Raw genomic sequence first — 40,787 nt, 5'->3', positions numbered from 1 at the left:
GATTCAGAGGGATGTCAAGACCTGGTAAGGTTCTTCGCGTTGCTTCGAATTAAACCACATACTCCACTGCTTGTGCGGGTCCCCGTCAATTCCTTTGAGTTTCACTCTTGCGAGCGTACTCCCCAGGCGGAGTGCTTACTGTGTTTACTTCGGCACCAAGGGTATCGAAACCCCTAACACCTAGCACTCATCGTTTACGGCGTGGACTACCAGGGTATCTAATCCTGTTTGCTCCCCACGCTTTCGCGCCTCAGCGTCAGTTACAGTCCAGAAAGCCGCCTTCGCCACTGGTGTTCCTCCACATCTCTACGCATTTCACCGCTACACGTGGAATTCCGCTTTCCTCTCCTGCACTCCAGTCTTCCAGTTTCCAGTGCGAACCGGGGTTGAGCCCCGGGCTTAAACACCAGACTTAAAAAACCGCCTGCGCGCGCTTTACGCCCAATAATTCCGGACAACGCTTGCCCCCTACGTATTACCGCGGCTGCTGGCACGTAGTTAGCCGGGGCTTTCTTCTCAGGTACCGTCACCCTCGGAGCAGTTACTCTCCAAGGCGTTCTTCCCTGGCAACAGAGCTTTACGATCCGAAAACCTTCATCACTCACGCGGCGTTGCTCCGTCAGACTTGCGTCCATTGCGGAAGATTCCCTACTGCTGCCTCCCGTAGGAGTCTGGGCCGTGTCTCAGTCCCAGTGTGGCCGATCACCCTCTCAGGTCGGCTACGCATCGTCGCCTTGGTGAGCCGTTACCCCACCAACTAGCTAATGCGCCGCAGGCCCATCTGTAAGCCACAGCTTGCGCCGTGTTTCATGATTCCTCCATGCGGAGAAACCAGCTATCCGGTCTTAGCTACCGTTTCCGGTAGTTATCCCGGTCTTACAGGCAGGTTGCCTACGTGTTACTCACCCGTCCGCCGCTAACCCCGAAGGGTCCGCTCGACTTGCATGTATTAGGCACGCCGCCAGCGTTCGTCCTGAGCCAGGATCAAACTCTCCAATAAAGGTAAAACTTTATCGAACAGAGCTGATTAAGCTCAATCTTTAATGCTGACGAGAATTTTCATTCTCTTAATTGCACTCACTCGTTGTTCAGTTTTCAAAGAGCAATCATATCGGCAAAGTCCGATTTAGAACTTTATCCTTCATTGTCATCCGTTTCAGCGGCGACTTTTATAATATAACACATTCGCCTAGTTCATTGCAAGTACTTTTTTTAAAAATCAATTTCATTTGAAGAATAAAAAAGGCCTCGCTTTGAAGCAGCGAAGACCAATTTATCATATCTTCATTCCCAAGTCAAGCTTATTAGGAATGTTATTTTTGAATAACGTCCTGAATGTATAAGTTCCGTTCTTGCGTCAAATTGACGATTTTCCCGTTAACGTTGACCCAAGGCCTTGTCGGATGACTGCGCTCCGAGAAAACGATCTCTCCCACCCGGTTGTCGCTAAGCTTGACCAAGGTTCCGTTATGGAAGGACGTCACCTTATGAATAAACGTCTGGACCAGGTTCGGCTCCATCTTGCCGAAGGCTTCGTTCTGCAGCTGCTCGAGCACAAGGTAGGGCGACGTCCCTTTCTTGTGATAGCGGTCGGTGGTCATGGCATGGAACATGTCGGTGATGGCCACGATTTTGGAGTACGGATGGATCTTATCCCCCTTCACGCCAAGCGGATATCCGCTCCCATCTTCTCTTTCATGGTGCTGAAGGGAGCAAAGCTTAACTCCTTCGTTGATGGCAGGGACATTCTTAAGCAGATTATAGCCTATAATCGTGTGCTTCTTGATCTCCTCGAGCTCTTCCCCGCTCAGACGGTTAGGCTTGAACAAAATGTTAGGGTCGACCTTCGCATTGCCGATATCATGCAGCAAGCCGCCAAGCGCAACCGGCAGCAAATCTTTGGCCGGCATCCCGCTCCATTTGGCAAGAATATAAGAGGTTAAGCTGACCATGATGCTGTTATGATAAATATAGTCCCGCAATTGAAAGCTTCGGGGGCTGAAGGTCAGAATATTATAATGTTCGATATGTTGAATCAAGCCTTCCAGTGTCGTCCTGATCTCCAGGATCGGGGGGTTCTGGCCGCCCGCATTGGCGATATTGAATACTTGCCTCAGAAGCTTAAGCATCTTCTCGTAGTGCTTATAAAAGGGGAGAACGCTGCCGCTTGCTTCTTCGGCGGACATTTCTTCTTGAGGCGTATCCGCCTCGCCGTTCTTGGATTCGATCTGAACGGAAGGGATTAAAAAAGCCTTCAAAATTTCCAGATCCCGCTCGACAATAAACCTGCCTTTATTGAACAATATATTGTTGTATTTCGTAATGACATTTTCTGCGATTTTGTCACCGGTTTTTAGCTGGGAAACGGGAACGGTTGCCATGGAATTCCCTCACCTTACCTCGCGTTAGCTTATAAAATCATCGATATGTATTAAAAATAAACGGACTTTAGTCCCATTATAAACGAAAAAGAATGGGGATGTAAGCCCCCATTCTCAATCCGTTGTAATATATGGCTGTCTATTCTTCACCCGGACCTTCGGAAGCTTCCGGGGCCTCGCCTGCGGCAAGCTCCCCTTCCTCGCCGCCTTCGGCCGGCTCGTCGCTCTTATCCACACGCGCTACGGTCGATACCTCGTCCTCGTCGCGAATATGGATCAAGCGTACGCCCTGCGTGTTGCGGCCCATCATGGAAATGCCGGACATGCTCGTACGGATGACCGTCCCCAGCGCGGTAATAATCATTAGGTCCTCGTCTTCCCTTACGACCTTCAGCCCGACGACCGGACCGTTCTTGGACGTCACATTGAGCGTTTTGATGCCCTTGCCGCCGCGGGACTGCAGACGGTAATCCTCTACCGGCGTCCGCTTGCCGTAGCCTTTGGAGGTCACGATCAGCACGCTGTTGTTTTCTTGGACGACGTCCATATCAATGACCGCATCGTCCTCATCCAGATGAATTCCTTTTACCCCTGTTGCGGAGCGGCCCATAGCGCGAACATCCTGCTCCGGGAAATGGATGGACATCCCGAGCTTCGTTCCCATGATAATCGACTGGTTGCCGTCGGTTAGACGCACGCCGATCAGGTCGTCATCCTCACGCAGGTTCACGGCGATCAGGCCGCCTTTGCGGATATTGCCGTAATCGTCGAGCGGCGTCTTTTTGACAAGACCGTTCTTGGTGGCAAAGAATAAAAACTTATCGGAATCGAACGACTCCACCGGGATAACGGCATTGACCGTCTCTCCCTGTTCAATCTGAATGAGATTGATGATCGGAGTCCCCCGCGCCGTCCGGCTAAGATCCGGAATTTCGTAGGCTTTTAAGCGGTACACTTTGCCTTTATTCGTAAAGAACATAAGGAAGTGATGCGTATTCGTCACGAACAAATGTTCCACGAAGTCATTGTCCTTCGTATCCATGCCGATAACGCCCTTGCCTCCCCGCTTCTGGCTGCGGTAGGTGGAGACGGGCAGACGCTTGATATAGCCGGTATGGGAGATCGTGATCACGACGTCGTCCTGAGGAATGAGATCCTCGTCCTCAATGCTTTCTTCCCCGATCGTTATCTCGGAACGGCGTTCGTCGCCGAATTTTTCTTTGATTTCGCGAAGCTCTTCGCTGATAATATTCAGCACAAGATGCTCGTTTGCCAGGATTTCTTTGTACTCCGCAATTTTCTTCAGAAGCTCGGCATATTCCTCTTCGATCTTGTCGCGTTCCAAACCGGTCAAGCGCTGCAAACGCATATCCAGAATGGCTTGAGCTTGATCGTAGCTCAAAGTGAAACGGTTAATCAAGCCGTCCCGGGCTTCTTCCGTTGTCCGCGATGCGCGAATGAGGGCGATGACTTCGTCCAAGTGATCCAGGGCGATCCGCAAGCCCTCGAGGATATGCGCCCGCGCCTCCGCTTTCTTCAGCTCGAATTCCGTACGGCGGCGAATGACCTCTTTTTGATGCTCAAGATAGTGGAACAGCATGTCCCTTAAGCCAAGCACCTTCGGCTCGCCTTTGACCAGCGCCAGCATGATGATACCGAAATTGGATTGCATCGCGGTATGCTTATACAAATTGTTCAGAACGACGTTCGGATTCACGTCGCGGCGCAGTTCAATGACGATTCGCATACCGTTGCGGTCGGATTCGTCCCGCAAATCGGTGATGCCGTCGATTTTCTTCTCGCGAACGAGCTCAGCAATCTTCTCGATGAGACGGGCTTTGTTCACCTGGTATGGCAGCTCGTCGACAATGATACGAGCTTTGCCGTTATGATCCTCAATCGATGCTTTAGCCCGCATCGTCACGGAGCCGCGGCCCGTAGAATAAGCCTGTTTAATCCCTTCCCGGCCCAGAATATATCCGCCCGTCGGGAAGTCGGGGCCCTTGATCGATTTCATCAGCTCAAGGGAGGTGACTTCGGGATTGTCGATCATCTGTTGGATGCCGTCAATGACCTCGGACAAGTTGTGCGGAGGAATATTGGTCGCCATACCCACGGCAATCCCCGACGAGCCGTTGACAAGCAGGTTGGGAAAACGGGCCGGCAATACGGCGGGTTCGTTTTCTTCACCGTCATAGTTCGGAATAAAATCGACCGTTTCCTTATTCAGATCACGGAGAAGCTCCATGGCGATTTTGGACAGGCGGGACTCCGTGTAACGCATAGCCGCAGCCATATCGCCGTCGATGGATCCGAAGTTCCCGTGACCGTCCACCAGCATATATCTCAAAGAGAAATCCTGCGCCATCCGGACCATGGTCTCATACACGGCGGAATCGCCGTGCGGATGGTACTTACCGATGACCTCGCCGACGATCCTGGCCGACTTCTTATGCGGCTTGTCCGGGGCCATGCCGAGCTCCGACATCGCGAACAAGATACGGCGGTGAACCGGCTTGAGGCCGTCTCTCACGTCCGGCAGCGCACGGCTGACAATGATACTCATGGCATAATCCATAAAGGACGTACGCATCTCATGGCCGATATCGATTTCTTTAATCTGTGAACGGGACTCTTCCGACATGTTGTACCTCCTCCAGGCTTTTGCTAGGGCAAAAGCCACTTCGTAAGCATTACCTTAAGTTTTGCCTGCGGCAAAACTACTTCGTAAGCATTACCTTAAGTTTTGCGGTAGCAAAACTACTTCGTAAGCGTAAACCTAGCTTTGCTTAGGCAAAAGCCACTTTGTAAGCATTACCTTAAGTTTTGCGGTAGCAAAACTACTTCGTGCTCTGAGACTGGTGCAGCTTTCGTATGATTAAATTATTCAATGAGTTCGCTTGTACAAAAGGACTTCCGGCGTTGATCCGCGGAATTTGCATCGGATCGGTGCTGCGGCTCGTCAAGCCGCTGACCGTGGTGAAGGCATAGCGGATCCCCGCCTGCTGGAGAAGAGACGCCGAATGCTGGTCATAGATCCCGAAGGGATAAGCGAATGCGTCTTCGGGACCCGGATACAGTTCCGCGAGCTTAGCACGGCACATCTTCGTATCCTCGACAATGCGGCGCTCAAATTCCGCTTCCGTCTCCATTCGGCCGCCGATCTTCTGAGGCGTGGTGAACAGGGCTCCGCCATCGGGGCCCACATCGTGCAAGTTGTCCGTATGACACTGCACATCGATGCCCTTCGTTTCACCGGTCATTTGACGAATTTCTTCCCGCGATAAGGACGGAATCCGGCTCGCGAGCGGATTCGCCAAATCCTTCGTGATCACGAAATTCGTCGCCGGAATGTTCAACTCCTTCAGAACAGGGTAAGCATTCGTATAAAAACTGCGGTAACCGTCGTCGAAGGTGACCAGAACGGCGTTCGGAGGAACCGGACCTCCGGCCATATAAGCACGGAACTGCTGCAGCGATATAAAATGATAGCCGCGCTGCAGCAGATCGGTCAGCTGGTCCCGGAACCGGGCCGTCGTAATGGTTACATCCCCTTGAATCTGATCGTCAATATGGTGGTAAGCGATGACCGCTACACGATCGCTGTACCATATCTTGTTGTTCTGAGAAGCCAGGCCCGGAACCAGCAGCAACGCAGCAGCTATCGCCGAGAGCAGGAGCAGCCCATATTTCACAATCGGTCGCATGCGATTTAGAAATCCAAGTTCTTCACGAACTTGGCATGCTGCTGAATGAAATCACGGCGCGGCTCGACGTTGTCGCCCATCAGAGTATCGAACAGAACGTCCGCCTCGATCGCTTCCTGAATGCTGACCTGCAGCAGCGTGCGGCTCTCCGGATCCATCGTCGTTTCCCACAATTGACCCGGGTTCATCTCGCCGAGACCTTTATAGCGCTGTACGTTGACTTTCGCGCCTTCGCCGAATTCCGCCATAATGGCGTCCCGCTGTTTATCGTTATAGGCATAACGTGCCGTCTTGTTTCTTTCCAGCTTATAAAGCGGCGGCTGAGCGATATAAATATAGCCGGCTTCGATAATTTTTCTCATGTAGCGGTAGAAGAACGTGAGCAGCAGCGTACGAATGTGCGCGCCGTCGACGTCCGCATCGGTCATAATAATGACCTTGTGATAACGGGCCTTCGTAATGTCGAAATCGTCTCCGATCCCCGTTCCGAGCGCCGTAATAATCGCACGGATCTCCGCATTGGACAAAATCTTGTCCAGACGCGCCTTCTCGACGTTCAGAATCTTACCGCGAAGCGGCAAAATCGCTTGGAAGTGGCGGTCGCGCCCCTGCTTGGCGGAGCCGCCGGCGGAGTCACCTTCGACGATGTACACTTCGCTGATGGAAGCGTCCTTCGACGAGCAGTCGGCTAGCTTGCCCGGCAGGGAGCTCACCTCGAGCGCGCTCTTCCGCCGGGTCAGCTCGCGGGCTTTACGGGCCGCTTCGCGCGCCCGCTGGGCTTGGACGCCCTTCTCCACGATCCGCTTCGCGATGGCCGGATTCTCATCGAGGAATTCCTGAAATTTCTCCGCAAACAGGGATTCGACGATCCCCCGAACCTCGCTGTTGCCCAGCTTGGTCTTCGTCTGCCCCTCGAACTGCGGCTCCGGTATTTTCACGGAAATGATGGCCGTAAGGCCTTCGCGCACATCGTCGCCGGACAAATTGGAATCGTTGTCCTTGATCGCATTGTTCTTGCGCGCGTAATCGTTCAGAATCCGCGTCAACGCGCTTTTGAATCCGGATTCGTGCGTTCCGCCCTCATGCGTGTTGATGTTGTTCGCGAACGAATAAATATTTTCGGTATAGCTGTCGTTGTACTGAAGGGCTACCTCGACAGTGATATTGTCCTTCTCGCCCTCCACATAGATCGGCGGTTGGTGCACCGCTTCGCGGTTGCGGTTCAAATGCTCCACGAAGGAGATGATGCCGCCCTCATACATGAAGGAATTCGAGACGTCGGTCCGTTCGTCGGTGAGCGTAATTTCAATGCCTTTATTCAAGAAAGCGAGCTCGCGGATCCGGCCTTGCAGCGTGTCGTATTCGTATTCCGTCGTCTCGCTGAAGATTTCCTCATCCGGCCAAAAGTTAACGGTCGTACCGGTATCTTCGGTCTCGCCGATAATTTTCACATCGTATTGGGGAACCCCTTTACTGTATTCCTGCTGATGGATCTGGCCGTCCCGTTTGACCGTGACGATCAGCTTCTTGGACAGCGCGTTAACGACGGATACGCCGACGCCATGCAGACCGCCGGACACCTTGTAGCCCTCGCCGCCGAACTTACCGCCCGCATGAAGTACGGTCAATACGACTTCGAGCGTAGGCCGCTTCAGCTTCGCGTTCTCCCCGACCGGAATCCCTCGGCCGTTATCGATGACGGTGATGCTGTTGTCCTTATGAACAATGACGTCGATCTTCGTGCAATATCCGGCCAAGGCCTCGTCAATACTATTATCTACGACTTCCCAGACCAAGTGATGGAGCCCTCTGGCGCTGGTCGATCCGATATACATCCCCGGACGTTTCCGAACGGCTTCAAGACCTTCCAGCACCTGTATTTGACTTTCGTCATAGGTTGTATTTGGATTTACAGACATGCAGACACCCACTTTTCCGAGATAGAAAGATTCTGTCAATCGCCATGCCGCGCGGCATCGCCGTTAATTCGTTAATAATTGGTGCGCCCGTTTCTTCAAGGTCATGGAAGAAATTGGAGAATAATACACTTTGGACTGCGTGACCACAAGAGACTTGCTCTCTTCGTCTCCGATGATCTCGAGCTTCTTGTCCTTCGTGGCGAAATTTATAAATTGCTTCGAAATTTTCGAAGATTTTTCAATGGATAAGTCAAAGATGGCGACAAGTTCCGATGCGCGAATAATCTTCTCCCCGCCCAAATGGATGAACATCCTCCGGCCAACTCCTTATTCAGCAAGATGATCTATATCAAGCTTCCGTCCTGAACATGGATGACAGAAGCGCTTTCCAATTTGGACAAATCAATACTTTCGATTCCGGTCGTCGTGATAAAGGTTTGAACCTTGCTCTGGAACGTTTCGATCAGCTGGGTCTGGCGGTAGCGGTCCAGCTCCGACAGCACGTCGTCCAGCAGCAGCAGAGGATATTCGCCGACTTCCTCATGGATGAGCTCGATCTCGGCTAGCTTAAGGGACAGCGCCGTGGTGCGCTGCTGGCCCTGCGACCCGTAGGTTTGCACTTCCTTGCCGTTAATATAAAACCGCAGATCGTCCCGGTGAGGGCCTACCATCGTTACACCGCGGCGCAATTCCTGATCCTTCGCCTGTGATAACTTTATCATAAAATGGTCAAATAAAACAGCTTCATCTTCCTCCAGCGCCGCCTGCAGCGAACTGTCGTACTCAATCCGCAGCTGTTCCTGACCGTTGGTGATACCCGCATGAATCTTCTCCGCCCAATTTTGCAGCTTCTTTATAAAGCTTTGACGTTTTTTCACAATTTTAGTACCAAATTGAACCAACTGCTCATTCCATACCTCGAGCAGCGTCGGAGCGCCGCGTGAAACGAACAGCTGCTTCAGATAATTATTGCGCTGCATCAATATTTTGTTGTATTGCGACAAATCGTACAGATAGGCGGGATGCACCTGGCCGATCTCCATGTCGAGGAACCTCCGGCGCACGCCGGGCGAGCCCTTAACGATCTCGAGGTCCTCCGGAGCGAACATCACGACATTGAGGGATCCGATGAAATTGCTCAGCTTCCGCTGCTCGAGCCCGTTCACCTTGGCTTTCTTCCCCTGTGAGGCGATCGAGAGGTCAAGGGTGACGCTCCCGTAGCGCTTCTCTACCTCCGCATGGAGCGACGTGGCCGGTGAGTTCCAGCGGATCAGCTCTTTATCCTGGTGGGTCCGATGAGACTTGGTCAGGGCCAGCACATAAATCGATTCGAGCAGATTCGTCTTTCCCTGGGCATTGGGACCTACGATGATATTGACCATCTGATCGGTCGCGAAGTCCATCCGGCCGTAGTTCCGGTAATCTTGTAACGCCAATTTCTTCAGCAGCAAACCATTTCCTCCTCAGGGCGGGTGCCCGGGGCAAGAGCTTAGCCCTGCACCACTTGAAACTCTCCGCAGCCCTCCACCTTCACCCGGTCCTGGGCGACCAGCTTGCGCCCGCGGCGGTTCTCCGGCTCTCCATTGACGAAGACGGCGGTTTCCTGAAGAAAAAATTTGGCATGGCCGCCCGTAGCGATGCAGTCCGCCAGCTTCAGAAATTGGCCGAGCGTAATATATTCCGTGTGTATGGCGATCGTTTTCATGCGTGAACGCTCCTTTAGCCTGTCGTACGATACGGTAAAATCAGCTGCAGCAAATTCGCGCCCTCTTCGGGACGAATGATGATCGGCTGCATGGCGCCGGTGAATCCGATCTGAATTTGTTCGCTGTCCATCACCTTCAGCGCATCGAGCATATATTTGGAGTTGAATGAAATGCGCAGCAGCTCCCCGGTCAAGCTGAATGTATCCAGCTCCTCCGTTACTTTCCCGAGCTCGGACGAGCTCGAAGAAATTTCAAGCGTCGAATCCTCCCTCATCACCAGCTTGACGATGTTCGTCTTCTCTTCGCGGGACAGCAAGTACGCGCGGTCGATCGCTTCCGTCAGCTTCTGGGTATCGACGACCAGCTCGGTCTGATAAGCCTGGGGGATCAGCTTGGACGTATCCGGATAGGTTCCATCCAGGATGCGCGTATAGAACAAGATGTTGCTCATCTTGAAGAGCACCTGGTTCTCCGCAAAGACAATTTCGATCAGCGCATTCTGATCCGGCAGAATTTTGGACAATTCATTCAAAGTTTTGCCTGAAATGGAAATGTTATTAAGCGTAAAGTCCGGATCCGTATCCACATTTGTTTCCCGGGTAGCCAGACGGTGACGGTCACAGGCCGTGAACTTCAGCTTCCCCCCTGCAATCGTCCAGAGAATGCCGGTCAGAATCGGGGTCGCTTCATTCGTCGAGACGGCCAACGAAGTCTGCTTGATCATGGTTTTCAGCAGGTCGCTCGGTATTTGAACGCTCTTGTTCTCCTCAATGCCCGGCATAATCGGATATTCTTCGGGATCCAGGCCGACGAGCTGAATTTCCGAGGAACCGGAGCGGATGGTCGTTTGAAAATGGTCCTTGACCTCAATCTCCACATGCTGCGCCGGCAGCTTCCGGATGATCTCCACAAAAAATTTGGAAGGCAGCACGACACTTCCGGATTGTTTCAAATCAATGACCTGGATTTCGTTCTTCTCCATCGGAATGAAGCTTTGGATCGAAATATCCGTATCGCTGGCCGTCAGTGTCATTCCGGTAGAATCCACATCGATCTTGATGCCGGTCAGAATCGGTATGGTCGTTTTGCTGGAAATGGCCTTAGACACATGCTGAATGGATTCATTCAAATATTCTTTAAGAACGGTTAATTTCAAAATGATTCACTCCTACAGTTCTATTATGGGATAAGTTCGGCATATTCTTGTATTAGTTGTTGAAAAGTGTGCAATGCACCGCTCCTTGCCGGAAGATATCCGGATGTGGACACCTACTCTATTTTACATGTTTTTTATTAGTAATAGTAGTAGGGCCTCTGGATATGTGGATATGTGAGTGCATACCGCAAAAATAAAGCCTATCCACATGTGTATACATTGTGCATAGGCTTGGACTTATTCAGTTGGGGATCGCAGGATAGAAACGGGCCACCATCTACATCGTGGCGTTTTTTACTTTTTCGGTAAGATTCTGAATGATTTTATATAATTCCTGATCCACCTTAAGCGCATCGGTAATTTTCTCGTGGGCATGGATGACGGTGGTATGGTCGCGGCCGCCGAACGCTTCGCCGATCTTCGGCAGCGAGAAATCGGTCATTTCCCTGGCGAGATACATCGCGATTTGTCTGGGGAAGGCTACCGACTTGGTCCGCTTGCGCGCTTTGAAATCCTCCAGCTTCATCCCGTAGAACTCCCCGACCTTCTGCTGGATGTCTTGAATCGTAATGACCTTCGGCCGGCTGCTCGGAATAATATCCTTGAGCGCTTCCGCGGCGAGATGCGACGTAATGTCTTCGTTAATCAGACTGGAATACGCTACGACACGGATCAAAGCGCCTTCCAGCTCGCGGATGTTGGAATCGATCTGGTTCGCTATGTAGACGATCGCCTCGTTAGGGATGTCCAGGTTCTCCGCCTTCGCCTTCTTGCGGAGAATCGCAATCCGCGTCTCCAGGTCCGGCGGCTGAATATCGGTGATCAGTCCCCACTCGAAGCGGGATCTCAGCCGTTCCTCCAGCGTCGGAATTTCCTTCGGCGGACGGTCACTGGAGATGATGATCTGCTTGCGTTCCTCGTGGAGCGCATTGAACGTATGGAAAAATTCCTCCTGCGTTCCTTCCTTGCCGGCCAGAAACTGGATATCGTCGATCAGCAGCACGTCGATCGTCCGGTATTTGTTGCGGAAATCTTCGCCGCGGTTATCGCGGACCGCATTGATGAACTCATTGGTAAATTTTTCGGAAGAAATATAAAGCACCCGCGCACGCGGATTATGATCCAGGACATAATGCCCGATGGCATGCATCAGATGCGTTTTGCCGAGCCCCACGCCCCCGTACAGAAAGAGCGGATTGTAGGCTTTGGCCGGCGCTTCGGCGACGGCCAGCGATGCGGCGTGCGCAAACCGGTTGCCGGAGCCGATGACAAACGTATCGAATGTATATTTCGGGTTCATCATATGATTGAACGTTTCCTCGGGAGCGGCCGGAGGCTGATCTTTCACGGGCTTGGCGGCAGGGGAGGCGGGAGTTATGAAAGCTTCGGGTTCGTCTTCGATGATGAATTTGAGTTCGACTTGCTTTCCGCTGAAGTCCTGAATGGCTTCTTTTATATGCTTCGTGTACCGGTCCTCCAGCCATTCCCGCGCAAATTTATTGGGAGTGCAGATGACCACCTTGGAGTCACTGAAAGCCACCGCTCTTGTGGATGCAAGCCACGTCTCGTAGCTTGGTTTGCTCACCCTTTTTTGCAATATTGAAAGTACCTGGTGCCACTGCTCATGAGGATGGCTTTCCACAATGTATTCACTCCTTCAAATAAATAACCGGTATGGCTGAACCCGCGCTGGTGTAGAATATTAAGGAATCTTGTCGGATCTATCCACATTATGCAGAACGAGTCTGAAAAATTTATGCAGAGGGCCGGAACTTTGTTCACAAAGATATCCACAGCCTGTTGATAATTTTGTTGAAAAATAAGAGTATCCACAACCGAAAACATATTCATGATATCAAAATCCACCCTAGTTCGCAACGGAATGTTTAGGCTTATCCACATTTCCTATAGGTTGTGTACAGAACTTATCAACAACACAAGATATTGTTAATAAACTGTGTTTAATTCGACAAATTACGTGCGAAACCTATTTTTATTTATACACAGGCCGTCGGGAGGTAAAACTTGCTGCGGGTTGTGCATAACTTTTCTTGGGCGGGACGTTGACATTTGCGGTGTGAAGTGTTTTAATGTTAAAAGGTATTTTTGGGACCGCAGGGTTCGCTAGGAGGTGCACGCATGAGACCAACATACAAGCCGAATGTTCGTAAACATAAGAAGGTTCACGGGTTCCGTAAAAGAATGGCTACCAAGAATGGTCGTAAGGTACTCGCTGCTCGTCGTCTTAAAGGCAGAAAAGTATTGAGCGCATAATGGCAAAGACCACCGCAGAGTGGTCTTTTTTGTTTTTTGAGGGAAAAGAGGCTGCGGGTGAACGCCCCGGACCGTTTAAAACCGGAGCAAATCGTTAAGGATAGGGATGGCTAAGGCGGTTACGGTCAGGGTCCGGTTGCCCGCTTTTTATAAAATTCAGGAAGTATGCGTTTGAACCGGAGCTTCGGCGCAGCCGTGCAACCTGGAATGGAGCGAATTGCGACTTTGGATAAGAAGAATCGTTTGACCAAGAGGGAATATTTCGATAAGGTGTACCGTCACGGCAAATCGGCTGCGAATCATCAATTCGTTCTATATTATATGGTGAAGCGGCAGCAAGAGGAGTTCCGGCTCGGCGTATCCGTCAGCAAGAAGCTCGGCAATGCGGTGGTCCGCAACCGGATCCGCCGGATGCTGAAGGAAATCGTCCGGCTGAATGCGGCCCGGATTCCCGGCGGGTACGACCTGATCTTGCTTGCCCGGAAGCCGGCGGCGGAGATGGATTATCACGAATTGGAGAAGAGCGTGCTGCACGTTCTGAAGCGCGCATCGCTGCTGCTTCGCCCCGAACGAACGAATAGGGCGGATTAGTTTCTTTGTGTCCGGAAATATGGTATAGTGTATTATTGGAAAAGAATGAATCTGGGAGGATATGATTTTGACTCGTCGACTTGCGAAATACATGCCGTTCTTATTGATACTATTGCTGCTGGCGGGATGCAGCACCAGTGCTCGCACATCACCTATCGACCCAACGACTAGCACATGGGACAAGTATTTCGTAGGTCCTTTGGCGAATACCCTGGATTGGTTCGCCCAATTGCTCGGAGGAAGCTATGGCTTATCCATTCTTGTCGTGACCGTGATAATCCGGCTCATCATTTTACCGCTTACGTTGAAACAATACCGCAGCTCCAAGCGGATGCAGGAATTGCAACCTGAACTGAAGAAGCTGAAGGAAAAATATAAGGACGACGCGAAGAAGCAGCAGGAAGAGACAATGAAGCTGTTTCAGAAGGAAGGCGTCAATCCGCTGGCCGGCTGCTTGCCTTTAGTCGTACAAATGCCGGTTCTGATCGCACTCTATAACGCCATCATGCGGAACCATCACATCAGCGAGCATTCCTTCTTATGGATGCAGCTCGGCACGAAGGATCCTTTCTATATTTTGCCGCTGCTGGCCGCGCTGACGACGTACTTCCAACAGAAGATGATGTCTTCGCAGATGAACCAGCAAATGCAGAGCCTGATGTTTATCTTCCCGGTCATGATCTTCGTCATGGCGATGAACTTCGCTTCCGCACTGCCGCTCTACTGGATTTACAGCAATACGTTCACGATTGTTCAATCTTATTTTATCTATGGTAGGCCTAAGAAAAACGCATCTGACAAATAAGGTGGGCCGGATGATATGAAGAAAATCGTGGTAACTGGCAAAACGATCGAAGAAGCCGTTCGCAGCGGGCTGCTCGAATGGAATACGACCGAGGATCGGGTCAAGGTCCAAGTGTTGGAGCAGCCGGCCAAAGGCTTATTCGGGTTGATCGGCGCGCGGGAGGCGAAGGTGGAGCTGGAGCGCATCCCCGATGCGCTCGAAGAAGCGGTGCGTTTTCTTGAAGAGGTCGTTCAGACGATAGACTTGAAGGTGCGGATCGAGCTGAACAGGGATGCCGAGGAACCGGAGATTCATTTGTTCGGGGAGGAGCTCGGCATGCTGATCGGGCGCCGCGGCCAGACTTTGGATGCGCTTCAATATTTGGTCAACATCGTCGCCAACCGGTTTTCGGATCATCATCTTCGCATCGTGCTCGACGCGGAGCATTTCCGTGAACGCCGGAAGAAGACGCTTCAAGAGCTCGCGGAACGTCTGGCGGAGCGGGTCATCCGGACGAAGAAGGAAGTGCTTCTGGAGCCGATGCCTCCGCAGGAACGCAAAGTCATTCATACGCAGCTGCAGCAGCATCCCAAGGTTCGGACGTTCAGCCGCGGCGATGAGCCCAATCGGAGAGTCGTTATCGTTATGCGCTAATTACCATTTGCAATGATGTCATGTCCGTTATGACCTCATTGCTTTTTCTTTAGTGGAATAAGGGGCTCCATAGTTTCCATGTTTCGCAGGAAAGATGGAGGATAGAGCTCCGCATTTCCCAGGTTCCAGTTTGTTAAGAAAATCGAGGTGCAGCTATGATAGAAGACACCATTGCGGCGATTGCCACTCCCATGGGGGAAGGGGGCATCGCGGTGATCCGGGTAAGCGGAGACGACGCGGTGCTTATCTCGGATCGCGTGTTTCGAGGAAAAAATAAATTGTCGGAGGTTCCGACACACACGGTGCATTACGGATTTATCGAGGAGCCTTCGACCGGAGCCCGTATCGAAGAGGTACTGGTGACGGTCATGCGCGGACCGCGTTCTTTTACAAGGGAGGATGTCGTCGAGATTAGCTGTCATGGCGGCTTCGTGTCGGTGCGCAAGGTACTGGATCTTATATTGGAATACGGAGCAAGGCTTGCGGAGCCCGGCGAATTCACGAAACGGGCGTTCTTGAACGGCCGGATTGATTTGTCCCAGGCGGAGGCGGTCATCGATCTCATTCGGGCCAAGTCGGACCGCGCATTCCGGGTGGCGATGAAGCAGTCCGAGGGCAGCCTGTCCAAGAAAATCAAGGCGCTCAGGCAGCAGCTCGTCGAACTCATGGCGCATATCGAAGTAAACATCGATTACCCCGAGCATGATGTTGAAGAGATGACGAATGCTTTTATCAAAAATAAATGCACGGACGCCATGGCGGAGATCGACCGGCTGCTTGCGTCAGCGGAGCAGGGCAAGATTCTAAGAGAAGGGCTCGTTACGGCTATCGTCGGAAGACCGAACGTCGGGAAATCTTCGCTGCTGAATACGCTCGCTCAGGAGGAGCGGGCCATCGTTACGGAAATTGCCGGTACGACAAGGGATGTCGTGGAAGAGTACGTGCATGTAAATGGCATCCCGCTGAAGCTGCTCGATACGGCGGGAATCCGCGAAACGAGCGATATCGTGGAACAAATCGGCGTCGAAAAATCGCGTCAAGCGCTGTCGGAAGCGGACTTGATCCTTCTCGTCTTCAATGGGGCGGAACCGCTGACCCCTGACGAGCGGGCCATGCTGGAGCAGCTGGAGGGGCGGCAGGTGATCGCGATCATTAATAAGCTGGATCTTCCTCAGCGGATTGAAGCGGATGTTCTGGAACGCACGTTCGGTTCCGAGAGAGTAGTCCGTATGTCGATCATCAACCAGCAGGGCATTGTAGACTTGGAAAAAGCTATCGCTAGCATTTTCTTCAGCGGTCAGGTAGAATCAAGTGATCTGACTTATGTCAGCAATGCAAGGCATATTCATTTGCTGAAGAAGGCCAAAGCTTCGCTGCTTGAAGCCTTTGAAGCTACAGAAACGTATGTTCCTATAGATATGGTTCAAATCGATATTCGGAACGCATGGGAGGATCTCGGCGAAATTATCGGAGATTCCGTGGGCGATTCTTTAATAGATCAAATTTTTTCTCAATTTTGCTTGGGTAAATAAACTAAAAGAAAGGCAAGGGAGGTTTAAGACCATGAGTTATAAAGCAGGACAATATGATGTAATTGTAATCGGAGCTGGGCATGCCGGCGTCGAAGCGGCATTGGCCGCGGCTCGAATGGGCTCCGAAACGCTGCTGCTGACGATTAACCTGGATATGGTGGCGTTTATGCCATGCAATCCCTCGATTGGGGGACCGGCAAAAGGCCATGTTGTACGGGAAATCGATGCGCTTGGCGGTGAGATGGGACGCAATATCGATAAAACCTACATTCAGCTTCGCATGCTGAATACGGGGAAAGGTCCTGCCGTTCACGCCCTGCGCGCGCAAGCGGATAAATTCCTGTATCAACATATGATGAAGGAAACGATTGAAAAGACGGAGCATTTGACACTTCGCCAAGGCCTGGTGGAAGAACTGATCGTGGAAGACGGCGTTTGCAAAGGCGTCGTAACGAAAACGGGCGCACAATATATTGGCAAAACGGTCGTGCTCACGACCGGCACTTATTTGCGCGGCAAAATCATTATGGGCGAGCTGATGTACGAAAGCGGTCCAAACAACCAGCAGCCGGCGGTTAAGCTGTCCGAGGATTTGCGGAAGCACGGCCTAGAGCTCGTGCGCTTCAAGACCGGTACGCCGCCGCGGGTGCATGAGGACTCGATCGATTTCTCAAAAACGACGATTCAACCGGGGGACGAGAAGCCGAAGTTCTTCTCCTACGAAACGACGGAGGAGGTTCCGAATCAGCTTCCGTGCTGGTTGACCTATACTTCGGAAGAAACCCATCAAATCATCAACGATAATTTGCATCGGGCCCCGATGTTTTCGGGAGCAATTGAAGGGACCGGGCCGCGTTACTGCCCGTCCATTGAAGATAAAATCGTTCGTTTCAGCGACAAGCCGAAGCATCAAATTTTCCTGGAGCCGGAAGGCCGCAATACGAAGGAATATTATGTTCAAGGCCTCTCTACAAGCATGCCTGAGGATGTGCAGCTGCAAATTCTGCGTTCCATCCCGGGCTTGGAAAAGGTTGAGATGATGCGTACGGGATATGCGATCGAATATGATGCTGTCGTTCCAACCCAATTGAAGCCGTCTCTGGAGACGAAGATCGTGGAAGGACTGTTCACGGCAGGTCAAATCAACGGCACATCGGGATATGAGGAAGCGGCAGGACAGGGCATTATGGCCGGAATCAATGCGGCTCGCAAGGCGCAAGGGAAGGAACCGGTGATTCTTGACCGTTCGGAAGCTTACATCGGCGTCTTGATCGACGACCTTGTAACCAAAGGAACGAATGAGCCTTACCGCCTGCTCACTTCGCGTGCGGAATATCGTTTGCTGCTTCGTCATGACAATGCGGATCTGCGGCTCACGCCGATCGGCCATGACATCGGATTGATCTCGGATGAGCGGTTTGCGCGTTTCCAAGCCAAGATGCACAAGGTGGAGGAAGAGCTGGAGCGGTTGAAAACGACGAAGGTGAAACCGGCGGAAGTGAATGAGCTGCTGGGTTCCTTGGACAGTACGCAAATCAACAATTCGGTCGATTTGCTGTCGCTGCTGCGCCGGCCTGAAATCATGTACGAACACATTCACTCCGTCTCGCCTTCTCCGGCCGAGCTGACGGAGGATATGATGGAGCAGGTTGAAATTCAAGTGAAGTACTCCGGCTACATCGAGAAGCAGCTGGCACAAGTGGAACGGCTCCGGAAGATGGAACAGAAGAAAATTCCAGATGACATCATTTATGAAGAGGTTCACGGCATTGCAACGGAAGCCAAGCAGAAGCTGAGCAAAATCCGTCCGATCTCCATCGGGCAAGCATCGCGTATTGCCGGCGTTACGCCGGCGGATATTTCGATTCTGTTGGTTCATTTGGAGCACTACAATAAAGTTCTTGCAGTGAGAGGTTCTTAATGGATTCCGTACAACAACACTTTATCGAACTGCTGGCTGCCAAAGGGATGCAACTTTCCCAGCGGCAGCTTGAGCAGTTTGAGCTTTATTATCGGGAGCTCGTGGACTGGAATGAGCGAATGAATTTAACCGGCATTACAGAGAGGGATCAAGTGTATGTGAAGCATTTTTACGATTCGCTCTCTGTTGCTTTTTTTGTGCCGATGAATGATATACATACGTTAGCGGATATCGGCTCCGGCGCCGGATTTCCAAGCATACCTTTGAAAATCGCATTTCCTCATCTACAGGTGACGATTATCGATTCCTTGAATAAAAGAATTCAGTTTCTGACGCATTTATGCGAGGCGCTTGAGCTGCCCGGTGTAAACTGCTTGCATGGACGTGCCGAAGATGTAGCACGAATGCCTGCTCATCGGGACCGGTACGATATGGTTACAGCCAGAGCTGTTGCACGCTTGGCGGTGCTGAATGAGTTTTGTTTGCCGTTCACCCGAGTGGGGGGACAGTTCGTTGCAATGAAAGGAAGCGAGGTTGAAGGGGAGCTGACCGAAGCGGCCTATAGCTTGAAGGAATTAAAGGCTAAATGGCAGATGACCCATCGGTTTCAGCTGCCGGTAGAAGAATCGACTCGTCATATGCTCGTGATCAAGAAGGTGGGGGCTACGCCTGCAAAATATCCGCGCAAGGCAGGCACTCCACTGAAGTCGCCGCTAGTATAATGTGTGTTTCACGTGGAACATTTCGCCAAGGTTAAATTCTTCTTCTGCTACAATGCGAACGGGGAAGGCAGCATTTTTAGTTGATAAGAATTTATAAGTTTTTCGCAACTTATAGCTTCGCATCAACCTTGATAAACGCGCTGGTCCTTGTAAGACAAGGACGGCGTAGCCGGTTATCCTTGTGTAAAGCAGCAGAAAAAATGCTGCTCTTCTCCGAAGTTTGACAAACTTTTGAATGGTTAAGTTCTTTTTGTTTGGAAGCAGGATTTTGGGTCTTTCTGGAGAATTATAATCTATAAGGCTTCCTATTTATCGGTAAAAGATCGGGTGGTTATCGTAAATGAAGGAACAAATTTCAAAATTATTCGGTTTTGTCGATAAAGCGTCTACAGATGATGTAAAGTCTGATGAAGTCAAAAATGTTCCTGTCAATGCTATCGTTCCTAGCCCATATCAGCCCCGGACGATTTTTGACGATGAACGTATCGATGAACTTTGTCAAACCATTAAGACGCATGGAATTATCCAGCCGATCGTAGTCAGGGTCCGCGATAATCGTTATGAGCTGATTGCCGGGGAGCGTCGTTGGCGTGCCGTGAAAAAGCTGGGACATGAAACGATTCCGGCGATAATTCGTGAATTTAACGATTCTCAGGCCGCTTCTATTGCCCTGATTGAGAATTTACAGCGGGAAGGCTTAACGGCTATTGAAGAGGCCATTGCGTACCAGCAGCTGATCGATATGCATCAGCTTACCCAGGAAAGCCTTGCTCAACGGCTAGGTAAAAGCCAATCGACGATTGCTAATAAAATTCGTCTGCTTCAGCTCTCGGAGCCGGTAAAGCTTGCGCTTATGGAACGCAAGATTACGGAGCGGCATGCAAGGGCGCTACTTTCTCTAGACCAAGAGGAGCTTCAGGTTCGCGTCTTGGAGGATATTATTTCCAAGGAGCTTAACGTGAAGCAAACGGAAGCCCGTATCGCTTTTCTTAAAGAGACGGTCAAAACGGCAAAGACTAAAACGAAACGTTTTTCTTATTCCAAGGATGTGCGTTTAGCACTTAATACGATTCGTCAATCGGTGGATATGGTCACTTCCTCAGGGCTACAGATCAATACGACGGAACAAGACCATGAAGATCATTATGAGATTGTAATTCGCATTCCAAAGCGTTAAAATATAATTATTCATGTTTTCATATTTGTTTTATTAGTGCCATATTGGTTTGGAGCTTATAGGCCTCTTCCCGAGGCCTTTCTTTACCTCCATTAAACCGGATTGCAGTTATTGTCATTGGGGAGACCCCGCGGCTCTCTGGTGACCATTTTTTGTTTTATAACCCAACTCTTTCAATCTATTATTCCAGTTAGTATTTGAGGTGAACTGATTTTGGCTAAAATAATTGCGATTACCAACCAGAAGGGTGGAGTCGGCAAAACGACGACGTCTGTTAATTTAGGTGCCTCATTAGCGTCTCTCGGCAAGAGGGTGCTGCTTGTCGATATCGATCCGCAAGGCAATACTACAAGCGGGATCGGCGTGAACAAAGCTGATGTAGTATATTGTATCTATGACGTCATTATTAATGACGTTCATCCGAAGGATGCCATGGTGGATACGACGATCGAGAACTTGAAAATTATTCCGGCTACGATTCAATTGGCCGGTGCCGAGATCGAACTCGTTCCAACGATCTCCCGGGAAGTTCGCTTGAAGAAGTCGTTGCAGCTCGTAAAGCATATGTTCGATTACATATTAATCGACTGTCCGCCATCCCTGGGCATCTTAACCGTAAATTCATTAACCGCTGCAGATTCAGTCATTATTCCCATTCAGTGTGAATACTACGCGTTGGAAGGGCTTAGCCAACTGCTGAATACGGTTCGACTCGTGCAAAAGCATCTGAATACGTCGCTTCAAATCGAAGGTGTTCTACTCACGATGTTCGATGCTCGTACCAATTTAGGTATGCAGGTTATCGAAGAAGTGAAGAAGTATTTTCAACAGAAGGTGTATCAAACCATCATTCCTAGGAATGTGCGACTCAGTGAGGCTCCAAGCCATGGACAGCCCATCATTACGTACGATCCACGCTCGAAGGGCGCGGAGGTATATATGGAATTGGCAAAGGAAGTGATGTCAATATGAGCAAACGGCTTGGAAAAGGGTTAGATGCGCTGCTGCCGGCCCTCAGCATTAATGAAGATGACAAAGTAGTGGAGATTCCATTAGCGCAGCTTCGGCCAAATCCGTATCAGCCGCGCCGCAATTTCAACGATGAATCTATCCAGGAGCTAGCGCAATCGATTAAAGAGCATGGCGTCATTCAGCCGATTATCGTACGCAGCGTACTTAAAGGCTTCGAAATCATCGCAGGGGAACGCCGATTTAGAGCATCGCAAAAAGCAGGTATGGCTACGATTCCTGCAGTAGTAAAGAAGCTTTCCGATCAGCAGGTTATGGAAATTGCTCTGATTGAAAATGTTCAGCGTGAGGATTTAAATGCATTGGAGATTGCCATTGCATACCAGGCGCTCATTGACCAGTTTTCTCTTACTCAAGAAGAGCTTTCCATGAAAGTAGGGAAGAGCCGTTCGCATATCGCTAACTTCCTGCGGCTGCTTCAACTGCCGGAAGAGGTGAAACAATATGTTTCACGTGGAACACTGTCAATGGGACATGCGAAAGCAATTGTAGGGCTAAAGGATAAAAAACTGATTAAAGCCCTTGCCGATACGGCTATTAAGGAACAGTGGAGTGTCCGCGAGCTGGAGGAAGAGGTTAAAAAGCTCGAAGAGCTGGCCGATAACAAGAAAGCGAAAGCCAAGCCTAAGAAAAAGGACCCCTACATAAACCAGCTGGAGGAAAGTCTCCGGGAAATGTATAGAACGACTGTGAAGATTAAACATGGGAATAATAAAGGGAAAATCGAACTGCTGTACTATTCCAAAGATGATCTTGACCGATTGTTGGAGCTGTTGCAGGGAAAAACATCCTAATGAACGGCAGCATAGCATACCTCAGGAATTGTCTGACGGAAGCAGACAAACCAGGTATGCTATCTTTGTGTATATTCGCCTGGAAGGAGCGGAAGAGCGATGACAATTTATTTGGATCACGCGGCTACTTCATGGCCAAAGCCGCCTGAAGTGTTAAAAGCGATGCAGCAGTGTATGGAGCATTATGCCGCTAACCCCGGACGGGGGAGCCACGCAATGGCGGTACAAGCCAGCCGTGTGCTGTTTGAAGGAAGGAAGCAGCTAGCGCGGCTGTTTGGAGTGAAAAATCCGAATGATATTGCCTACATGCTGAATACGACGATGGCATTGAATCAAGCCATCAAGGGCTTTGTCAAAGAAGGCGACCATGTCATATGCACCGCAGTAGAGCATAATTCCGTTCGCAGACCGCTTGAATACTTGAAGAAAACGAAGCGCGTCCAAGTGACTTATGTGGAAACCAATAGCAAGGGTGAGCTTTCTATAGACGCCATCGCCCAAGCCATTTGCGATACTACGACATTGATCGTATGCAGCCATAGCTCCAATCTGCTCGGAAGCATATTGCCGATTGAGGCTATAGGACAGCTGTGCCACGATAGAGGGATCAAGCTGCTGGTGGATGCGGCCCAGACGGCCGGTACATTGGACATCCACGTTGATCGGCTGGGGATCGATATGCTGGCGTTTCCGGGGCATAAGGCCTTGCTCGGACCACTCGGAACAGGAGGGCTTTATATTAGTCCGGAGTTGGATTTAGAGCCGCTGTTGCATGGCGGGACTGGAAGTCAATCCGAAGCAGTCGATCAACCTACCGTGAGGCCGGACCGGTATGAATCCGGGACGCAAAACGCCGTAGGGATCGCAGGGCTTGTGGAAGGCGTGAAATATGTGCTCAAAGAAACCCCAAGCCGCATCCATCAGAAAGAATGGGAGCTTACTCAGAAGCTCATGGCCGGACTGATGGAAATTGAAGGAGTCACTCTATTCGGGCCGGACTTAGGGCACAATAAAACGGGAATCGTCTCGTTCAACGTAGGTCAGGCGGATTCGTCGGAGGTTGCTTTTATTCTGGATCAATCTTTTCAAATTGCTGTCAGGGCCGGGTTTCATTGTACGCCGTTGGCTCATGGAATGGCTGGAACGATGGATCGCGGTGCGGTTCGGGCAAGCGTTGGAGCGTTTACGACAGACCAAGAAATCGATCAGTTGGTAATAGCGGTTCGAGAGATCGCCAAACATGTAAATTAAGACATCGGAGCGGCAGGGGGAAACACGGAGTGGGGAACACGTACACGGATATCCCAGTAGAGGTTATACTGGGAGCTTGTGGATTGTTGATATTTATTTTTCTTGTACTGCTTATCACCATGTGGATCAAGTTGAACAAGCTTCGCCGGAATTATGTGCGAATGTTGAACGGAAGCGGCGAGACGAGTGTTGAAGGACTCTTGATTCAGCTGCAAGAGCGATTGAATGAACAAGCGGATCGAAGCCGAGAAGCGGACCTGCGCATTGATGAGATTCGTAAACAGATGCGAACGATGAAATCGAATGTCGGCATGTACCGATACAATGCGTTTGCCGAAGCCGGCAGCGATTTAAGCTTCTCTGTCGCTCTGCTCGATGAGGAACAAAGCGGATTTGTCCTGACGGGAATACATAATCGGGATCATACTTACGTATATGCCAAACCCATTGAGCATGCCCAATCGAAATATACGCTGTCTCCGGAAGAGAAAGAGGCTATTATTCAATGCTCGCAAAAGAAGTAGTCCGTAAAGGATAACGTCCGGCAAGTGCGGAATGGAATGATTGGGCAATGACTTCTGCCATGCTCATGACCAGACTAAGGCGTGTATTCTGCAGAACGAAGTATTCCATAAATCCACCGACGTTTACAATTCCAGTCACGTGCATGTTGCCGACCGGAGGAAGCTCTTTGTTAACTCCGGCCCCCGGCTTGACCGGGCCGTCGCCGATTTGGATGCAGCCGACGCTTGTCAGCTGTCCAAGGCAGGCATCGACACCAATAATAAACGGATTATTAATGTGCTGATGAATGGAGGTCAGCGTTTCGTTTAAATTCATGGCGTGAACAGGATGCTCCAGCGTGCCGTATAAATGAAGGCCTTCCAGGTTGAATTTTTTGAGATGCGTTCCGACGAGCGGCCCCAAGGCATCTCCAGTGGAACGGTCCGTTCCGACGCACACGATGACGACGGGTTGATCGGGGGATACTTGCTGTAAGGCCCGGCTCAGGCGGTTGGAGAGGCTTTCGACACTTCCGGCTTCGGAATGCATGATTTTCAGCGGCTCTAATTCTTTGGACGCTTTCACATCTTTATAGAATGGAAGTTTCATAGATTTGCCTCCAATGTGGGGATTTTTCAGTTGATAAGAATTTATAAGTATTGGCAACTTATAGCTTCGCATCAACCTTGATAAACGCGCTGGTCCTTGTAAGACAAGGACGGCGTAGCCGTTTATCCTGGTGCTGCTTCTATATTCTGGTTTTTACTAGTATACGGTTGGTAGGAAGGTTTTATACGTACTCGTATCGAATTTGAGGAGGAGGTTTCGCCTTGCTGCTGATGGCTTTCGATTCAACGCAACAAGCATTGAGAGCGGAGATGCTCCTGGAATATGCGGAGATCGAGAACGACATGTGTCCCACCCCGAAACAAATTACCGCTGGGTGCGCGCTGTCTCTGGAGTTTCCGGAGGAGGCGCTGGATCAGGTGCTCCATATCATTGCGGAAGAGAAGGTCGAGATTCGCGGAATCTTTTTGAAAAAAGGAAATGAGTATGTTAGCATAAATTGAAATAGGCAGGTGATTACCTATGCTGCACAAGATTGAAGCAAACACAGATCAATGGTTTAACGCCTGGAAGAATTTTCAATATGAACTGATTAAAAACTTGACCGACCCGGCCTTATGGGGCGGACTCCTGATTCTCTTGATCAAGATCGTCGTGATTCTGATCGTCGGACGATTGACGGTGAAGATCGTGCAGAAGGCGCTGCAGCACATTCTCAGCGAACGTGACAAGCATCCTTTGAAGCTCGATATCCGAAGAACGAAGACGATTGGGAAGCTGCTCGAGAACTTCACCAACTATGCCGTGAATTTTATTATGATCCTGATGATTCTGGCTCAATTCGGCGTAAATCTCGGTCCGGTGCTTGCCGGTGCTGGGGTTGTCGGATTGGCAATCGGCTTCGGGGCCCAGAGCCTTGTGAAGGATGTCATCACCGGATTTTTCATTATTTTCGAGGATCAGTTCGCAGTAGGCGATGTCATTCAGACTGGGACCTATAAGGGTACCGTGGAGGAGATCGGGCTGCGGGTGACCCGATTGAAGAGCTGGACCGGGGAGGTTCATATCATCCCTAACGGGACGATTTCCCAGGTGACGAACTTCTCGCTGTATAACTCCATTGCGGTGATCGATGTGACGATTGCTTATGAGGCCGATATCGAGAAAGCGATGAAAGTGCTGGACGAAACGGTTAAAGCGCATTACGAGAATAGCATAGATATGATTAAAGCGCCGGAGGTGCTCGGCATTCAAACCCTCGGCGCTTCGGAAGTAACTCTGAGGGTAACGGTGGAATGTAAAGCGAATACGCAACCCGCCGTGCAGCGAAAGCTGTACGCGGAGATCAAGAGAGCTTTCGCCGCCAACGGCGTAGAGACACCGAATCCGCGAGTAGTGACGCTTCAACGTTCAGAGAGGATGGGATCCTGATGGAGAAGAAGCAATATGGTCTGGGGGATGTCGTGCAAATGAAAAAGCCGCATCCCTGCGGTACGAATGAGATGGAAATCATCCGTATGGGCATGGATATCCGGATCAAGTGCGTCGGATGCAAGCACAGCGTACTGGTCCCGAGGGCCAAGTTCGAGAGCAAGCTGAAGAAGGTGCTGCGTTCGGCGGAGGCGGCTTCGGAGGCGCCGACGGATGCGACAGAATAAAATTATGGAATAATGAAAAAAAGCTTGCATTCATTACACTACTCATGATATTATAATGCTTGTCTCTTCTTATTGCGGAAAGGTACCCAAGAGGCCCAAGGGGGCTGACTCGAAATCAGCTAGGCGGCGCAAGCCGTGCGTGGGTTCGAATCCCACTCTTTCCGCCACTAATACGAAAACGAACAACGACCTGTCGGGTCGTTTTTATTGTAGGTGGAAAGTGGATGAGAACCCGAGGGGGTCGTCGGAGGATGGGCTTCGTGAGGATCGCTTCGCAGTCAGCCGCCGGGCGGCCGCATCCCACTCTTTCTGCCACTTATACGAAAACGAACAACGACCTGCAGGGTCGTTTTTTTATTGGCGGAAAGCGGGTGAGTACCCGGCAGGTTCGTCGGAGGATGGACCTCATTAGGATCGCTTCGCAGTCGGCCGTAGGAAGGCCATATCCCACTTTTTCCGCCATACATATGATATAAAGGAAGAAATGTAAACATTTCAAGGAAAGGTGAGACTTATGTGCATTATCGATACGCATTGCGATGTTTCTTATGAAACTTTGGAAATCGAATGGGCAGCTAACATTCAGCTGTTCAGATGAGCTTGCGGCGAACAAAGAACGTTTGCTTCAGGGCGGGATCATGGCACAAGGCTTCGCCATATTCGTTCCGCCGGCCGTGAAAGTCGAGCAAAAACTTCAGGTCGCGCTCGACCAAATTCATTACTTTTATGAGGATGTGCTGGGGAAAAATCCGGAAATGAAGCACATCAAGGAATGGAGCGATTTTGACCTTCTTCGGGAAGGGGAGATCGGCGCCATGCTGATACTGGAAGGCGTTGACGCTATCGGCAATGACTTGCGCTAGCTTCAAATGTTGTATCGGCTTGGCGTTCTTTCCGTCGGGTTGACCTGGAACAACGCCAATTTGGCCGCGGATGGCGTGTGGGAGCCGCGCGGCGCAGGGCTCACCGGCTTCGGCAAGGAGATTGTACGTTTGAATAACGCCCAGCGGCGGTTAACCGATGTAGCCCATTTGAGCGAGAAAGCGTTCTGGGATGTGATGGAGCTCGCGGATTACCCGTATTCAAGCCATTCCAACGCCAGGGCGATCTGCGACGACACGCGAAATCTAGCGGACGAACAGGCCAAAGCGATATTTGAGAAAGGCGGGACGATCCATGTGTTTTATTCCTTGGGCTTTGTCAAGAAGGGTGAAAACAAAACCGTGACCATTCCCGATTTAATCAAGCATATCGATCATTATTGTTCGCTCGGCGGGGTAAGGCACATCGGGATCGGTTCAGACTTTTACGGCATCACGAAATCCATCGAGAAGCTGGAAAATGCCGCCCTAAGCCAAAATTTGATCAATGAGCTATTAAAATATTACAAGAAAGATGAAGTTCGGGGGTTTGCTGCTGATAACTTTTTGCGCTGCCGTCCTCAATAATATTTCGCTCTAAGGAGCTGGAGGTGCTGACATGTCCGACCGGAGTTGGTCGATATTCGAAGCCTATGTAGGGAAATTGATGAAGCAAGAGTCGATTGCCGGAGCCGCAGTCGCCGTTTCGCAGCATGGTGAAATCATTTATCAGAAGGGATTCGGCGTAAGGGATATAGAAACGAAAGACCCGGTCACACCGGATACGATATTCGGAACGGCATCGGTCACCAAATCGTTTACGGCCTTGGCTATCATGCAGTTGGCGGATGAAGGCAAGCTTTCGTTAGACGACCCAGTGATCCGCTACATACCCGAGTTCAAGCTTCATGGATTGGAAGATACGGCAAGCGTTAAAATTCATCACTTGCTTTCCCATACGACCGGTTTGCCGCCTATGCGTCGCAATGAGGTATTAAACCGATTGAACGACCATCCGGCTTATATGGCTTCCGAGAGTTATGAACTTTTGGGCAAGCCAGGCCAATATTTCAGCTACTGCAACGATACGTTCCTGCTGCTGGGGACGATCATTGAACAGCTGACCGGCCGTCTTTATCGCAGATATATGACGGAACGCATTCTGGAACGGCTGCACATGCATCGCTCTACGTTCAGCTTTGAAGAATTGGCGAAATATGATCGTGTTTCCATACCGTATGTGAAGAACAGCGAAACGGGTGTATTAGAAGAAGTGCCTTGGCCCATGCTCGGGAACTACGAGGTGGGAGGAGGGATTCGCTCGAATGTGCTCGACTTGTTAAAATATGGGCAATGTTATGTCGATGGAGGCATGGTTCAAGGCCGCTCCATCGTGAGTCAAGATGCAATCCATAACATGTGGAAGCCAGTACATCGGGTTGGAAGAAACACCTTCTACGGCTATGCATTGCGTATAACACCCGATTATTCCGGCGTGAGTTTGGTCGAACACGGGGGCGCACAGCCCGGGGTATCGTCCCATTTTGGCTTTGTGCCTGAGGAAGGTCTGGTAGCGGTTGTCTTAACGAACGTGGCGAATGTGCCAGCAAATGACATGTGGTTAGCCGCTGTAAATACCGCATTAGGCTTCCCATTGGAACAAAAGAGCAGCATCGAGCCGCATGCCCAGGCTTCGCTTGAGCATTTGCAATCCTTCGTTGGCACGTACCGTTCGGCAGAGGGCGGCTGTGTATCCATATTTCTCGATGATCAAAAGCCGAAAGCGGAAATCGACGGCAAAGTATTCACGCTGCGGGCAAGCACCGACTCGACGCTTGTGATCGAAAACAAAGAGTACCCGATCCGCTTCTTTTTCAAAGATGGGCCTAAAGCGTGGGCTGCCTTTTACGGTTCCCGCATGCTGACAAGAGTGAAACCGGACTGACGCTAATCAGGACAGCTCACCTTATAAACAACAATGGAGAGAGATCAGATGAGCAAAAAACGTTTTCGCGAGTATGGGTTCACCGTCGGGCAGCTCCCAACCGGGAAGCATAATAGCATAACCGACGTTCCCGGTGTGGCGGTCGGACACGTGACATTGAACGCGAACCGTCCCGACGCCTGCATTCGAACAGGGGTCACGGCGATTTTGCCGCATCAAGGAAATCCTTTTCGGGAAAAAGTAGTTGCCGCGTCGCATGTGATCAACGGCTTCGGCAAAACGACCGGACTGGTTCAAGTGAATGAGCTGGGAATCATCGAATCTCCTATTATGTTGACCAATACATTCAGTGTTCCTGCGGTGACGGAAGGCGCGCTGCAATACATGATGACGCAGGATGAGGGGATTGGCGATCGGGACGGTTCGTTAAACGTCGTTACCGGCGAATGCAACGACAAATTTTTGAATGATATGAGGGGCCTTCATGTGCGGCCTGAGCATGCCGTCGAAGCGATCAAACAAGCAAGGACTTCTACTGACCGGCCTGCTATGGAAGGGGCCGTCGGTGCCGGGACCGGCATGGTGTGCTTTGGCTATAAAGGGGGGATCGGAACTTCTTCCAGACAGGTGACAGTAGAAGGAATCGCCTACCATATCGGGGTATTGGTGCTGACGAACTTCGGTCTCGGCAAGGATTTGACTATCCTCGGCCATCCGGTAGGGGCTTGCCTCCAAGCAAAATCGCAGGAACGGGGGAACAACGACGGTTCGATCATGATTGTCGTTGGCACGGACCTGCCGATGGACGCTCGTCAGTTGAAAAGAATCGCCAAAAGAGCCGGTTTCGGCCTTGCTCGCACCGGCTCCATCGCCCATCACGGCAGCGGAGATATCGTCATCGCATTCAGCAACGGCAACCTTATTCCACACACGCCGGAAACCGGATTTTTGGCATGGAGATGCATACGTGAAGACGGACCGCTTATTTCCGAGTGTTTTCGGGCGGTTGCGGAGGCCACGGAAGAAGCGATCTACAACTCCTTGTTCATGGCTGAAATAACGGAAGGACGCGATGGAAGGGTTGTTAACGCTTTACCGGTGAATGAAATGCTGTCCGTGATCCGGGCGCGCCGGTAATCCGTTCATTGACACGACCCGGGGCTTGCAGCCGCTTTCTTTGGATCATGTGGAAAACAGCCTCCAGGACGCTCTGGAGGCCGATCGGATTCAAGTTTCGGTTCGCGTTCGCCGGTGTACAGATAAGCGGTCGATACAATAGCCTATAATGGCCCAGGATAGAATCGTTAGCAAGTACAACGGAACGGGATTAATGTTCGTATATTGGAAGAGCGGATAAAACCAAGCAGGCACGCTTAACGCATAGAACAGCAGGTACACGGGATCCGTTTCGTGACCGATGAAATGAATGAAGCACAATGCGACGCTGAACAAGGTTAACATCCATGTATATTTATAACGCATCAGAGCGCCTCCTTTAAGAATGGCCCCCGCCGCGGGGCGGGGGAAGCAGCAGTTAGCCCCGGAACATTCGCTTCCACTTCCGGTTATGATTGCTGGTAGCCGGGAAACGGTCACCCTTGTTTAGCTTGACGATCTTAGGATTATTGACGCCCATATGGAAGGCGTCTTCTCCGACTTCCATGTACTCGCCGTCATTCGGCGCCCGGTCGCCCGGACGGAATTGACTCCATTCACCCATTGCAGGTCACCTCCTGTTGGCTGGTGTACCGTTAGTTTTCCAAGCGCGGAGGGAAGCATGAGGCTTAATAATTACCAGAAGCCCGGCAGCTGGAGTGATAATGAATGGCCGCAGGAACTTTTGCTTGCCTTCGAATCACAATTTTGCTATAGTATTATGGTGCGAGTTTTGGTAAGACCTGCTCGCTCCTTGCTCCCGACGGTACAAGCCGATTGCGGGGGCCGTGAGTCCAAAAGGAGGTGACAACATGCGCAAATATGAAGTGATGTACATCATTCGTCCGGACCTGGAACAAGAAGCGGTTCAGGTTACGGTGGAGAAGTTCCAAAACATCATCAACAACGGTGGCGAAATTACGAAGCATGACCTGATGGGTAAGCGCCGTCTTGCGTATGAGATCAACAAGCATCGTGACGGTCATTACGTGTTAGTGCATTTCAACGCTAACAACGAAGTGATTTCCGAGCTTGACCGCGTAATGAAGATTTCCGATGAAATCATTCGTTACCTGATCGTTAAAGACGTAGCTTAAGAACCTGAAGCAAGTGTCGTAATTACGGTTGACAACAGCTTTGTTGCAACCCATCCGGGAGGGTATGACGATGTTGAATCGCGTGATTCTGATCGGAAGGCTTACACGAGACCCCGAACTGCGATATACGCCAGCCGGCGTAGCCGTAACCCAGTTCACATTGGCAGTTGACCGGCCTTTCTCCAGCAACCAAGGACAACGGGAAGCGGATTTCATTCCGGTTGTAACCTGGCGTCAGTTAGCCGAGACTTGTGCGAACTATTTGCGCAAAGGCCGTTTGGCCGCCGTAGAAGGACGTATCCAAGTACGGAACTATGACAACAATGAAGGACGCAAAGTCTACGTGACGGAAGTCATCGCAGACAACGTGCGTTTCCTGGAATCCGCGAATAGTGCGAACCGGGAAGAAGGCATGAGCAGCGGCGCCATGAATCAGGGCGGCGGAAATAGCGGCGGAGGCAACCGTGGCGGCGGATACGGCGGCGGACGCGACAACCAGGATCCTTTCCAGGATGACGGCAAACCGATTGACATTTCCGATGATGATTTGCCGTTCTAAGGAGCGGCGAAGCAGCGAACAATCCACGTAGAAAGGACTGAAGAAGATGGAACAACAACAAAGAAGAGAACGTTCTGAAGACCGCGGCGAGCGCGGCGAAAGAAAGTTCGGTGGTCGTGGCAAAAAAGGCGGCAAGCGCCGTAAAGTTTGTTACTTCACAGTAAACAAAATCAAGCACATTGACTATAAAGACATCGAAACGCTCAAGAAGTTCATTAGCGAGCGCGGTAAGATTCTTCCTCGTCGTGTAACCGGTACTTCCGCGAAGTATCAGCGCGCGCTGACGATTGCAATCAAACGCTCCCGTCAAGTCGCTCTGCTGCCTTACACAACGGAATAGTACGTGAAAGAAGACGGCTGGTCTTAGACTAGCCGTCTTTTTATTTTCCCGGATTTGAAGTGATCAATGCCCTTCATTAATGGTAATATATAATAAGATGTGAACCCGAGGGGGGCTGAGAATGCAGGAATTACAGGTTTTTGACCAACAAATCTTATTGGACCATGTATATAAGCATGCTCCAATTGGCATAGCCTTAATTTCGATGGAACGCAAGTGGATCGGCGTTAATCCCGCGCTCTGCCATATCTTCGGTTATGCCGAACAGGAAATCATATCGCTGAAGTCCGCAGACTTGGTCACTTCCGGGGAAGACAATAAAAATGAGCCTTTAGTCAATCAATTGCTGGATGGCGTTATCCCTTCCTTCGAAGTGGAGAACCGGTATATTCATAAAAATGGCAGCGTGATTTGGGCTACGCTGCATCTTTCGCTCGTACGCGATAACATCGACGGAAAACCTATGTACTTCATAGCGCAAGTGGTCGACGTTACGAAGAGTAAAGCCATGGAGCATAGGCTGCAGGAAAGCATCGAACGGTATACTTCGTTAAAGAAATATAACCACGATGCGATCATATCGTTTGGGCTGAACGGCCATATTATCAATGGAAATCAAATGTCGGAGATCTTGACCGGATATCGTATCGAAGAGCTTATCGGAACGAACATTTCCAGATTTATCGGTGAAATGAACCTGGCCCGCTTGCTGTCCGTTACGGAAGATTATACGTCTATTGAAAAAAACATGAATTATTTCAAGCATAAAGACGGTCACGCCGTTGAAGTACTGACAACGTTGGCTCCGATTATCATTCACAATAAGAATGTGGGTTACTATATCATTGTGAAGGACATGACCGAACAGAAGCGACTGATGATTGAGAAGGAAGCCGCTGAAAAGACGAATAAGGCCAAGAGCGAATTTTTAGCCATGATGAGTCACGAGATCCGTACTCCGATGAACGGAGTCATTGGAATGACGGATTTGCTCATGGAAACGAAATTGGATGCGGAGCAGGATGAGTATGTTCAAATTATAAAAAAAAGCGGAGCTACGCTTCTTTCGATCATCAACGACATCTTGGACTTTTCCAAGATTGAATCGGGCAAAGTAGAATTATCGGAAGAATCGTTCCAGGTGAGAACGCTTCTGTCGGAAACGTTAAATATTATTTTACCAAAAGCGCTTGGAAAAAAATTGGAAATCACAACCACCGTCAGTCCTACCGTGCCCGGCATGGTGATTGGGGATACGACGAAGCTGAAACAAGTGCTTATGAATCTGCTTAGCAACGCCGTCAAGTTTACTTCTCATGGAGCGATATCGATCTCAGTGGATAAGGTCGCCCAGGGGAAGGATACGGTATGCCTTCAATTTGCGATCCGGGATACGGGTCTGGGTGTGCCGAAGGATAAGGCTGCCCATTTGTTCGAACCCTTTTATCAGGTGGATCATTTTATGACACGCAAGACGGAAGGATCCGGGTTAGGGCTGGCCATTTGTAAAAAGCTTGTTGATCTGATGGGCGGTGAAATTTGGTATGAGCCGCGCAAGGATCAAGCGGGGTCCGCTTTTATATTTACCGCTAATTTTCGGACCCAAGCCTATTTGGAATCGCCGGCGGATGACGCGTCGGCCGAGCCGGATCCGTTAAAAGATGAGCCTCTAAAAATTTTGATAGCGGAAGACAATGAAGTGAATCAGCTCGTATTAAAAAAAATGGTGGAGAAGCTCGGTTATACGTCTACCATAGTTCAGAACGGGCAAGAAGCGGTGGAGGCGGTTCGGCGTGTTCCGCATGATCTTATATTTATGGATGTTCAAATGCCGATGATGGACGGTTTGGAAGCGACGAAGGAGATTAAAAAAGCAAGTTCGTTAACGAGAAAGCCTTATGTCATAGCGGTAACGGCTCATGCCGTGAAAGGCGATCGGGAGAAATATTTGGAAGCCGGTATGGATGAATATTTAAGCAAGCCTATCCGGATCGAAGCGGTTTCCGAAATCATTGAGAACGTTCGAAAATTCAAAAATACACATTAAGCCCCGGGTAACGCCAGGAACAGAGGGCGGAATGAATTTGGCCGGGCACAGCGCCGGCTTAGGATCGACCGGAGAATCCATCATGGCAGCCTCGGAAGGGGCTGTTTTTTTGGTTGATAAGACTTTATAAGTTTTCGTAGCTTATAGCTTCGCATCAACCTTAGTAAACGCGCTGGTCCTTATAAGACAAGGACGGCGTAGCCGTTTATCCTGGGGCACTCACCATTTTTCATCAGGGTCCGGTCATGATATGATGAATGAAGGGCGATTTCAAGCTGTTGGTAAGAAAGGTAGGGAAGTACGTTGAATATCGCATTTTTTCTTGTTCCTAAGGATGAGGTTATTTATTTTTCTCCCCATAATACGATGAGACAGGCGCTTGAACGTATGGAGTACCATCGTTATTCGGCCGTTCCGCTGGTCGACGATAACGGCAAATACGCAGGAACGATCACGGAGGGGGACCTGCTGTGGAAGCTGAAGCATTCCCCTGACATCGGTTTCGATCATTGCCACAAGGTGCAACTGAAGGATGTGCCGCAGCATATGACGATCAAACCTGTACGAATCGATCAGCAAATGCAGGATTTAATCACGCTCGCGACGAATCAAAACTTTGTTCCGGTGACGGACGATAATGATGTATTTATCGGCATTATCCGCAGAAGGGAAATCATCGATTATTGCTTCAAGCTATGGCAGTCGGAACAAAAGGTATAAAATGTGGTATACTTAACTAAAGTGCCGGGTAGGAGGAGTGCGGCTTGTCAAACATGGAGAAGGATCTTGATTTGGCCAAGCGCGCCAAAATCATCGAATGGCTGAAGACGGAGCTCGTCGACCAAATGGCGTATTTGCTCAAGGGCATATGGGAAGGAAGCCAGCATAAGATGATAGACGGACTTGCGAGCTTGGTCTCGTGCTGTTATATCCTCGGACGCCGGTTGGGCGTATCCATGAAGCAGCTCGACGAAGCGGTCTTGGATAAAATGAAAAGGCATCGCCAGGAAGGCCATCAGCTGGAAGATTGGTACGGCGATATTTCCGCTTTGGAAGAACATATTCGTAAGAGGTGAACTACTTGGTAGACTCGCGAAAGCCACGGCTGCTCGGATGGAGCATCACATACGTGATCTTATTGCTTTCCATTATGCTGCCGCCGCTGAACTTGATTACGGCCAGCTTGCTGATGATCCCGGTCCTGGTCATGTATGTCAGGCTGGAAACGCAGCGTTTCTTAATTCATTATATCGTTAGTCTGGCTGCGGTTTACCTCATCGCCTCTTCCTTGCTTGCGGGGTGGCTCGGAGTATTGCTCATATCGGTATCGTTGTTTTTTCTGCCGCCGGTCATCCAGATGGGCAATCTGTACAAGAAACGGGCCCCGGCCCGCTCGGTGCTGACGGTCGGGACGCTGACGCTGCTGGGCGAGCTGCTGCTCAGCTTAATCGTCAGTTATATGCTGGGACTTAATCCCGTCGGCAAGATGAAGGGTTTCATGGTGGAAAGCGTCCACACGCTGCCCGCACAGCTGCAGGGGATGATGGCGCTTGATCTCGATACTCTGGTACAGCTCATGGTTCAAATGCTGCCGCTGTACATGATCGGCTTCTCCTTGTTCTATGTGGTCGTATCCCACTGGCTCGCACGCAAGGCGCTTGTTCGAGCAGGGGAATCCATTCCGGCGTTCAAGCCGGTGAAGGACTGGATGCTGCCGAAGTCGTTCGTCTGGTTTTACTTGCTGGCGCTGCTGCTGGAGCTGTTCGTGAAGGATACGACTTCCATCGTATTCTCGCTGCTGCTCAATCTGCTGCCGCTGCTGACTGCGGCGTTCGCCGTCCAGGCGATTGCCTTCCTGTTTTACGTGGCGCATGTGAACCGCTGGAACCGGATGCTGCCGATTGCGGGCATTGTGGTGCTGCTGTTTTTTCCGCCGGCTTATTTCATATTCAGCCTGATAGGTGTATTCGATGTGGCGTTTCCAATTCGTGATCGATTGACTCGCAAGTAGATTAAGGGGTTAGAGGGGCGAATGAAATGCCTAAGTTTCTGCTAAAGCGATGGCATGGGATGCATATGGTCTGGGTGTTCGCGCTCCTGGCCGTGCTGACTTTTATTTTATTTCTGTATCAGTGGATCATCGGCTTAGTCGCCTTGTTCCTTTGCGCGCTGCTGGGGTATTACACGCTCCAGGCGGAGCAAGCGTTCCGCAAGGATCTGAATGCGTACATCACGACGCTCTCGCATCGGGTCAAGCGCGCAGGAAGCGAGGTCATCCACGAGCTGCCGCTGGGCATGCTGCTGTACAACGAAGACAAGGTCATCGAATGGCACAATCCGTTCGTGGCGAAGATGCTGGGCCGCGAGTCGTTGATTGGCGAACCGCTCCTGGAAGTTTTCACGGGGCTTAAAGCGCGTAAGGAAAAAGAAGTGAAGCTCGAGCTGCCCGTGGACAAGCGAATCTACGAAGTACAGATGAAGCCGGAAGAGCGGCTCGTTTACTTTACCGATATTACGGACTTCCGGACGCTGCAGAAGCGCTATGAAGAGGAGAAGCTGTCGCTCGGCATCGTCATGATGGATAATCTTGACGAAGCGACGCAGGGCCTCGACGATCAGACCCGGACGATCATGATGGCCAAGGTCACGGGCGAGATCACAGAGTGGGCGCAGAAGAACCAGATTTATTTGCGGCGCACGGCATCGGACCGCTATCTCATGGTAATGGATCAAAAAGGGCTTAAGGCTCTGGAGCAGTCGCGCTTCGAGATACTGGACGAGGTACGGGACATTACGATTGAGAACAAGCTGCCGCTGACGCTCAGTATCGGGATTGCTTCGGGAACAACGTCGCTTAATGAGCTCGGTCAATGGGCGCAGCTCAGCTTGGATATGGCGCTCGGCCGGGGCGGCGACCAGGCGGCGGTCAAGGTTGGGGAACGGCTCTCCTTCTACGGGGGACGCTCCAATGCGATCGAGAAAAGAACGCGGGTGCGCGCCCGGGTCATCTCCCATGCGCTCCGCGATTTGATTAAGGATTGCGATAAGGTGCTCATTATGGGCCACCGCAATCCAGATATGGATTCGATCGGCGCGGCAATCGGCGTGCTGAAGATGGCGCATCTCAGCAACAAAGAGGGCTATATCGTGCTGGAGGGCGTTAATCCGTCCATCCAGAAGCTGATGGATACGATCTATGAGGACGAGAAGCTGAATCGTTGGTTTATTACGCCGGAGCAGGCCGTCGCCATTACGAACGGACGTTCCCTGGCGGTGGTCGTCGACACGCACCGCGCCTCGATGACGCCGGAGCCGAAGCTGCTGCAGCTGACGTCCCGCAAGGTGGTCGTAGACCATCACCGCCGCAGCGAGGATTTCATCCATGACGCGACGCTCGTTTATATGGAGCCGTATGCGTCCTCGACTTGCGAGCTGGTGACGGAGCTTCTGCAATATTTCCACGAACGAATGACCATGGGCGTGCTGGAGGCGACGGCGCTGCTGTCGGGGATTGTGGTCGACACGAAGAGCTTCAGCCTTCGTACGGGCGCGCGGACGTTCGAGGCCGCCTCGTTCCTGCGGCGCAACGGAGCCGATTCCGCGTTGATTCAGCGGCTCTTGAAAGAGGACCTGGATTATTACATCCAGAAGGCGGAGGTCATTAAGCACGCGGTGGTCATTTACGACCATATCGCGCTTGCGGTGAACGAGCCGGGACGTAAATATTCACAGTTGCTCATCGCGCAGGTAGCTGATACATTGTTAACTATGACGGGCATCATGGCCTCGTTCGTCATCAGCGAGCGGCCTGACGGCCTGATTGGCATAAGCGCCCGGTCGCTGGGGCAAATGAATGTCCAAGTGGTCATGGAACGGATGGGCGGCGGCGGTCATTTGACCAACGCGGCAACCCAGCTGGAAGGCACGATCGCCGAAGCGACGCAGAGGCTGAAGCAAGTGCTTAGCGAGATTCACGCAGAGGAGGGGCTTTTTGAATGAAAGTGATTTTCTTGAAGGATGTTAAGGGCCAAGGAAAAAAAGGTGAGGTTAAAGAGGTTTCCGAAGGCTACGCGCAAAATTTCCTGTTTAAACAAAAAGCGGCGGCTCCGGCCAGCGAAGGCGCTATGAAAGTAATGGATCAACAGAAGAAAGCGGAAGACAAGAAGAAGGCGCAGGAGAAAGCGGATGCGGAGGAGCTAGGCCGGAAGCTCGGCGAGCTCTCCGTTCAAGTGAAGGCGAAGTCGGGGGCGGACGGCCGGTTGTTCGGCGCGGTCTCGAACAAGCAGGTTGCGGAAGCGCTGGAGAAGCAGGGAATTAAGCTGGATAAGCGGAAGATCGTCATGGACGAACCGATCCGTGCGCTCGGTGTGACCGAGGTGGTCGTAAAGCTGCATCCGGAAGTGTCCGGAAAGCTGAAAATTCATGTTGTGGAAGAATAATTCGAGAAGATCCGGTGCGGATGAGGAGAGGACGAGCTTGAACGAAAGCATGTTTATGGATCGCATCCCTCCGCAAAATCTGGAAGCCGAGCTGGCTGTACTCGGGGCGGTGCTGCTCGACGGCGACGCCCTGATTACGGCGATGGAACGGATCAACAGCGACGATTTCTACCGTCCGGCGCATCAACTGATTTACGAAGCGATGATCGAGATTGCGGAAGCCAACGAGCCTGTCGATTTGATCACGCTGACCGCGCGGCTGCAGGATAAGCAGCAGCTGGAGGAGGTAGGCGGGATCAGCTTCCTGTCGGAGCTGGTAAACGCCGTGCCGACGGCGGCGAACGTGGACTACTACGCGCAGATCGTCGAAGAGAAGTCGCTGCTGCGGCGGCTGATTCGGACGGCAACGCAAATCGTCAGCAACGGCTACTCCGGCGAGGAAGAAGTATCCGGCCTTCTCAGCGATGCGGAGCAGCGGATTATGGAGATCTCCCAGCGCCGTTCCGGCAACGGCTTCATTGCCATCCGGGATGTGCTGATGGAAGTCTTCGACAAGGTCGAAATGCTGTACAACCAGAAGGGCAGCACATCGGGCATCCGTTCGGGCTTTCATGATCTGGACAAGATGACTTCAGGCTTCCAGCGCTCCGACCTGATCATCGTCGCGGCGCGGCCTTCCGTCGGGAAGACGGCGTTCGCCCTGAATATCGCGCAGAACGTTGGCGTACGGGAGAAGGAAACCGTCGCGATCTTCTCGCTCGAGATGGGCGCGGCGCAGCTCGTGCAGCGGATGATCTGCGCGGAGGCGAACGTGGATGCCGGACGGATGCGGACAGGCTTTCTGGAGCCGGATGATTGGGAAAAGCTGACGATGGCGATCGGATCGCTCTCGGAAGCGAACATTTACATCGACGATTCACCGTCTGTGACGGTAGCCGATATTCGGGCCAAGTGCCGGAGGCTGAAGAAGGAGCGGGGGCTTGGGATGATCCTGATCGATTATCTCCAGCTCATTCACGGCCGCGGCAAGGGCGACAACCGACAGCAGGAAGTCTCTGAGATCTCGCGTACTCTGAAGCAGATCGCCAGGGAGCTCAACGTGCCGGTCATCGCGCTCTCGCAGCTCAGCCGGGGCGTGGAGCAGCGGCAGGACAAGCGGCCGATGATGTCCGACCTCCGGGAATCGGGCTCGATCGAGCAGGATGCCGACATCGTGGCGTTCCTGTACCGGGACGATTACTACGACAAGGAATCCGAGAAGAAAAACATCATCGAGATCATTATCGCTAAACAGCGGAACGGCCCGGTCGGGACGGTGGAGCTCGCTTTTCTCAAGAGCTTCAACAAGTTCGTCAGTCTCGACCGGACGCATCAAGGAATGGCGATGTAACGTGCGGCCCCCGTGTCTATGGACACGGGGGTTTTTGTTCGTTGAGCGTGCCCAGAGGCACGCATCTTCTTGCCGGTGAAAGTCCGGTCGCGGGAGGGACCAAGCCCCCGCGTAGCTAGGATGCCTACGTATAGCGAAAGCAGTACGTAGAAGCGCATCGACGGAAGTACCTGTCAGAGACAGGGCAAGCAACATGCCAGGCCGTAACATAAAGTGAATCCTGCCGCGTCGTTAAAAAGGCCTCGCAAGAGGGAGAAGAGGGAGCCGAGTCCCGTCAATGTGGATGAAGGCCATGGAAGCTGCTAGGAACTTGGAGCGGCAGCGAAGAATCCTCCGGCGTAAGGGGATCGGCATGGCATGAAAGAGGATGCAGTGAACTGGGGAGACCCTCCCCTGCACGGAAGTTTTTTTTTAAAGACCGTAAAAAGGCGCTCTATAAGCCCAAAAAGTGAAGTGAGCCGTCTGCAGGAAGGGAGTCCGAGGGGCGCATAGTACCAATGAATGCAGGACAACACAACCTGCGGGAGGGAAGGAGCCCTACTTTGTTCATGTTTCTTAAGGAGGTACGAGTCAGTGAATGCCAAGAGGCTAACGACACCAAAGGAAAACGTTCAACAACTCCAAGAGA

General features: G+C 51.2%; 39 protein-coding genes, 1 tRNA gene, 1 rRNA gene and 1 pseudogene. 29 read left to right on the top strand and 13 right to left on the bottom strand.

The genetic code is table 11. From position 1 onward, the window contains the following. The 10 genes from O9H85_RS34965 to dnaA form a co-directional block, all read right to left on the bottom strand. A 16S ribosomal RNA gene (locus tag O9H85_RS34965) occupies positions 1–1,000 on the bottom strand; the annotation flags it as partial. 313 nt (positions 1,001–1,313) lie between these two features. Continuing rightward, positions 1,314–2,381, bottom strand: a complete 1,068-nt coding sequence (locus O9H85_RS34960; RefSeq protein ID WP_269885983.1) for an HD-GYP domain-containing protein — start codon at positions 2,379–2,381, stop codon at positions 1,314–1,316. A gap of 139 nt (positions 2,382–2,520) precedes the next feature. Further along, on the bottom strand, positions 2,521–5,025 hold the full coding sequence (gene gyrA, locus O9H85_RS34955) for a DNA gyrase subunit A (RefSeq protein WP_269885982.1): 2,505 nt from the start codon (positions 5,023–5,025) through the stop codon (positions 2,521–2,523). Between the two features lie 196 nt (positions 5,026–5,221). Then, positions 5,222–6,088 (bottom strand): polysaccharide deacetylase family protein, encoded by an 867-nt coding sequence (locus O9H85_RS34950; protein ID WP_269885981.1) that lies wholly within the window; start codon positions 6,086–6,088, stop codon positions 5,222–5,224. Positions 6,089–6,093: 5 nt separating this feature from the next. Next, positions 6,094–8,007, bottom strand: coding sequence for a DNA topoisomerase (ATP-hydrolyzing) subunit B (gene gyrB / locus O9H85_RS34945; protein ID WP_269885980.1), 1,914 nt, complete (start codon positions 8,005–8,007; stop codon positions 6,094–6,096). 63 nt (positions 8,008–8,070) lie between these two features. Then, positions 8,071–8,319 (bottom strand): extracellular matrix regulator RemB, encoded by a 249-nt coding sequence (remB, locus tag O9H85_RS34940; RefSeq protein WP_269885979.1) that lies wholly within the window; start codon positions 8,317–8,319, stop codon positions 8,071–8,073. A gap of 32 nt (positions 8,320–8,351) precedes the next feature. After that, positions 8,352–9,458 (bottom strand): DNA replication/repair protein RecF, encoded by a 1,107-nt coding sequence (gene recF / locus O9H85_RS34935; protein ID WP_269885978.1) that lies wholly within the window; start codon positions 9,456–9,458, stop codon positions 8,352–8,354. 38 nt (positions 9,459–9,496) lie between these two features. After that, on the bottom strand, positions 9,497–9,712 hold the full coding sequence (yaaA, locus tag O9H85_RS34930; RefSeq protein WP_269885977.1) for a S4 domain-containing protein YaaA: 216 nt from the start codon (positions 9,710–9,712) through the stop codon (positions 9,497–9,499). 14 nt (positions 9,713–9,726) lie between these two features. Further along, positions 9,727–10,869 (bottom strand): DNA polymerase III subunit beta, encoded by a 1,143-nt coding sequence (dnaN, locus tag O9H85_RS34925; protein WP_269885976.1) that lies wholly within the window; start codon positions 10,867–10,869, stop codon positions 9,727–9,729. Positions 10,870–11,146: 277 nt separating this feature from the next. Then, on the bottom strand, positions 11,147–12,511 hold the full coding sequence (gene dnaA, locus O9H85_RS34920) for a chromosomal replication initiator protein DnaA (protein ID WP_269885975.1): 1,365 nt from the start codon (positions 12,509–12,511) through the stop codon (positions 11,147–11,149). Between the two features lie 497 nt (positions 12,512–13,008). Here dnaA and rpmH point away from each other — a divergent pair, with 497 nt between their 5' ends. The 12 genes from rpmH (at position 13,009) to O9H85_RS34860 (ending at position 24,122) form a co-directional block, all read left to right on the top strand. Continuing rightward, on the top strand, positions 13,009–13,143 hold the full coding sequence (rpmH, locus tag O9H85_RS34915; RefSeq protein WP_269885974.1) for a 50S ribosomal protein L34: 135 nt from the start codon (positions 13,009–13,011) through the stop codon (positions 13,141–13,143). Positions 13,144–13,368: 225 nt separating this feature from the next. Beyond that, the gene (gene rnpA, locus O9H85_RS34910) at positions 13,369–13,734 is read left to right on the top strand and encodes a ribonuclease P protein component (protein WP_269885985.1); all 366 of its coding nucleotides are present in this window, start codon (positions 13,369–13,371) and stop codon (positions 13,732–13,734) included. Positions 13,735–13,801: 67 nt separating this feature from the next. Then, positions 13,802–14,539 (top strand): membrane protein insertase YidC, encoded by a 738-nt coding sequence (gene yidC / locus O9H85_RS34905; RefSeq protein WP_269885973.1) that lies wholly within the window; start codon positions 13,802–13,804, stop codon positions 14,537–14,539. 15 nt (positions 14,540–14,554) lie between these two features. Continuing rightward, positions 14,555–15,172, top strand: a complete 618-nt coding sequence (jag, locus tag O9H85_RS34900; RefSeq protein WP_269885972.1) for an RNA-binding cell elongation regulator Jag/EloR — start codon at positions 14,555–14,557, stop codon at positions 15,170–15,172. A gap of 155 nt (positions 15,173–15,327) precedes the next feature. After that, positions 15,328–16,704, top strand: coding sequence for a tRNA uridine-5-carboxymethylaminomethyl(34) synthesis GTPase MnmE (mnmE, locus tag O9H85_RS34895; RefSeq protein WP_269885971.1), 1,377 nt, complete (start codon positions 15,328–15,330; stop codon positions 16,702–16,704). 31 nt (positions 16,705–16,735) lie between these two features. After that, the gene (gene mnmG, locus O9H85_RS34890) at positions 16,736–18,625 is read left to right on the top strand and encodes a tRNA uridine-5-carboxymethylaminomethyl(34) synthesis enzyme MnmG (RefSeq protein WP_269885970.1); all 1,890 of its coding nucleotides are present in this window, start codon (positions 16,736–16,738) and stop codon (positions 18,623–18,625) included. Further along, positions 18,625–19,347: a 16S rRNA (guanine(527)-N(7))-methyltransferase RsmG gene (gene rsmG, locus O9H85_RS34885; RefSeq protein WP_269885969.1), complete on the top strand. Its 723-nt coding sequence runs from the start codon at positions 18,625–18,627 to the stop codon at positions 19,345–19,347. Before mnmG ends, rsmG begins: the two co-directional genes overlap by 1 nt. Before the next feature lie 340 nt (positions 19,348–19,687). Then, positions 19,688–20,524 (top strand): nucleoid occlusion protein, encoded by an 837-nt coding sequence (gene noc, locus O9H85_RS34880; RefSeq protein ID WP_269885968.1) that lies wholly within the window; start codon positions 19,688–19,690, stop codon positions 20,522–20,524. Between the two features lie 213 nt (positions 20,525–20,737). Continuing rightward, entirely contained in the window at positions 20,738–21,496 is a 759-nt protein-coding gene (locus O9H85_RS34875; RefSeq protein ID WP_269885967.1) for a ParA family protein, read from the top strand. Then, positions 21,493–22,347: a ParB/RepB/Spo0J family partition protein gene (locus tag O9H85_RS34870; RefSeq protein ID WP_269885966.1), complete on the top strand. Its 855-nt coding sequence runs from the start codon at positions 21,493–21,495 to the stop codon at positions 22,345–22,347. Before O9H85_RS34875 ends, O9H85_RS34870 begins: the two co-directional genes overlap by 4 nt. A 99-nt stretch (positions 22,348–22,446) precedes the next feature. Further along, positions 22,447–23,598, top strand: a complete 1,152-nt coding sequence (locus O9H85_RS34865) for an aminotransferase class V-fold PLP-dependent enzyme (protein ID WP_269885965.1) — start codon at positions 22,447–22,449, stop codon at positions 23,596–23,598. A 29-nt stretch (positions 23,599–23,627) separates the two neighbouring features. After that, the gene (locus O9H85_RS34860) at positions 23,628–24,122 is read left to right on the top strand and encodes a DUF4446 family protein (RefSeq protein WP_269885964.1); all 495 of its coding nucleotides are present in this window, start codon (positions 23,628–23,630) and stop codon (positions 24,120–24,122) included. Here O9H85_RS34860 and yyaC read toward each other — a convergent pair. Then, positions 24,097–24,711, bottom strand: a complete 615-nt coding sequence (yyaC, locus tag O9H85_RS34855; protein WP_269885963.1) for a spore protease YyaC — start codon at positions 24,709–24,711, stop codon at positions 24,097–24,099. The two genes, O9H85_RS34860 and yyaC, sit on opposite strands and share 26 nt — an antisense overlap. Positions 24,712–24,932: 221 nt before the next feature. On the opposite strand from yyaC, the gene O9H85_RS34850 reads away from it, so the two are divergent. From O9H85_RS34850 to O9H85_RS34820, 7 genes and pseudogenes are all read left to right on the top strand, one after another. Continuing rightward, positions 24,933–25,172 (top strand): DUF3343 domain-containing protein, encoded by a 240-nt coding sequence (locus O9H85_RS34850; protein ID WP_269885962.1) that lies wholly within the window; start codon positions 24,933–24,935, stop codon positions 25,170–25,172. A gap of 19 nt (positions 25,173–25,191) precedes the next feature. Further along, a complete protein-coding gene (locus O9H85_RS34845; RefSeq protein WP_269885961.1) occupies positions 25,192–26,100 on the top strand; it encodes a mechanosensitive ion channel family protein in 909 nt (302 codons plus the stop codon). Further along, positions 26,100–26,327, top strand: a complete 228-nt coding sequence (locus O9H85_RS34840; RefSeq protein WP_269885960.1) for a DUF951 domain-containing protein — start codon at positions 26,100–26,102, stop codon at positions 26,325–26,327. The genes O9H85_RS34845 and O9H85_RS34840 overlap by 1 nt, the downstream gene beginning before the upstream one ends. Positions 26,328–26,403: 76 nt before the next feature. Next, positions 26,404–26,494: transfer RNA gene (locus tag O9H85_RS34835), tRNA-Ser, on the top strand. 347 nt (positions 26,495–26,841) lie between these two features. After that, a pseudogene (locus O9H85_RS34830) lies at positions 26,842–27,775 on the top strand (dipeptidase). A 31-nt stretch (positions 27,776–27,806) separates the two neighbouring features. Continuing rightward, the gene (locus O9H85_RS34825; RefSeq protein WP_269885959.1) at positions 27,807–29,132 is read left to right on the top strand and encodes a serine hydrolase domain-containing protein; all 1,326 of its coding nucleotides are present in this window, start codon (positions 27,807–27,809) and stop codon (positions 29,130–29,132) included. Between the two features lie 48 nt (positions 29,133–29,180). Beyond that, on the top strand, positions 29,181–30,269 hold the full coding sequence (locus tag O9H85_RS34820) for a DmpA family aminopeptidase (RefSeq protein ID WP_269885958.1): 1,089 nt from the start codon (positions 29,181–29,183) through the stop codon (positions 30,267–30,269). 90 nt (positions 30,270–30,359) lie between these two features. Here O9H85_RS34820 and O9H85_RS34815 read toward each other — a convergent pair whose 3' ends face one another. Next, positions 30,360–30,614 (bottom strand): hypothetical protein, encoded by a 255-nt coding sequence (locus O9H85_RS34815; protein WP_269885957.1) that lies wholly within the window; start codon positions 30,612–30,614, stop codon positions 30,360–30,362. A 52-nt stretch (positions 30,615–30,666) separates the two neighbouring features. Continuing rightward, positions 30,667–30,852 carry a YjzC family protein gene (locus O9H85_RS34810; RefSeq protein ID WP_269885956.1) on the bottom strand — a complete coding sequence of 62 codons (186 nt, stop codon included), beginning with the start codon at positions 30,850–30,852 and terminating at the stop codon, positions 30,667–30,669. Between the two features lie 247 nt (positions 30,853–31,099). On the opposite strand from O9H85_RS34810, the gene rpsF reads away from it, so the two are divergent. The 10 genes from rpsF to dnaB all read left to right on the top strand — a co-directional run bounded on the left by rpsF (position 31,100) and on the right by dnaB (position 40,159). Next, the gene (gene rpsF, locus O9H85_RS34805; RefSeq protein WP_269885955.1) at positions 31,100–31,384 is read left to right on the top strand and encodes a 30S ribosomal protein S6; all 285 of its coding nucleotides are present in this window, start codon (positions 31,100–31,102) and stop codon (positions 31,382–31,384) included. Positions 31,385–31,454: 70 nt separating this feature from the next. After that, complete coding sequence (ssb, locus tag O9H85_RS34800) at positions 31,455–31,943, top strand: single-stranded DNA-binding protein (RefSeq protein WP_269885954.1); 489 nt, start codon at positions 31,455–31,457, stop codon at positions 31,941–31,943. Between the two features lie 46 nt (positions 31,944–31,989). Further along, the gene (gene rpsR, locus O9H85_RS34795; RefSeq protein WP_269885953.1) at positions 31,990–32,283 is read left to right on the top strand and encodes a 30S ribosomal protein S18; all 294 of its coding nucleotides are present in this window, start codon (positions 31,990–31,992) and stop codon (positions 32,281–32,283) included. A gap of 121 nt (positions 32,284–32,404) precedes the next feature. Next, positions 32,405–34,330: a PAS domain S-box protein gene (locus O9H85_RS34790; RefSeq protein WP_269885952.1), complete on the top strand. Its 1,926-nt coding sequence runs from the start codon at positions 32,405–32,407 to the stop codon at positions 34,328–34,330. A gap of 303 nt (positions 34,331–34,633) precedes the next feature. Further along, positions 34,634–35,050 (top strand): CBS domain-containing protein, encoded by a 417-nt coding sequence (locus O9H85_RS34785; RefSeq protein ID WP_269885951.1) that lies wholly within the window; start codon positions 34,634–34,636, stop codon positions 35,048–35,050. 53 nt (positions 35,051–35,103) lie between these two features. Continuing rightward, positions 35,104–35,406 (top strand): MazG-like family protein, encoded by a 303-nt coding sequence (locus O9H85_RS34780; protein WP_269885984.1) that lies wholly within the window; start codon positions 35,104–35,106, stop codon positions 35,404–35,406. A 5-nt stretch (positions 35,407–35,411) separates the two neighbouring features. Beyond that, positions 35,412–36,341 (top strand): DUF2232 domain-containing protein, encoded by a 930-nt coding sequence (locus tag O9H85_RS34775; RefSeq protein WP_269885950.1) that lies wholly within the window; start codon positions 35,412–35,414, stop codon positions 36,339–36,341. Between the two features lie 26 nt (positions 36,342–36,367). Next, on the top strand, positions 36,368–38,329 hold the full coding sequence (locus O9H85_RS34770; protein WP_269885949.1) for a DHH family phosphoesterase: 1,962 nt from the start codon (positions 36,368–36,370) through the stop codon (positions 38,327–38,329). Then, the gene (gene rplI, locus O9H85_RS34765; protein WP_269885948.1) at positions 38,326–38,769 is read left to right on the top strand and encodes a 50S ribosomal protein L9; all 444 of its coding nucleotides are present in this window, start codon (positions 38,326–38,328) and stop codon (positions 38,767–38,769) included. The genes O9H85_RS34770 and rplI overlap by 4 nt, the downstream gene beginning before the upstream one ends. Before the next feature lie 49 nt (positions 38,770–38,818). Further along, complete coding sequence (gene dnaB, locus O9H85_RS34760; RefSeq protein WP_409348254.1) at positions 38,819–40,159, top strand: replicative DNA helicase; 1,341 nt, start codon at positions 38,819–38,821, stop codon at positions 40,157–40,159. Positions 40,160–40,787 lie beyond the last annotated feature (628 nt).

The organism is Paenibacillus gyeongsangnamensis, from assembly GCF_027533625.1.
In the GTDB taxonomy this organism is placed as follows: domain Bacteria; phylum Bacillota; class Bacilli; order Paenibacillales; family NBRC-103111; genus Paenibacillus_G; species Paenibacillus_G gyeongsangnamensis.
This window is presented reverse-complemented; position numbering and strand designations above follow the sequence as displayed.

Coding starts and splice junctions, on each gene's coding strand:
- O9H85_RS34960 (WP_269885983.1), bottom strand. CDS start 2,381: ATGGCAACCGTTCCCGTTTCCCAGCTAAAAACCGGTGACAAAATCGCA.
- gyrA (WP_269885982.1), bottom strand. CDS start 5,025: ATGTCGGAAGAGTCCCGTTCACAGATTAAAGAAATCGATATCGGCCAT.
- O9H85_RS34950 (WP_269885981.1), bottom strand. CDS start 6,088: ATGCGACCGATTGTGAAATATGGGCTGCTCCTGCTCTCGGCGATAGCT.
- gyrB (WP_269885980.1), bottom strand. CDS start 8,007: ATGTCTGTAAATCCAAATACAACCTATGACGAAAGTCAAATACAGGTG.
- remB (WP_269885979.1), bottom strand. CDS start 8,319: ATGTTCATCCATTTGGGCGGGGAGAAGATTATTCGCGCATCGGAACTT.
- yaaA (WP_269885977.1), bottom strand. CDS start 9,712: ATGAAAACGATCGCCATACACACGGAATATATTACGCTCGGCCAATTT.
- rpmH (WP_269885974.1), top strand. CDS start 13,009: ATGAGACCAACATACAAGCCGAATGTTCGTAAACATAAGAAGGTTCAC.
- jag (WP_269885972.1), top strand. CDS start 14,555: ATGAAGAAAATCGTGGTAACTGGCAAAACGATCGAAGAAGCCGTTCGC.
- mnmE (WP_269885971.1), top strand. CDS start 15,328: ATGATAGAAGACACCATTGCGGCGATTGCCACTCCCATGGGGGAAGGG.
- mnmG (WP_269885970.1), top strand. CDS start 16,736: ATGAGTTATAAAGCAGGACAATATGATGTAATTGTAATCGGAGCTGGG.
- rsmG (WP_269885969.1), top strand. CDS start 18,625: ATGGATTCCGTACAACAACACTTTATCGAACTGCTGGCTGCCAAAGGG.
- noc (WP_269885968.1), top strand. CDS start 19,688: ATGAAGGAACAAATTTCAAAATTATTCGGTTTTGTCGATAAAGCGTCT.
- O9H85_RS34870 (WP_269885966.1), top strand. CDS start 21,493: ATGAGCAAACGGCTTGGAAAAGGGTTAGATGCGCTGCTGCCGGCCCTC.
- O9H85_RS34865 (WP_269885965.1), top strand. CDS start 22,447: ATGACAATTTATTTGGATCACGCGGCTACTTCATGGCCAAAGCCGCCT.
- yyaC (WP_269885963.1), bottom strand. CDS start 24,711: ATGAAACTTCCATTCTATAAAGATGTGAAAGCGTCCAAAGAATTAGAG.
- O9H85_RS34845 (WP_269885961.1), top strand. CDS start 25,192: ATGCTGCACAAGATTGAAGCAAACACAGATCAATGGTTTAACGCCTGG.
- O9H85_RS34840 (WP_269885960.1), top strand. CDS start 26,100: ATGGAGAAGAAGCAATATGGTCTGGGGGATGTCGTGCAAATGAAAAAG.
- O9H85_RS34825 (WP_269885959.1), top strand. CDS start 27,807: ATGTCCGACCGGAGTTGGTCGATATTCGAAGCCTATGTAGGGAAATTG.
- O9H85_RS34820 (WP_269885958.1), top strand. CDS start 29,181: ATGAGCAAAAAACGTTTTCGCGAGTATGGGTTCACCGTCGGGCAGCTC.
- O9H85_RS34815 (WP_269885957.1), bottom strand. CDS start 30,614: ATGCGTTATAAATATACATGGATGTTAACCTTGTTCAGCGTCGCATTG.
- O9H85_RS34810 (WP_269885956.1), bottom strand. CDS start 30,852: ATGGGTGAATGGAGTCAATTCCGTCCGGGCGACCGGGCGCCGAATGAC.
- rpsF (WP_269885955.1), top strand. CDS start 31,100: ATGCGCAAATATGAAGTGATGTACATCATTCGTCCGGACCTGGAACAA.
- ssb (WP_269885954.1), top strand. CDS start 31,455: ATGTTGAATCGCGTGATTCTGATCGGAAGGCTTACACGAGACCCCGAA.
- rpsR (WP_269885953.1), top strand. CDS start 31,990: ATGGAACAACAACAAAGAAGAGAACGTTCTGAAGACCGCGGCGAGCGC.
- O9H85_RS34790 (WP_269885952.1), top strand. CDS start 32,405: ATGCAGGAATTACAGGTTTTTGACCAACAAATCTTATTGGACCATGTA.
- O9H85_RS34780 (WP_269885984.1), top strand. CDS start 35,104: ATGGAGAAGGATCTTGATTTGGCCAAGCGCGCCAAAATCATCGAATGG.
- O9H85_RS34770 (WP_269885949.1), top strand. CDS start 36,368: ATGCCTAAGTTTCTGCTAAAGCGATGGCATGGGATGCATATGGTCTGG.
- rplI (WP_269885948.1), top strand. CDS start 38,326: ATGAAAGTGATTTTCTTGAAGGATGTTAAGGGCCAAGGAAAAAAAGGT.
- dnaB (WP_409348254.1), top strand. CDS start 38,819: ATGTTTATGGATCGCATCCCTCCGCAAAATCTGGAAGCCGAGCTGGCT.